We start from the raw sequence: 56772 nt of genomic DNA, 5'->3' as shown, positions 1-56772 counted from the left end.
CCGCTCGGGCACGACCATGTCGCCCCGGAAGCTCGGCACCGCCTCCAGCAGGCTGGTCAGCGAGTCCCGCTCGCCACCGCTCTCCTCCGGATCGGTCGACTGCGCCGGCACGGTCGGACGCTCCAACTGGCGGTCGAGCGACCGGTCCAGCGGCCGGTCCCGCGGCAGCCGTGCGATGCGCGGCACAAACGGAAAGCTCGGCTCCTGCGCCGTGATCGTGTCGTCGGTCTCCCCGATCAGCGCCCGCGCCTCGTCGTCAACTGCCTGCACCAGCCGCCGCGGTGGGTCGTACGTCCAGCTCGCCGAGTGCGGCTCGCCCGCCACCCGGTAGACCAGCAGCACCTCCCAGGTGCCGTCGTCCCGGCGCCAGGAGTCCCACTGCACCGTGTCCTTCTCGGCGCCGCGCAGCGTCAACCGTTCCTGCACCGCCTCGCCGAGCTGCGGCCCGGTGTTCTCACCGGGACGGCGTACGGGAGTCTTGCGCGCCCGCTCCGCCATGAACGCGCGCTCCGCGAGCACCGGGCCCTCGAAGCGCCGCACCCGGTCGACCGGGATTCCGGCGAGCTGCGCGACCTCCTCCGCGGAGGCTCCGGCGCGTATACGTGCCTGGATGTCCCGAGGACGGAGATGGCTCTCCACCTCGATCTCGATCTGGCCGAGGCGGGCGCGGTCATTGCGCACGGCAGCGCGCAGCCGCTCATCAATCGGAAGCGTGTATTCCGTGCTGTCCGCAGCCTTGAGCACCAGTCGTGTGCCGTCGTTGGAGACGGCCACGACACGCAGTTCGGGCATGGGGACCTCCCGGGTGGTGCCTGCCGACGTCACGTGCGTCGCTGCTTCCGCTAGTCGAGTGTGGCCTGCCCGGGTGCAGCCTGCCACAACCTTGCCGAGTTGCCCGGCGTGTCGGGCACAGGCCCTGGATCGCCGTTATGGCACGGTTACCTGTTTGCGACTCTGAGTGACTGGTCCGTCACTCTCCGCATCGGGTACCCGTGCGGTGCCGCGGCGCCGCCGGATCGAGCGCCGCTTTCGGCCCCCTACCTGGGGTCCAGACGCCCAAGAGGGAGGCCGGGCCCAGGGCTCGCCACAGTACTCCATTCGGGCCACCGGGGTGGACCGCCGCGCCGTCGAACTTCTCTCCGGGGGCGGGAGTTGGGCGTCATGGACATGAGTGACCAGGTGTCCTGATTCACAGAATCTTCCCAAAGGGAACTATTCGCTTCGCTCGCCTGTCCCCAGAAGGAACGGCGGCTCGACCTGATCCGCCCTCAGCCGCCCAGTACCCGCCGCAGATAGTCGTTGCCGAACAGCCGCTCCGGATCCAACCGGTCACGCAGCGCGGTGAATTCGCCGAACCGCGGATATACCTCGGCGAAGTACGCCGCGTCCCGCGAGTGAACCTTGCCCCAGTGCGGCCGCCCACCGTGCGCGGTCATGATCCGCTCCACCGCGGTGAAGTACGCCTGGTACGGCGTGCCCCGGTACTGATGCACCGCGATGTACGCACTCTCCCGGCCCGATGCAGTGGAGAGCGCGATGTCGTCGGCCGGGGCCGTCCGCACCTCCACCGGGAAGCTGACCCGCAGCGGCGAGCGCTCGATTATCGCCTTCACTTCGCGCAGCGCCCCCACCGCCGCCTCCCGCGGCAGCGCGTATTCCATCTCGACGAACCGCACCCGCCGCGGAGATGTGAAGACTTTGTAGGGAATGTCCGTGTAGGTACGGGCGGAGAGCGCGCGACTGGAGATCTTGGCGATCGTCGGGATGGTCGCGGGGACGGCCCGGCCGAGCGAACAGGCGAGTTGGAAAACGCCGTTGGACAGCAGCTCGTCCTCGATCCAGCCGCCGATCGGTCCGGGCGGTGCGGCGGGACCGGCGCTGCGGTTGTTGCGCTTGGTGTTGCAGTTGCCGGTGTGCGGGAACCAGTAGAACTCGAAGTGCTCGTTCTCCGCGAAGAGCGCGTCGAATTCGGCCGTCACCTTGTCGAAGGCCATCGGCTCCTCGCGGGCCGTGAGCAGGAAGACCGGCTCCACGGCGAGGGTGATCGCGGTGACGACACCCAGCGCGCCGAGCCCGATCCGGGCCGCCGCGAAGACGTCCGGATTCTCCTTCTCGGAGCAGGTCAGCACCGAGCCGTCCGCCGTCACCAGCTCAAGTGCCCTGATCTGCGCGGCGATCGAGGCCGAGTCGCGGCCCGTGCCGTGCGTGCCGGTGGAAGTCGCGCCCGCGACCGTCTGCTCCATGATGTCGCCCATGTTCGTGAGCGAGAGACCCTCACGGGCCAGGGCCGCGTTCAGCCGCTTGAGCGGGGTGCCCGCCTCGACGGTCACGGTCATCGCCGTGCGGTCGATCTCCCGGATCCCGGTCAGCAGATCGGGCCGTATCAGCACACCGTCGGTGGCCGCGGTGGCGGTGAAGGAGTGGCCGCTGCCGACTGCCTTCACCTTCAGGCCGTCCTCGGCCGCCTTCCGTACCGCGTCGGCGAGTTCTTCGGTGGAGGCGGGCGAGACCTCCCGTACCGGACGGGCGGTGACATTCCCCGCCCAGTTACGCCACGTGCTGCGCCCCGTCGTCGTAGTCCCGCTCACGCTGCCCCTCCCGCGTCGGCACCGGCCTGCGCAGCCGGCGGTACCCCAGGAACGCCACCGCGGCCGCGACCGCTCCCGCCGCCGCGGGCACCACGTACCCCGCGTCCGCTCCGGCCGCGTCGACCACCCAGCCCGCGGCCGAGGAGCCGAGCGCCACTCCGACCGCGAGCCCGGTACTGGTCCAGGTCATGCCCTCGGTCAGATTGGAGCGCGGTACGTGCGCTTCGATCAGGGCCATGGTGGTCACCATCGTAGGAGCGATGGACAGGCCCGCGACGAAGAGCGCCACGGCCAGGAAGGGGAGGTTCCCGGCCAGTTGGAGGGGGATCATACTCACGGCCATCGCACACACTCCCACCAGCCACCTCCGGGAGGCCGAGCCCTTGAGGTGGAGCAGTCCGAAGACCGCCCCGGCGAGGCAGGAGCCCAGTGCGTACACCGCGAGGACCAGACTCGCGGCGGCCTTGTGTCCCTGCTCGTCGGCGAAGGCCACCGTGACCACGTCGACCGCACCGAAGATCGCGCCGGTCGCCACGAAGGTGACTACCAGGACCTGCAGCCCGGGGGAGCGCAGCGCGGAGCCGCCGCTGTGGTGCTCGCGCGGATGCGGCACGGGCTCGGTGGCCCGCTGCGAGGTCAGCCAGAAGACGCCGATCACCAGGAAGGCGGCGGCGAGCAGCGGACCCGCCTCGGGGAACCAGGCGGTGGAAAGACCGATGGAGACGATCGGGCCGACGATGAAGCACACCTCGTCGGCGATCGACTCCCACGAGTACGCAGTGTGCAACTCGCGCGGCGAGCCCCGGTAGATCTCGGCCCAGCGGGCCCGGGTCATCGAACCCACGCTCGGCACACAGCCCGCGGCCGCGGAGAACACGAACAGCGTCCAGTCCGGGGCCTTCTGCATGGCACAGAGCAGCAGACCCGCGACCGCGGCGAGAGCGGCGAGGGTGGCCGGGCGCAGCACCCGGGCCTGCCCGTGCCGGTCGACCAGCCGGGATATCTGCGGACCGAGCACGGCGGCCGACATCGCAAGGGTCGCACAGAGCGCGCCTGCGAGTCCGTAGCGCCCCGTGAGCTGGGAAATCATGGTCACGATGCCGATGCCCATCATGGACAGCGGCAGTCGGCCGACGAAGCCTGCGGCGGAGAACGACTTGCTGCCGGGGGCGGCGAAGATGGCGCGGTACGGACTCGGCAAGGGGTGCTCTCCGGTAAGGCGTGTCAAAGGCTTTGACAGGTTACGCCCGTACCGCGCCGCGTGCACCGCGGTTTTTCCGCTGTCAGAGGCTGGTGGCAGGATCGGACCATGCCCGATCAGCGCGACCCAGCCCCTTACGACGCTTTGCTGCTCCTGTCCTTCGGCGGACCCGAAGGCCCGGACGACGTCGTCCCGTTCCTGGAGAACGTGACGCGCGGCCGCGGCATCCCCAAGGAACGGCTCAAGGAGGTGGGGCAGCACTACTTCCTGTTCGGCGGGGTCAGCCCGATCAACGACCAGAACCGCGCCCTGCTGGACGCCCTGCGCAAGGACTTCGCCGAGCACGGCCTGGACCTGCCGGTCCACTGGGGCAACCGGAACTGGGCGCCGTATCTGACCGACACCCTGCGTGAGATGGTCGCCGCCGGCCACCGGCGCATCGCCGTCCTCGCCACCAGTGCGTACGCCTCGTACTCGGGCTGCCGCCAGTACCGCGAGAACCTCGCGGACGCGCTGGCCACACTGGAGGCGGAGGGGCTTGAACCACCGCGCGTGGACAAGCTGCGGCACTACTTCAACCACCCCGGTTTCGTACGCCCCATGATCGACGGCGTACTGAAGTCCCTGGCGGATCTCCCCGACGAGCTGCGTGCGGGAGCCCAACTCGCCTTCACCACGCACTCCATCCCCACCTCCGCGGCGGACTCATCGGGACCGGCCGCAGAGCACGGCGAGGGCGGCGCGTATGTGCGCCAGCACCTGGACGTGGCCCGGTTGATCGCCGACGCCGTGCGCGACGAGACGGGTGTCGAGCACCCCTGGCAACTCGTCTACCAGTCCCGCAGCGGCGCCCCGCACATCCCCTGGCTGGAGCCGGACATCTGCGACCACCTGGAGGACCTGCACGCCTCGGGCGCTCCCGCTGTGGTGATGGTCCCCATCGGCTTCGTCTCGGACCACATGGAGGTGCTGTACGACCTCGACACCGAGGCCACCGCGAAGGCCGCCGAGCTGGGGCTGCCCGTGCGGCGTTCGGCGACGGTGGGCGCCGACGCACGGTTCGCCGCGGCGGTGCGGGACCTCGTCCTGGAGCGCGCCGCGGCCGAACGGGCACTGCCCGCCGAGCGCTGCGCACTGGGGGCGCTGGGCCCCTCCCACGACCTCTGCCCGGTCGGCTGCTGTCCGGCCCGGGCGCCCAGGCCCGCAGCGGCCGGAGCCGACAGCCCCTACGCCTGAGGAAGCCCGAGGAAGCCCTGTGACCGACCCTCTCCTGTCCGAACTGCTCGACCTCGCGCTGGCGGCCGCCCGCCGGGCGGGAGAGCTGCTGCGCGACGGCCGCCCCGCCGATCTCGGCGTCGCGGCCACCAAGTCCAGCCCCATCGACGTCGTCACCGAGATGGACATCGCCGCCGAGAAGCTGATCACCGGCTTTCTGTCCGAGCGCCGCCCCGAGGACGGCTTCCTCGGCGAAGAGGGCGCGTCCACGGCCGGCACCAGCGGCGTGCGCTGGGTCATCGACCCGCTCGACGGCACCGTGAACTACCTCTACGGTCTGCCGACCTGGGCGGTCTCCATCGCCGCCGAGCGTGACGGCGAAGCGGTGGTCGGGGTCGTCGAGGCCCCGATGCGCGGCGAGACGTACCGGGCGGTGCTGGGAGGGGGCGCGTTTGCGAACGACAAGCCTGTCCGCTGCCGTCCGGCGCCCCCGCTGGAGCAGTCCCTGGTCTCCACCGGCTTCAACTATGTGGCGACCGTACGCAGCCATCAGGCGGACGTCGCCCAGCGGCTGATCCCCCGGCTGAGAGACATCCGCCGCAGTGGCTCGGCGGCCGTGGATCTCTGCGACGTCGCCGCGGGCCGCCTGGACGGCTATTACGAGCGCGGCCTCCACCCCTGGGACCTGGCGGCCGGTGACCTGATCGCCCGCGAGGCGGGCGCGCTCACCGGCGGCCGCCCCGGGCAACGCCCTTCGTACGATCTGACGGTGGCCGCGAGCCCGGGTGTCTTCGAGCCGCTGCAGAGCCTCCTGGACGAGTTCGGCGCCTGGCACGACTAGAAGCCGCCTGGCACGACCGGACCAACCCGGACCCGGCTCCGCACAGCGAAGGGCCCCGGCACCGTGGTGCCGGGGCCCTTCCGTGCAGCTCGGCGCTATGCCGCGCTGACCTCCACGCCGTGCTCGGCGGCCAGGCGGTGCAGATCATCCAGCTCTGCCTGCTCGACATCCGCAAGGAAGTCGTCGCCCGTCTCGCGAGCCAAGGTGAGGTCCGTCTCCGCGGCCTTTATGCGCTGCATCAGTCCTGCGGTGAATGCGTCCATGGTGCGCCCCCTCGTCGTGGGTCGGTGGCACGGGGGTGTGCCGACGGTGGGTGATCAACCCTGGAACGGGTAGTGGTGTGCCACATACAGGGCGTGATCGCGGGTGTTTAGTCGTCCTCCCCCGGGCTCACCTCAGAGAAACCTCAACTGAGAGGAGAATCCGGTGAATTCCTTCCGGCGCAGGTCGGCCGCCCGGCGGTCGCTCCGCCTTACAGCCGGTTTACGCGCGTAACGGGCAGGATGGATGCGCACAGTCAGTGCACACACCTGCCCTGATCATGGGTGACGGGCCCGGAGAGAGGAACACGACGTGCGCGTACTCGTCGTCGAGGACGAGCAACTGCTCGCCGATGCGGTGGCCACCGGACTGCGCCGGGAGGCCATGGCAGTCGACGTCGTGTACGACGGGGCGGCCGCCCTCGAGCGCATCGGGGTCAATGACTACGACGTGGTCGTCCTGGACCGGGACCTCCCGCTCGTCCACGGAGACGACGTGTGCCGCAAGATCGTCGAGCTCGGCATGCCGACCCGGGTGCTGATGCTGACCGCGTCCGGCGACGTCAGCGACCGCGTGGAGGGCCTTGAGCTCGGCGCGGACGACTACCTCCCCAAGCCCTTCGCGTTCAGCGAGCTCACCGCCCGCGTACGGGCACTGGGCCGCCGTACGACGGTGCCACTGCCGCCCGTCCTGGAGCGCGCCGGCATCAAGCTCGACCCGAACCGCCGCGAGGTCTTCCGCGACGGCAAGGAGATCCAGCTCGCGCCCAAGGAGTTCGCGGTTCTGGAGGTACTGATGCGCAGCGAGGGCGCGGTCGTCTCGGCCGAGCAGCTGCTGGAGAAGGCCTGGGACGAGAACACCGACCCGTTCACCAATGTCGTGCGCGTGACCGTGATGACCCTGCGCCGCAAGCTCGGTGAGCCGCCGGTGATCGTCACCGTGCCCGGCTCCGGCTACCGGATCTGAGTCCGTGGCCGCCACCCCGGCGCCACCCGAGGCGCCTCCGAAGCCGACCTGGGACCCGCGCGACCCGGTGCGCCCGCTGCTGCGGCCGACGATCCGGATACGGCTCACGCTGCTGTACGGCGGGATGTTCCTGATCGCGGGCATCCTGCTGCTGTCGATCATCTATCTGCTCACCGCGCAGGCGCTCGGCGCGAACGGCGAGCTGCCCTTCGAGATCGTCACCGCCAGTGTGAAGCGGACCACCGACTGGTGCCAGCTGCCCAACCAGTCGACCGGACCGGAGTTCCAGCAGGCCGTGAGCGACTGCCTGCAGCACCAGCGACAGATGGCTCTGGACGACCTGCTGCGCCGCTCGCTCTTCGCCCTGCTCGGCCTGAGCATCATCGCCTTCGCCTTCGGCTACGCCATGGCGGGACGGGTCCTCTCGCCGCTGGGCAAGATCACCCGCACCGCCCGCCAGGTGGCCGGCTCGGACCTGTCCCGGCGCATCAAGCTCGACGGACCGGACGACGAGCTCAAGGAGCTCTCCGACACCTTCGACGAGATGCTGGACCGCCTGGAGCGCGCGTTCACGGCCCAGCAGCGGTTCGTCGCGAACGCCTCGCACGAGCTGCGTACGCCGCTCGCGATCAACCGCACGCTGCTGGAGGTCCACCTCTCCGACCCCGGCGCGACCCCGGAGCTCCACCAGCTCGGCAAGACCCTGCTGGCCACCAACGAGCGCAGCGAGCAGCTGGTCGAGGGTCTGCTGCTGCTCGCCCGCAGCAGCAACGAAATCGTCGAGCGCAAGCCGGTGGACCTGGCCGAGGTCGCCACGCGCGCGGTCGACCAGGCACGCACCGAGGCCGAGGCGAAGGGAGTGGAGTTCCGCGGCCGGCGGGCGCCCGCAGTCGTCCAGGGCAATGGCGTCCTGCTGGAGCGGATCGCCCTGAACCTGGTGCAGAATGCGGTGCGCTACAACATTCCGGAGGGCGGCTGGGTGCATGTCACCACCGAGACCGAGCACGGCCAGGCGGTCCTCGTGGTCTCGAACACGGGGCCAGTGGTTCCCGCGTACGAGATCGACAACATCTTCGAGCCGTTCCGGCGCCTGCGTCAGGAGCGCACCGGCAGCGACAAGGGCGTCGGCCTGGGACTTTCGATCGCCCGCTCGGTTGCGCGCGCCCACGGAGGCCGTATCATCGCGGAGCCTCGTGAGGGCGGGGGCCTCGTGATGCGTGTCACCCTGCCGGTCTGAGATGCTGAACGATGCCACACGCTTTGTTCGCTTTGCGCGGAATTTTCGGGACTCGTGCTCGAAAGAACCGTGTGGGATCGATCACATAGGCGAATTTCAGGCCATCTACTCTCTGTGATCAAGACTCTTGCCGGAAAGCCGGGAAAAGTCCGGGTTTCCGGGGGTCGAGATCACGGGAAGTACACGGGGTGGCGCCCGTGAAGTGCGACATTCGGACCGTGTACGGTCCCGATCGCCATCCAACCCGATCACTCTCGGGGGATCCGGTTGGGTGTCGATTGAGTAACAGACCTTGATGTGAGGCAAAATCTCCGCCTCGGGTCGGGCACAAGTCCGGCCTCTCACGCGTTACGTGCGCTGGAGACACCGCAACCACCCAGAGGGGGAGAGCGACATGGCAACGGACTACGACACCCCACGCAAGACCGATGACGACGTCGATTCGGACAGCCTTGAAGAGCTGAAGGCCCGCCGGAACGACAAGTCGACCTCGACCGTCGACGTCGACGAGTTCGAGGCCGCAGAGGGCATGGAGCTGCCCGGCGCCGACCTGTCCAACGAGGAACTGGCCGTACGGGTCCTGCCCAAGCAGGCCGACGAGTTCACCTGCATGAGCTGCTTCCTCGTACACCACCGCAGCCAGCTGGCGCGCGAGAAGAACGGTCAGCCGATCTGCCGCGACTGCGACTGAGGTCCGGTCGGCCGTGGCAGGCGAGACACCGCCCAGGAAGAGGCGTTTCCGGCGTCACAAGCCGCCGGAGGCGCACTGGGGCGGTACGGGACCGGCAGAAGGCGACACAGCGTCTGCCGGGCACTCGGCCGCCCTCCTGCCCCACGGCGCAGGAGGCGACGCCGAGCGAGGCCTGCCGGCCTCGCTCGAAGCGGCAGACCGGGCGGGGCCCCGGACCAGGGCCCCACGCCTGGCATCAGTGCGCCAGGGCGTCCGCAGGGGCGGTGAGAGCGCCAAGGCCGGCGTGGCGTACGTCACCGACCGGCTCATCGAGAACGCGCCTCGCGTGCCGGTGCGCGATCTCGCGACGCTGCGCAGGCAGTTCCCAGGCCTCGCTCCCGAGCAGCTTGCCGACAAGCTGGTCGCGGGCGCGGCGAACGGCACCTCCACGGTGGGCGCCGGCATCGGCGCGGCAGCGATGCTGCCCGTGCCGCCCGCGATGCCGGCCGAGCTGGCCGCGGAGATCGTCGGCGTCGCCACCATCGAGCTGAAGCTCATCGCCGAGCTCCACGAGGTCTACGGCCTGCGGCCGCCGGGCAGCCTCAGGGAGCGCGGCATCGCGTATCTGAACTCCTGGTCGCAGGAGCGCGGAATCGACGTGACCAAACCGTCGACGATCAACGCCGCAATGGGCGGCCAGTTCAAGCGCGAGCTGCGGCAGCAGATCATGAAGCGCATGATCCGCAATCTGCCGATGCTGATGCCGTTCATGGTCGGCGCGGCCGTCGGCGCCGCGATGAACCGCCGGGACACCAAGAAGCTCGCGGCACGCATCCGCAGAGACCTGCGCGCGAGGCAGATCCCCTGGGACGCGCTGGCCGGGCTTCCGCCGCTGGAGCAGCCCAGGGACCCGCTGGAGGCGATCCGGGACCCGCGCGAGCTGGGGCGCTGAAGACGCCCGGATCCGGTCCGCCCCGATCCGGTCCGCCCCCGTCCGGTCAGTGCCGGGCCGGACATTCCCCTGCCTGCCCTGCCGGTGAGAACCGGTCCCGTCAGGCCGCGCGCACCGCAGCCAGCGCGTCGGCCAGCGCCTTCGGATTCCGCGTCGACAGATACACGTACGGAGTCGGGTCGGCCGGGTCGGTGACCTCGATCCGCAGCGCCGTCGGGACATAGCTGCGCAGCAGCATGAAGGCCCGGGTGTCCGCCTTGTACGAGCGCCAGGCGCGCGCCTCCTCCGCGTCCAGCACCTCGGCCTCACCGAGCGCCGTCAGCGGGATCCGGGCGTCGCCCGCGACCAGCGAGCCGGCCACGACGCGGATGCGGACCGAGCCGTACGAACTCACCACGACCGCAGCCACCGCGGCCGCGCCGATCAGGCCGCCGACCATCGGCACTGGACCGAGCGGCAGCAGCATCAGACCGCCTGCGACGCCGACCAGAGCGGCGATGAACCACCACGAAGCCGGCGCGGTCAGACGTTCTTCGTAGTGCGGGGCGGAAGGCTGCATGAAGCCAAGCTTGGCACGGTGCGACCAGTGGGTAGCCGCGCGGGTAAGGTCTGAGCCTGTGAGTAATGCGAAATCCCGGGGGGCGGCCTCCGGATCCTCGGCCCGGGCGGCGGCTATGACCCCTCCGGCCGACGCCATACCGCCGGTGCGGCATCCCGATGCCCCGGCCCCCGGTGAGCTCCTCGGCGCGCACTACGAGCACTGTTTCGGCTGCGGAGAGGGACAGCCCCACGGGCTGCACCTTCAGGCCCGGGCGGGCGAGGGCGTGAGCCTGACCGCCGAGTTCACCGTCAAGCCCGCCCACCAGGGCGCGCCGGGCCTCGCGCACGGCGGCGTGCTCGCCACGGCGCTGGACGAGACGCTGGGCTCGCTGAACTGGCTGCTGCGGACCATCGCGGTCACCGGCCGGCTCGAGACCGACTTCGTACGTCCCGTGCCCGTGGACACGGTGCTGCATCTGCAGGCCGAGGTCACCGCGGTCGCCGGGCGCAAGATCTACTCGGCCGCCGTGGGCCGGATCGGCGGCCCCGAAGGACCCGTCGCCGTCCGCGCCAACGCTCTCTTCATCGAGGTCAAGGTCGATCACTTCATCGACAACGGCCGCCCTGAGGAGATCCAGGCAGCCATGGCCGACCCCGACCAGATCAGGCGCGCCCGCGCCTTCGAGGTGAACCCCTGATGCGTAACCCTGTCGATGTGCTGATCCGTCGCGTGGACCCCGAGGTGCCGCTCCCGGCGTACGCACACCCCGGCGACGCCGGGGCCGATCTCGTGACCACCGAGGCGGCCGAACTCGCCCCCGGCGAGCGGGCCGTTCTGCCCACCGGGGTGTCCATCGCCCTGCCCGACGGATACGCGGCCTTCGTGCACCCGCGCTCGGGTCTCGCCGCCCGCTGCGGCGTAGCCCTGGTGAATGCCCCGGGGACGGTGGATGCCGGGTACCGTGGGGAGATCAAGGTGATCGTGGTCAATCTCGACCCGCGCGAGAGTGTGCGGTTCGATCGTTTCGACCGGATTGCCCAACTGGTCGTCCAGCAGGTCGAGAAGGTGCGCTTCCACGAGGTGGCGGAGCTTCCCGGCTCGGCGCGGGCCGAGGGGGGCTTCGGGTCCACCGGCGGTCATGCCGTCGTGGGCGGCTCAACGGGTGGGAATCGATACGCTTCGGTCGTATCCGACCGGGAAGGACAGTGACGTGTTCGGACGTCGCAAGAAGAGTGGTTCCGCCGAGGACGCGGCGGACGCAGCGGGCGAGGCCGAGCAGGTCGTCGACGAGCGTGACACGGAGTACGCCGACGAGGAGGCGCCCCGCCGGGTGAACCTTCCGCCGGCGCCCCGGCCCGACGGCCCCTGGGACGTCTCCGAGGTATCCAAGCCCGGCGAGGGCCGGGTCGATCTGGGCGGTCTTTTTGTGCCCGGAGTCGAAGGCATGGAGCTGCGCGTCGAGGTCGCGGGTGACGCGATCGTCGCCGCCACCGTCGTACTGGGCGACAGTGCCGTGCAGCTGCAGGCCTTCGCGGCACCCAAGAAGGAAGGCATCTGGGGCGAGGTCCGTGAGGAGATCGCCTCCGGTATCACGCAGCAGGGCGGCATCATCGACGAGGTCGAGGGCCCGCTCGGCTGGGAGCTGCGGGCCCAGGTGCCCGTACAGCTGCCGGACGGGACCGGCGGTGTGCAGCTGGTGCGCTTCGTCGGCGTCGACGGGCCGCGCTGGTTCCTGCGCGGAGTGATCTCCGGGCAGGGTGCGGTGCAGCCCCAGGCTGCCGGTCTGCTTGAGCAGATCTTCCGGGACACCGTTGTCGTACGCGGCGAAGGACCGATGGCGCCGCGCGACCCCATCGTCCTCAAGCTGCCGGACGACGCGCAGATGGTGCCCGAGGGTGTCCAGCAGGAGGAGCAGGAGGGCTCGCGCTTCTCCGGCGGTATGGGGCAGCTGCAGCGGGGTCCCGAGATCACCGAGGTGCGCTGACACGGCGTCAACCTGATTGCGGCCCGCTGCGGTTCCGGCTCTCCGGACCGCCGCGGGCCGATTCCGTACGCCCTCCTGTGGTGCGGCTTGATCATGACGGCCGCCGGGCGCGTGTCGTGCCGGTCTCCGGCCCTGGTGCCCGGGCGTTGAAGGGGTGTCGGCGGTGGCCGGTAGGCTTTCTGTATGAGTGCTGTACCCCGTTCGGAGAATGCGGCAAAGCCGGCCGGCCGCTTCCGCCGTATGCTCGACCGGCTGTCCACCTCCCAGCAGGAGCTCGAGTCCGAGGAGCTGCAGGAGGACGCTGAAGCCTCGGGGTGTACCCGCATCGCCGAGTGCGGTGACCGCCAGATAGTCAGGGTGGCTGGTACGTTGCGCACGGTCACCCTGCGTCCCAGGGCCGGGGTGCCCGCGCTGGAGGCGGAGCTCTTCGACGGTACGGCCCCACTGGACGTCGTCTGGCTCGGCCGTCGGTCCATCGCGGGCATCGAACCGGGCCGCAGGCTCATCGCCTCGGGCAGGATCTCGATGAGCCACGGCCGCCGGGTGCTGTTCAACCCCAAATACGAACTCCGACCACTCGGACAGGAGTAGCCGGTGACGTCTCTCGACAAGCCGACCACCACGACGAACGACCAGCAGCAGGACAGCGACGCCAAAGCAGTGACGGAGGCGGCGCTCTTCGAGGCCTTCGGCGGCGTGCGCGGCATGGTGGAGACGGTCCTGCCCGGACTGCTGTTCGTCACGATCTTCACAGTCAACAAAAACCTGCACATCTCGGCGATCGCGGCCCTGGCGGTCTCGCTGCTGCTCGTCGCCGTCCGGCTGATCCGCAGGGACACCGTCAAGCACGCGTTCAGTGGCGTCTTCGGGGTGGCCTTCGGTGTCGTCTTCGCGATGATGACCGGCAATGCGAAGGACTTCTATCTGCCGGGCATGCTCTACACGCTGGGCCTGGCGCTGGCGTACATCGTGACGGCGATCGCGGGCGTGCCGTTGATCGGCCTGATCCTGGGCCCGGTCTTCAAGGAGAACCTCTCCTGGCGGAAGCGGAACCCTGGCCGCAAGAAGGCATACACGAAGGCGAGCTGGGCGTGGGGCCTGATTCTGCTCGCCAAGTGCGCGATCCTTTTCCCGCTCTACTGGTGGGCGGACACCGAGCAGCTGGGCTGGGTGCTGGTGGCCCTGAAGATTCCGCCGTTCCTGCTCGCGGTGTACCTGACCTGGGTCTTCCTCGCCAAGGCACCGGCACCGATCGACGTCTTCGCGGAGATGGAGGCGGAGGAAGCCGCCGAGAAGGAGCGCAAGCGCACCGCTGAGCGGTTCGAGGGCGCGATGGAGCCGCTGGTCGACGAGGCGGTTCAGCGCCTCGCGGACGGCCCGGCGAAGCACCGCAAGCCGTAGCGCACCGCTGCCCGTCGACGGGGCCCGGGACCGGAGCCGGTCCCGGGCCCCGCGCGCGTTGCACCGGCCAGGTGCCCCTGAAAGCAAAGTGGCCCGGGAAACCATCTGGTTCCCCGGGCCACCGCGGTCGTACTCGACCCCGGCGTCAGCTCGACGCGTCCTCGCGGCGCACCGAAAGCAGGTCCTCCAGCTGCTCCTCGCGCGCCTGCGCCGCCACGAACAGCAGCTCGTCGCCCGCCTCCAGCGTCTCCTCCGCGCCCGGCGTCAGCACCCGTGAGCCGCGGATGATCGTGACCAGCGAGGTGTCCTCCGGCCACTCCACATCGCTGACCTGCGTGCCCGCCAGAGCCGACTCGGGGGGCAGCGTCAGTTCGACCAGGTTCGCGTCGCCATGGCTGAAGCGCAGCAGCCGTACGAGATCGCCGACGCTCACCGCCTCCTCCACGAGCGCCGACATCAGACGCGGCGTGGAAACCGCGACATCGACGCCCCACGCCTCGTTGAAGAGCCACTCGTTCTTGGGGTTGTTGACGCGGGCGACCACCCGCGGCACCCCGTACTCGGTCTTCGCCAGCAGCGAGACGACCAGATTGACCTTGTCGTCACCGGTCGCCGCGATCACCACATTGCACCGCTGCAGCGCCGCCTCGTCCAGCGACGTGATCTCGCACGCGTCGGCCAGCAGCCACTCCGCCTGCGGCACCCGCTCCACCGAGATCGCCGTCGGCGCCTTGTCGATCAGGAGTACCTCGTGCCCGTTCTCCAGCAGCTCACCCGCGATGGAACGACCCACCGCGCCGGCGCCCGCAATAGCGACCCGCATCAGTGACCGCCCTCCTCAGGGCCCTCGGCGAAGGCCGCCTCGACCTTCTCGATCTCGTCCGTACGCATCATCACGTGGACCAGGTCGCCCTCCTGCAGCACGGTCTGCGACGACGGCAGAATCGCCTCACCCAGCCGGGTGATGAACGCGACGCGCACGCCGGTCTCGTCCTGCATCCTGCTCACCTTGTGCCCGATCCAGGCGCCGGAGGTGTGCACCTCGGCGAGCTGCACTCCGCCGCTCGGGTCGCGCCACAGCGGCTCCGCGCCGGACGGCAGCAGCCGCCGCATCATCTGGTCGGCCGTCCAGCGGACCGTGGCGACGGTCGGGATGCCGAGCCGCTGGTACACCTCGGCGCGGCGAGGGTCGTAGATACGGGCCGCGACGTTCTCGATGCCGAACATCTCGCGGGCCACCCGCGCGGCAATGATGTTGGAGTTGTCGCCGCTGCTGACCGCGGCGAAGGCGCCGGCTTCCTCGATCCCCGCCTCGCGCAGGGTGTCCTGGTCGAAACCGACCCCGGTGACGCGGCGGCCGCCGAAGCCGGAGCCGAGACGGCGGAAAGCCGTCGGGTCCTGGTCCACGACGGCGACAGTGTGCCCCTGCTGCTCCAGGGTCTGCGCGAGAGCGGCTCCCACTCGCCCGCACCCCATGATGACGACGTGCATCGCCCCGTTACCCCGCACTCCTGGTCATCCCGCTGACCTGCAGAAACACTGAGCTCACATCTTCCTTCTCGGCTCGCCGGGCAACTACGGGGCAACGGCAAGCGGCGTTGCCCGGTGATGAGCTTATGCCGCGACCGCGCCATTGCGTTCATCAGAGGGAGGACTGGCCTCTCGGCCTGTCCCCGAGTTGCAGGGGTGGCGGGTGGGCGAGGCATTGGCCGAAGCCTTACGCTTACGTGTTGTGTCCAAACTGACCGACGTGCCCAAACGGATTCTCATCGGGCGGGCCCTGCGCAGCGACAAGCTGGGAGAAACGCTCCTCCCCAAGCGCATCGCACTCCCCGTCTTCGCTTCCGACCCGCTGTCCTCCGTGGCGTACGCACCGGGCGAAGTCCTCCTGGTGCTCTCCATCGCGGGTGTGTCGGCCTATCACTACAGCCCGTGGATCGCGGTCGCCGTCGTGGTGCTGATGTTCACGGTGGTGGCCTCCTACCGGCAGAACGTCCACGCCTACCCGAGCGGCGGCGGCGACTACGAGGTCGCCAACACCAACCTCGGCCCCAAGGCCGGTCTGACCGTCGCCAGCGCTCTGCTCGTCGACTACGTGCTCACGGTGGCCGTGTCGATCGCCTCCGGAGTCGAGAACCTCGGCTCCGCGATCCCCTTCGTCGTGGAGCACAAGGTCTTCTGCGCCGTCGCGATCATCATCCTGCTGACGCTGATGAACCTGCGCGGCGTGAAGGAGTCGGGCAAGCTCTTCGCCATCCCGACCTATGTCTTCGTCGCGGGCGTCTTCATCATGATTGCCTGGGGCGCGTTCAGGGGGTTCGTCCTCGACGAGACCATGAAGGCCCCGACGGCCGACTTCGAGATCAAGGCCGAACACCAGGGTCTGGCCGGCTTCGCCCTGGTCTTCCTGCTGCTGCGGGCCTTCTCCTCCGGTTGTGCCGCGCTCACCGGCGTCGAGGCGATCAGCAACGGCGTCCCCGCCTTCCGCAAGCCGAAGAGCAAGAACGCGGCCACCACACTGGCCCTCATGGGCGGTCTGGCCGTCACCATGTTCTGCGGCATCATCGGCCTGGCCATGGCCACCGATGTGAAGATGGCCGAGCAGCCCGCGCACGACCTGCTCCAGAACGGCACCCCGGTCGGCAGCGGCTACGTCCAGAATCCCGTGATCTCCCAGGTCGCGGCCGCCGTCTTCGGCGACGACACATTCTTCTTCGTACTGCTCGCCGCGGCCACCGCGCTGGTCCTGTTCCTGGCCGCCAACACCGCGTACAACGGCTTCCCGTTGCTCGGCTCGATCCTCGCGCAGGACCGCTATCTGCCCCGCCAGCTGCACACCCGCGGCGACCGGCTCGCCTTCTCCAACGGCATCGTGCTGCTGGCCGGAGCGGCCATCCTGCTGGTCTGGCTCTACGGTGCCGACTCGACCAAGCTCATTCAGCTCTACATCGTCGGCGTGTTCGTCTCCTTCACCCTCAGCCAGACCGGCATGGTCCGGCACTGGAACCGTCATCTGAAGACGGAGAGGGACCCGGCCAAGCGCCGTCACATGATCCGCTCCCGGGCGATCAACACCTTCGGCGCCTTCTTCACCGGCCTGGTACTGGTCGTCGTGCTCGCCACCAAGTTCACGCACGGTGCCTGGGTGGCGCTGCTCGGCATGGTGATCTTCTACGGGACGATGACCGCGATCCGCAGGCACTACGACCGGGTGTCCGACGAGATCGCCGCGGAGGAGGAGCGCCCCGACGACTATGTGCGCCCCTCGCGTGTGCACTCCATCGTTCTGGTCTCCAAGATTCACAAGCCGACGCTGCGCGCCCTCGCGTACGCCAAGCTGATGCGCTCCGACAAGCTCGAAGCCGTCAGCATCAGCGTCGACACGGCCGAGACGAAGGCGCTCAAGGAGGAGTGGGAGCGGCGCGGCATCAATGTGCCGCTGAAGATCCTCGACTCCCCGTACCGCGAGATCACCCGGCCGGTCATCGACTACGTCAAGGGGCTGCGGCGCGAAAGCCCGCGGGACGTGGTCAGCGTCATCATCCCCGAGTACGTGGTGGGGCACTGGTACGAGCATCTGCTGCACAACCAGAGCGCGCTGCGGCTCAAGGGGCGGCTGCTGTTCACCCCCGGCGTGATGGTGACGTCCGTGCCGTACCAGCTGGTGTCCTCCGAGGCGGCGAAGAAGCGGGCGCGCAAGCGCCAGGAGTGGAACGCTCCGGGTTCGGTGCGCCGCGGGCCCGTGGATCAGCGCCCCAAGGAGCCCAGCGGCAAGAGCTGAGGGGTCCGCACACCCACGTAGACTGGGGGGCTGTCGTCCGCAGACGGACGGCGGCCCCCTCTCTCATCCCTGGAGTCACCCCGTCATGCAGAACGCATCCGAGTCGTCGCTGGTCGGGGAGGAGTACGAGGTCGAGGTCGGCCCCGTCGCGCACGGCGGCCACTGCATCGCCCGCACCGAGGAGGGCCGGGTGCTGTTCGTACGGCACACGCTGCCCGGCGAGAAGATCGTCGCCCGCATCACCGAGGGCGAGGAGGACTCGCGCTTCCTGCGCGCCGACGCCGTACGGATCATCGAGGCGTCCAAGGACCGCGTCGAGGCACCCTGCCCGTACTCCGGCCCGGGCAAGTGCGGCGGCTGCGACTGGCAGCACGCCAAGCCGGGCGCGCAGCGCCGCTTCAAGGGCGAGGTGATCGCCGAGCAACTCCAGCGGCTCGCGGGCCTTACGCCCGAGGAGGCCGGCTGGGACGGCACTGTCATGCCGGCGCCGGGGGACAAGCTGCCCGCGGGCGAGGTGCCCGCGTGGCGTACGCGCGTGCAGTACGCCGTCGACGCGGACGGCCGCGTGGGGCTGCGCAAGCACCGCTCGCACGACGTCCAGCCGATCGACCACTGCATGATCGCTGCCCCGGGGGTCACCGAACTCGGCATCGAGAAGCAGGACTGGCCGCAGATGGCCTCGGTCGAGGCGATCGCGGCGACCGGATCCAGCGACCGCCAGGTCATCCTCACCCCGCGCCCGGGCGGCCGACTGCCGCTGGTGGAACTGGACAAGCCGGTCTCGGTGCTGCGCGTGGAGGAGCGCGACGGCGGAGTGCACCGGGTGCACGGCCGCGCCTTCGTACGGGAGCGCGCCGACGAGCGTACCTACCGCGTGGGCATGGGCGGCTTCTGGCAGGTCCACCCGCAGGCCGCCGACATCCTTGTGAAGGCGGTCATGCAGGGCCTGTTGCCGCGCAAGGGCGACATGGCGCTCGATCTGTACTGCGGCGTGGGCCTGTTCGCGGGCGCGATCGCTGACCGTGTGGGCGAGAAGGGCGCGGTGCTCGGCATCGAGTCGGGCAAGCGCGCCGTCGAGGACGCGCGCCACAACCTCCAGGACTTCGAGCGCGTACGCATCGAACAGGGCAAGGTCGACCAACTCCTGCCGCGCACCGGGATCACCGAGGTGGACCTGATCGTGCTCGACCCACCGCGCGCGGGGGCGGGCAAGCAGACGGTGCAGCACCTGGCGGGCCTGGGCGCACGCCGTATCGCATATGTGGCGTGCGACCCTGCGGCACTGGCCCGGGACTTGGCGTACTTCGGGGAGAACGGCTACCGGCCGCGCACGCTGCGGGCGTTCGATCTGTTTCCGATGACGCATCACGTGGAGTGCGTCGCGATCCTTGAACCTGCCGCAAAGGGCGTCTGACCTGCGGTTTCAGGCCGTGTGCGTGGTGAAAGCAGGCCGCAGTTTCCCCTGGCACCTGCGTGATCCTGTTTGACCCTCACAATGGCGGTCCAGCGGGTGTGTGACGAGCGTTACCGCCCATGATCGGCCGGGGTCACATCGGCGTAATGGGCGTTTCGTACCGTCGGGGGCACGCTTCGATCAACGGAAGGCCATACGGTGCCCCCACAGGACTCGTCGACGGCCGCCTCCCAGGTACGGACGGTCTGCTCGTACTGCGGGGTGGGCTGCGGGATGGTCCTCGACATCGCGTCCGGCCCCGACGGCCGCCGCAAGGTGCTCAAGGCATCGGGCGACAAGGCGCACCCGGCCAACTTCGGACGGCTGTGCACCAAGGGCGCGACAACGGCCGACATGCTCGCTGCCCCCGGCCGGCTGACCACCGCACTCGTGCGCACCGAGCGCGGGGCTGAGCCCATACCTGCTGGTGTGGACGAGGCGATCACCAGCACGGCGCAGAGGCTGCGCAGCATCATCGACGAGCATGGGCCCGACGCCTTCGCGTTCTACGTGTCCGGGCAGATGAGCCTGGAGGCGCAGTACCTGGCGAACAAGCTCGCCAAGGGCTTCATCCGCACCAACCAGATCGAGTCCAACTCCCGGCTGTGCATGGCGAGCGCGGGCACTGGCTACAAGCTCTCCCTCGGCGCCGACGGCCCGCCCGGTTCCTACCAGGACTTCGAGAAGGCGGATGTCTTCTTCGTCATCGGCTCCAACATGGCCGACTGCCATCCGATCCTCTTCCTGCGGCTGATGGAACGGGTGAAGGCGGGAGCGAAGCTGATCGTCGTCGACCCGCGGCGCAGCGCCACCGCAGACAAGGCCGGTCTCTTCCTGCAGATCAAGCCGGGAACCGACCTGGCTCTGCTCAACGGCCTGCTGCACCTTCTGGTGGAGAACGGTCACACGGACTCCGGTTTCATGGCGGAGCGCACCGAGGGCTGGGAGGCGATGCCGGAGTTCCTGGCCGACTACCCGCCTGCGACCGTCGCCGAGATCACGGGAATCCCGGAGGCTGACATTCGCCGGGCGGCCGAGTGGATCGGCGAAGCCGGGGAGTGGATGAGCTGCTGGACCATGGGGCTCAACCAGTCCACCCATGGCACCTGGAACACCAACGCGCTGATCAATCTGCATCTGGCCACCGGCGCGATATGCCGCCCTGGCAGCGGCCCGTTCTCGCTCACCGGCCAGCCCAACGCCATGGGCGGCCGCGAGATGGGCTATATGGGCCCCGGTCTGCCCGGTCAGCGGTCGGTGCTGGTGGATGAGGACCGCGCCTTCGTGGAGGAGTTGTGGGGCCTCGAGCCCGGCACCGTACGCAAGGACGGATCGGGCAAGGGCACCGTAGAGATGTTCCAGCGCATGACCGAGGGCGAGATCAAAGCCTGCTGGATCATCTGCACCAACCCCGTTGCCTCGGTCGCCAACCGCAGGACCGTCATCGAAGCCCTGGAGACGGCCGAACTCGTCATCACCCAGGACGTGTTCGCCGACACCGAGACCAACGCCTACGCCGACGTCGTGCTGCCCGGTGCACTGTGGACCGAGACCGAGGGCGTACTGATCAACAGCGAGCGCAATCTCACCCTCGCCCAGCCCGCCGTCGACCCTCCGGGGGAGGCGCTCGCGGACTGGCGGATCATCGCGCGTATCGCCTGCGAGATGGGATACGCCGACGCTTTCTCCTACGACAGCGCCCAAGAGGTCTTCGAGGAGATCAAGGGCGCAGCGAATCCGAAGACCGGATACGACCTGCGGGGCGTGACCTACGAGCGGCTGCGCACCACGCCTGTGCAGTGGCCCGCCGCGACTACCGACGGCCCGGACCGCAACCCGATCCGCTATCTGGGCGAGGACGGCACCGGCCCGGTGTTCCCGACGGCGAGCGGACGGGCCGTCTTCTTCGCCCGCCCGCACATCCCGGCCGCCGAAATGCCCGACGACGACTACCCGTTCGTCCTCAACACCGGACGGCTCCAGCACCAGTGGCACACCCTCACCAAGACCGGAAAGGTCGCCAAGCTCAACAAACTCAACCCGGCGCCGTTCGTCGAGCTCCATCCGGAGGATGCCCGACGGCTGGGGATCGTGGAGGGCGACTCGGTGGAGGTGGCGTCCCGGCGCGGCCGGGCCGTGCTGCCGGCCGTGGTGACGGACCGGGTGCGGCCTGGGTGCTGCTTCGCGCCGTTCCACTGGAACGACCTGTTCGGGGAGTACCTGAGTGTCAATGCGGTGACCAGCGACGCGGTGGACCCGATCTCTTTCCAGCCTGAGTTCAAGGTGTGCGCGGTGACGCTGGCGAAGGTCGCCACTCCGGTAGCCGTGGCTACGGCGCCCGTTGCCGTCCCCGCCGAGGAGCCGGCCGCGATCGTGCCGACCGCCGTCCAGCCCGGCGTGGCCTCGATCTTCGGGCTGGAGAACACGCCGCCGCCCGTGCTCGCCGAGCACGAACGCCAGTACCTGGTCGGCTTCCTCGCCGGACTTGAATCCGGCGCGCGCGGTGTTCCCGTACTGCCGCCCGGTGCGCCGTTCCGCGAGGACCACGCGCGGTGGGTGAACGGCGTGCTCGCCGGCATGTACTCGCGTGCCCCGCAGAGCACAGAGGAACCGACGACGCAGGCCACTTCCCGGGGCCGTGAGGTGGTCGTGCTGTGGGCCTCGCAGACCGGCAATGCCGAGGAGTTCGCCGCGGCCGCCGCCGACCGGCTCACCGCAACCGGGCACCGCGCTGCGCTCGTCGGCATGGACGACGCGGACCCCCGGTCCCTCCCGGCCGCCGCCGACCTGCTGTTGATCACCAGCACTTTCGGTGACGGCGACGCGCCCGACAACGGATCCGGGTTCTGGGACGCCCTGACAGCTGCCGACATCCCGCGCATGGACGGCAGGCGGTACGCGGTCCTGGCCTTCGGGGACTCCTCGTACGACGACTTCTGCGGCCACGGCCGTCGCCTGGACCAGCGTCTGGACGAGCTGGGGGCCGTACGCCTGGCCCCGCGCACCGACTGTGAACCGGACTACGAGCCCTCTGCCCACGCATGGCTCGACCACGTCCTCGGCAACCTCACCGCACAACCGACGGCCGGCTCGGCCCCTGCCCCGGCTGCCGCACCGGTCCGCAGCGCGAAACCGGCCCCCGCCGCCGCCCGGCTCACCGGCAACCGGCTCCTCAGCCTCCCCGGGGCGGGCAAGGAGGTCCGCCGGTTCACCTTCGACTCCAGCGACAGCGAGACTCCGCTCGCCTACGAGGCCGGTGACGCTCTCGGCGTGCACCCCGTCAACTGCCCCGATCTCGTGACCGAATGGCTGGCCGTCACCGGCCTTGACCCTGCCGCCGCTGTCGACGTCGCCGGCATCGGCGAGATCCCCCTGACCGACGCCCTGCACCAGCACCTGGACATCACCAGGCTCACCCCCGCCCTGCTGGGCTTCATCACCGAGCGCACCGGCGACCGCGACCTCAAGAAGCTGCTGCGCCCCGACAACAAGGGCGAGCTCGCCCGGTGGTCCTGGGGCCGCCAGGCCGTCGACGTCATCACCGAGCACCCCGTGCGCGCCACACCGCAGGAGTGGGCCGGTGTCCTCAAGCGCCTGCAGCCCCGCCTGTACTCGATATCCTCCAGCCCGCTCGCCGACCCCCACCAGGTGTCACTGACGGTCTCCGTCGTCCGGTACGAGAACCTGAACGGCCGCCCCCGCAAGGGCGTGTGCTCGCCGTTCCTCGCCGACGCCGCGGCTGACACCCCGGTGCCGGTCTTCGTCCAGCGCTCCCCGCACTTCCGGCCGCCGGTGGACCCCGACACACCCATGGTGATGGTCGGCCCCGGGACCGGAGTGGCTCCCTTCATCGGCTTCCTCGAGGAGCGCCGGGCCCGTGGCCACCGAGCCCCCGGCTGGCTCTTCTTCGGCGAACAGCACCGCGCCACCGACTTCTACTACGAGGACGAGCTGACCGCCTTCCTCGCCGACGGCACGCTCACCCGCCTCGACACGGCCTTCTCGCGCGATCAGCGCGCCAAGATCTACGTCCAGGACCGGATGCGCGAACACGGTCCCCAGCTCTGGTCCTGGCTCCAGGACGGCGCACACTTCTACGTCTGCGGCGATGCCGCGCGGATGGCCAAGGACGTCGACCAGGCGCTGCGCGACATCGCCGTCACCCACGGAGGCCTCGACCAGGACGGAGCTGCGCTGTACGTCAAGCAGCTCGCCGCCGACAAGCGGTATGTCCGCGACGTCTACTGACTCGGCTCAGAGGGCCACCACGGTTGCTTCGGTCGCTTTGACGCTTGTCCATACGGGAGTTCCGTCGGCGAGGCCGAGTTCGGCGGCGGCCTGCGGGGTGATCTCGGCGACGAGGTCCGGTGCCTGGTCGGAGGTGATCAGGATGCGTAGCCGGCTGCCGCTGGCAGTGATTTCGCGGACGGTGCCGGGCCAGACGTTGCGGGGGCTGCCGGTGGGCTTGTCGCGGTGAACGGCGACGGCTTCCGGGGCGATGACAGCGAGGGCTTCGACGCCCGTGGGAAGTGGGTCAGCGACGATGAGTGTGCCGCCGCCGGGGAGTTGGAGACCGTCTGGGGTGGCGGTTCCTGGCCAGGCGTTGCGGCCGAGCATGCGGGCGACCCAGGGGGAGCGGGGGTGGCGGGTGACGTCGGTGGGCGGGGCGTCCTGCAGGGCGCGGCCGTCGTCGAGAACGAGGACCCGGTCGGCGAGCGCGACGGCTTCGACGGGGTCGTGAGTGACGATCAGGCATACACCACCGAAGCCGTCGAGATGACGGCGCAGGGTGTGCCGGACCTGGGCGCGGGTGGTCTGGTCGAGTGCGGCAAGCGGCTCGTCGAGCAGGAGGAGCCTGGGGCGTGCGGCCAGCGCCCGGGCCAGGGCCACACGTTGGGCCTGTCCGCCCGAGAGCTGAGTGGGCCTGCGGTGCGCGAGATGCCCGACGCCGAGCCGGTCCAGCCACTGTTGGGCGTCGCGACGGGCCTCGGCGCGCGGTACGCCGTGAGCGCGAAGCCCGTACGCGGTGTTGGCCAGCGCGCTCATGTGCGGGAAGAGGGCACCGTCCTGCGGGACCCACGCCACGCCCCTGCGGTGCGGAGGGAGTGCGGTGGCATCCCGGTCGCCGAGCCGGAGTTCGGCGTGGGCGCGTGGGGTGAGGCCGAGGAGGGCACGCAGCAGGGTGGTCTTGCCTGCGCCGTTGGGGCCGACGACGGCGATGGTGGTGCCGGGTTCGGCGTCCAGGGTGAGCCGGTTGAAGCCGGTGACGTCGGCGTGCAGGGACCAGAGCTCCTGCGGAGCCGCGCGCTGTGCATCGGCGGGCTCGGGGGCCGGGGCCACACCTGGTTCGGCTTCGTCCACCGGGGGCCTGGTTTCGTGCGAGCGGACGGCGGGCGTACCTGTCCAGCGGCCACGCAGCGCTATGAGCACCAGCATCGCGATGGCGAGCAGCAGCAGCGAGACCGATGTCGCTGCCTCCGGCTCGTCCTGGAGCAGCAGATACACCTGCAGGGGCAGCGTCTGGGTGGTGCCGGGGAGGTTGCCGGCGAAGGTGATGGTGGCGCCGAACTCGCCCAGCGCCCGGGCCCAGGTGAGGGCCGCTCCCGCGATGAGACCCGGGGCGACCATGGGCATCGTCACGGTGAAGAACACCCGTACAGGAGGGGCCCCGAGTGACGCGGCGGTCTCCTCGTAACGGGGCCGCAGTCCGCCCAGTGCGCCTTCGAGGCTGATGACGAGGAACGGCATGGCGACGAAGGTCGCGGCGAGGACCGCGCCCGAGGTGTGGAAGGGCAGGGTGATGCCGAACGTGTCCTCCAGCCAGGGGCCGAGCAGTCCGCGGCGGCCGAACGCGAGGAGCAGGGCCACACCGCCGACGGTCGGTGGCAGCACCATCGGCAGCAGCACGAGGGAGCGCACGAACGCCTTGCCGGGGAACGGCACACGTGCCAGCAGCCACGCCAGCGGTACGCCCAGGACCAGAGACAGCCCGAGAGCCCAGCACGAGACCAGCAGCGAGAGCCGCAGCGCCTCGATGGTCCCCGGAGCCGTGAGATGGCTCGCGAGTTCGCCCCACTGAGTCCGTACGAGGATCCCGATCAGCGGCAGCAACAGGAACGCGACGGCCAGCAGTGCAGGGATCGCCAGGGTGATCGGCGTGCGGGAGCCCGGTGCGCGACTGCGGATTCGGTTCATCGGAGATCCCTGGACTCGGGGTGATGGTGATGGATGAGGGAAGGGGGCTGTCCGTTCCCCCGGAACGGACAGCCCCCTCGCGGCAGTCGTCGGGGCTACGGCTTCTGGAAGCCCGCGTCCTGGAGGATCTTCTGTGCCTCGGGCGTGGACAGCCACGCGACGAACGCGGCGGCGGCATCGGCGTTCTTGGACTGCTTCAGCGCGGCGGCCGGGTATTCGGCGATGGCGTTCTGCGCGTCGGGGATCTCGACGGCGTCGACCTTGTCGGGGGCCGTTTCGGCGTCCGTCTTGTAGACGAGACCGGCGTCGGCCTCGCCGAGCTCGACCTTGCTCAGCACGGCCCGGACGTTCGGCTCCTGCGAGACGGGCTTCACGGTGATCTTCTGGGCGTCGAGGATCTTCTTGCTGTACTTGCCGGCCGGCACCTCGGGGGCGGCGAGCACAACCTTCAGCTTCGTGTCCGCGAGGTCCTTGAGTTCGTCGACCTTGTGCGGGTTGCCCTCGACGGTCGCGATGACGAGGCGGTTCTTCGCGATGACGGTCGGGGTGCTCGTGTCCGCCTTCACGCCGTCCATGCTCTTGGTGTCGGCGGTGACCAGGGCGTCGGCCGGGGCGCCCTGCTTGACCTGGGCGACCAGTTCCTGGGAGCCCGCGAAGGAGAACGTGATCTTCGTGCCCGGGTTCTTCTTCTCGTACGCCGCGCTGGCGGTCTTGAACACATCGGTCAGCGAAGCGGCTGCCAGCACCGTCAAGTTGGCCTTGGGAGCGCCGGTCGCTGACTCGGTGGCCTTCGCGCTGCCGGTGTCCGTCTTGGGGTCGTCGTTGCCGCATGCCGTGAGCGGAACGAGGAGTGCAGCAGCCAGTACAGCGGCGGCGGCGCGGCGTCTGGTGAACGTGAGGGACATGAGGGTGGAACTCCCTGGGGACGTGGTCGGCTGGTGCCGTCCGAGCGGATGGTGATGAGCCGCGCCGGTGACGGGCGACGCCGCTTGGTTGCGCGAGGGGTCAGGTGCGGTCGATGTGCACGCTGGTCGACTTCACGCGGGCGGTGGCCTGCATGCCGACCTCCAGACCCAGTTCCTCCACGGCCTCCCGGGTCAGGAGCGATACGAGCCGGTGAGGTCCTGCCTGGATCTCGACCTGGGCCGCTACGTCGCCGAGCTTGACCGCGGTGACGATGCCGGGGAAGGCGTTGCGGGCCGAGGTGTAGGAGGCGTCGTCCTCGCCATTGCCGCCCTGGGCGACCTCGATGGAGAAGGCGGCCAGATCCCGGCCGTCGATAAGACGGCGGCCGCTGTCGTCGCGATGGGTCGCGACCCGGCCGGCGTCCGCCCAGCGGCGCGCGGTGTCGGGACTGACGCCGAGCAGACGTGCCGCCTGTCCGATGGTGTAGGACTGCATGGGTGACACGCTAGAGCGATTCGCCTGGCATTTGCAAGTCTAGATATGATTATCCATCGCAAATGCCAGTTGACTGGAGGAAGAGCCAATTGATCGGACGCGGTGATGCCAGTGCGGTGTACCGGCGAGAAGTTGTTGCTCCGGACCGGACGGTTGCTGGAGCCGCGTATGGCCGGACTCAGACGTCTCCGCGCGCGCCCGCGGGTTCGTCGGACAGGCGGCAGGCGCCGATCCAGATGCTGGTGACGGCGCTGATGTAGCGCGCGCCGCAGCGGTCGGACGGTACGACGAGCTGGGTGCCCGCCGCGTCGAGGTCTTGCCCGTCCATGCGGGTCGCCAGCAGCATGGGTGCGTTGCCGAAGTCGGCGTCGATCTCTGCCCACGACAGAACGGTGTGGTGGCCGTCCCCGCCGCTGACGGCCAGCAGGAAGCGGGAGCGGTCCTTGCGCCGGCGGGGATCGAAGCCGGGGCGGGCGTCACCGACCACCTCTCGGAGCAGCGGCCCGTGGAAGGTGTGGTGCTGCGGGCCGTTGGTGGCGCACTCGAAAACCACGTCGGCCCGATGCTGCTCCCAGCCCTGCCGCAGGTCCGCGACGCTCAGTGTGACCGGCTCCGCCACGTCGCCGCACACGACGAAGGACCCGGTTTGTGCGGCGCTTGTGCGGGGCGGAGCGCTGAGTCGACTCATCAGGTCCCCTTCGAACGGTCGGTGCGGCGACTGCGCCCAGTGATACCCGACCACCGTCCCGAAGAATCGTGTTTGCGAGCCGGTATCGCGACTTTCCCTCGCGATTGTGAGGTTGCTACGAATGTCCGGGGAGCATCCTCCGGGTTCATGCGCCAAGGGCCGGGCTCCCGGCTGCGGACCTGGCGTGCCGGTCGAGAGCGAGCCAGACCCGGTCCCGGGCCAGGGACGGCTGCTGCCCAGCGGACGGGCGTCGCACACCAAGCTGTTGGAGACCCTCGAGGGTCTTCCTCGCGCACGACTGTTCCTGGGCCCGGACCGCCGAGGCGCTGCATCTGCACGTGAACACCGACCACTACCGCATCCAGCGCATCGACGTCCTCACGGGACGCGACCTGTCCCGCCTCGACCACAAGCTCGACCTGCGTGCCGCGCTGCTCTGCCGCTGACCCGTCTCGCTTGTCACGGGAGGTCGATGTGCACGTTCGTCGACTTCACCCGCGCCGTGACGGTGACCCCGACCTCGATCCCAAGTTCCTCGACGGACTCCCGGGTCACCAGCGAGACCAGCCGGTGCGGACCGGACTGGATCTCCACCTGCGCGGCGACATCGTCGACGTGCACGGCGGTCACGATCCCGGCGAACGAGTTGCGCACGGAGGTGGATACAGCGTCCGGTACCGGATGCATGCCCGCGGTCCGCTCCTTCGCGAACGCCGCCAGGCTCACGCCGTCGATCACCCGGTTGCCCGAGCCGTCCCGGTCCATGCGCAGCCGTCCGCCGTCCGCCCACCGGCGAACGGTCTCCGAACTTACCCCCAGCAGCCCTGCTGCCTGCCCAATGCTGTACGACGGCACACCCGCACTCTAGGCCAGGGCCAGGTGCCTGCCTGGCCGGACCACCGGTCGTGGTGCTGACCTGCGGTCCGGACCTGGTCCGTGACTTCTGGCTGTACGAGTACGCGCCAGAGGTCCTGGAGACCGAGGCCCGGCGATACCCGGCGAGCACTGACGGCTTCAACGAGGCGTACCCGGGCCGGCGGCCCGCCGGGCGGGTGGTTCACGGCCGCTTCACATGCGGTCGATGTGCACGCTGGTCGCCTTCACACGGGCGGTGGCCTGCATACCGACCTCCAGGCCCGGTTCCTCGACGGCTTCCCGGGTCAGCAGAGAGACGAGCCGGTGCGGCCGCCTGGATTTCCACCTGGGCCGCGACATCGCCGAGCTTGATGGCCGTGACGATGCCGGGGAAGGCGTTGCGGGCGGAGGTGTAGGAGGCGTCGTCCTCGCTTCCTCCTTGGGATGCGACACGATAGGTCCATTATTTGCGCGCTATCGGCCGTCGCAGACGATGTCCCGGAATGGTCGCTCGGGGGCCTCGCCATCGCCCAACGCGGCCCGGGAGAATGGTTCGCTCCGGTTTGCCACCCACTGCGCATCATCCGCCTGGTGCCTGCGGCGCGTGCGGAAACGGCTGCGATGAGCGTGGCTACAGTTCCAGTGACAGAGCAGGTGAAAACCTCGCATACTGCCCCACAACTGAAGGCGTTTTCTCTATGAGCCTGAGCATCCGCAACCAGATTCCCGGCACCGTCACCAGCGTCACCCCCGGCGAGGTCATGGCCGCCGTCAAGGTCCGCCTCAACGGAGGTCAGGACATCACCGCAGTCATCACGGTGGACGCGGTCAAGGAGCTGGGCATCGCCGAAGGCTCTTCCGTACGCGCACTGGTGAAGTCCACGGAAGTGGCTCTGGCCACCGGCCCGGTCGAGGGCGTGAGCATCCGCAACCAGATTCCCGGCACCGTCACCGACGTCGCCACCGGCGGCGCCATGGCCGGTGTCAAAGTGAACGTCGAGGGCGGCGAACTGACCGCCGCGATCACCAAGGACGCCGTCACCGACCTCGGCCTCTCCGCCGGCTCCTCCGTCGTGGCGCTGATCAAGTCCACCGAGATCTCACTCGCCAACGCCTGAGGTCACTGATCGGCCCCAGGGTCGCGAGCGTATGAAGGCCCCACCGTGCGGGGCCTTCTGCGCTACCGAGCGGCACCCGCCTCCGGAGCGTCCGAGGAACCGACGGCCGAGACCGCACGTCACTTTGCGCCGGAGCCGGTCGCTTTGCGCCCGGTCCGGGCGGCCCAGGTGCGGTGCACCTCCGCCGTGAGGAAGGCCAGGTCGAGTGACTGGCTGCGGTTGAGCCGTGGATCGCAGGCGGTCTCGTACCGCTGGTGCAACTGGTCGAGCAGGATCTCCTTGCCCCCGCCCACGCACTCGGTGACATCGTCACCGGTCAGTTCCACGTGAATGCCGCCCGGGTGGCTGCCGAGGCTCGTGTGCACTTCGAAGAAGCCCTTCACCTCGTCCAGGACATCGTCGAACCTGCGCGTCTTGTGCCCGGAAGCCGTGGTGAAGGTGTTGCCGTGCATGGGATCGCATACCCACACCACCTGGGCCCCGGCGCTCGTCACCTTCTCCACCAGCTCCGGCAGGAGGTCCCGCACCTGCGTTGCGCCCATGCGTGAGATGAACGTCAGCCGGCCGGGTTCCCGGTCCGGGTCCAGCCGTTCGACCAGTTCGACCGCCTCCTGAGGGGTCGTCGACGGGCCCAGTTTCACCCCGATCGGATTGCGTATGTCTGCCGCGAAGGCGATGTGGGCGCCGTCCGGCCGGCGGGTCCGTTCCCCGATCCAGACCATGTGGGCGGAGGTGTCGTACAAGCCACCCGTGCGGGAATCCACCCGGGTGAGTGCCCACTCGTAATCCAGCAGAAGCGCCTCGTGCGACGCATAGAACTCGTTCGTCAGCCGTTCGTCCGGTTCACTTCCGCATGCGCTCATGAAGTTCAGAGCGTTGTCGATCTCCCGTGCCAGCGACTCGTAACTCTGTCCCGCGGGAGACGTTCTGACGAAGTCCTGGTTCCAGGCGTGCAGTTGCCGCAGGCCCCCATATCCCCCGGACATGAAGGCCCGCACGAGGTTCAGCGTCGCCGAAGAGGCGTGGTACATCCGCTTCAGCCGCCGCGGATCGGGCGTGCGGGCCCGCGCGGTGAACTCGAGTGCGTTGACCGCGTCACCTCGGTATGCGGGCAGCGTCAGACTGTCCCGGGTCTCCGTCGCGCTGGACCGGGGCTTGGCGTACTGGCCCGCGATACGTCCGACCTTCACCACGGGCACCGATCCGGCGTAGGTCAGCACGATGGCCATCTGGAGCAGCGTCTTCAGCTTGCTGCTGACCTGGTCGGCCGAGAGCGAGTCGAACGTCTCGGCGCAGTCGCCGCCCTGGAGCATGAACGCCTCGCCGCGGGCCACCGCCGCGAGCCTGCGGCGCAGCTGATCGCACTCGCCGGCGAAGACCAGGGGCGGCACGGCAAGGAGTTCGGAGACGACCTCGCGCAGCGCGGACGCGTCGGGCCAGTCCGGCTGCTGTGCGGCCGGGAGGGCGTGCCAGGCTTCGATCCGATGGCCGGGTGTGACCGGCATCGGTTCCTGGGGCAGGTTCTTGGTTGCCTGAACTGTCATCGGCTTCAGTCCCTCACCTGAGTGTGTTCCCCTGTGGCCCACAAGGCCGTGCAGCGGTGTTCGGAATGCTGATGAAAACGTATGCGAAAGACCCGCCGCGCGGTGACTCAGGCTGCTTATCTCCTTGATAGTCAACGGTAATTGGCGCAGTCCTGCATCGCGTGAATAGGGTCGACGGTGTCCTGCACGAGCCCCTTGGGCGAAGGTGTTTCCCGCCTGGAGGAAGGGTCATTCGATGACGCCTGTGATAATCGACGGAAATTCTCTTACGCTGGCCGACGTTGTATCCGTGGCCCGCGATCCGGGGAAGGAGGTCCTCTTTTCAGAAGCGGCACTCAAGGCATGCGAGGAATCTCGCGACCTCAAGCTGCGGCTTATTTCCACGGGGCAGCCCATCTACGGCGTGACCACCGGGTTCGGCGACAGCGTCACCACGCAGATCGCGCCGGCCAAGGCGGCCCAGCTGCAGCGCAACATGATCCGCTACCACCTCAACGGAACCGGTCCGCTGGCCCCCGCGGAGGTTGTCCGGGCGACGCTCCTCATCCGGGCCAACTGCCTGGCACGCGGCAACTCGGGGGTCCAGCCCGCGGTGGTCGAGCGCCTCCTCGACCTGCTGCGGCACGATGTGCTGCCCGAGATCCCCGAGCGCGGATCGGTGGGAGCGAGCGGTGACCTGGTGCCGCTGTGCTACGTGGCCTCGGCCCTCATAGGCGAGGGCCCGGTGCTCCACCGCGGGGAGAGCAGGGACATCGCGGACGTCCTGGCTGCGATCGGCCTCGAGCCGATCGTGCCCGAGGCCAAGGACGGCCTGGGGCTGATCAACGGCACGTCCTTCAGCGCCGCGTTCGCCGTGCTCGCCGCCCGCGATGCCCACCAACTCGCGGTGACCGCGGACATCTGCACGGCGCTGGCCTCCGAGGCGCTGCTGGGCAATCGCGGGCATTTCGACGACTTCATCCACGAGCACCGCCCGCACCGGGGCCAGCGGGACAGCGCCGCGCTCCTGACCGCCCTGCTGGACGGCTCGGAGCTGTCCCTGCCGCACAGTCAGGTTGTCGACCTGAACGAGCCGCTGGAGGGGCGCGGCCACGGCAAACTTCGCCGCAGCATCCAGGACCGGTATTCACTGCGGTGCGCACCCCACGTCAACGGCGTGCTGCGCGACACGCTGGACTGGGTGGACCGGTGGCTGGAAACCGAGATCAATGCCTCCACGGACAACCCCCTGTTCGACGCCGACAGCGGGGACGTGCACAGCGGCGGCAATTTCTACGCGGGACATGTCGTGCAGGCCATGGACTCCCTGAAGGTCGCGGTGGCCAATATCGCGGACCTGCTCGACCGGCAGTTGGAACTTCTGGTCGACGAGAAGTTCAACAACGGGCTCACTCCGAACCTGATCCCGCGATTCGCGGACGACAGCTGGGACGGGGGTCTGCACCACGGTTTCAAGGGAATGCAGCTGGCCTGTTCGGCGATCACCGCTGAGGCGCTGAAGACCTCCAATCCGGCGAGTGTCTTCTCCCGGTCCACCGAGGCGCACAACCAGGACAAGGTCAGCATGGCGCCGATCGCGGCACGCGACGCGCGCACCATCGTGGGTCTGACCCGCGAGGTGACGGCGATTCACCTGCTGGCCGCCTGCCAGGCACTGGACCTGCGAGGCACAGAAGAAATGAGCCCGCGCACCCGGGCCGTGCACGGCGTCATCCGTGCCTCCGTGCCGTTCGTGGACGGGGACCGTCGCATGGACCACGACATCGCGGCCGTCGTGGAGCTGATCCGTTCGGGAGCCGTCGCCGAGGCGGCGGGCGTACCTGCCTCCTGACGGGGCCCGACAACCCGCAGCCCGCCACCGGATTCCAGAAGGAGAAGTCATGCTGCTCATGCGAGACGGTTTTGCGCGAAAGGAAGCGGAACGGCAGTTCGACGAGCACGTTTCCCTCGTCACGGAAGTCTTCGCGGGACGTGCCGATCTGGCGTCCGTGCACGGGGACAAGCTCGTCCGTACGCTCGTCGCCGCGGCGCGTTCGCAGCTGTACGAGGGCGTTCTTCCGCAGCGGTTGCGCGAGATACTGGACGGCGGCGGGCCCGTCGACCCGCACTGGGTGCTCGGCGAAGTCTTTCCGGCGCTGCCCCTGCTGGAAAAGCCGCTTCTTGGCAAACTCGGCCATCATGCGTTCACCCGAGAGGTCGGGGAGTTCCTGCACTACTACGAGTCGTCGGGCACGACCGGGAATCCCATCGCCGCTCCCAAGGCCGTGGACGATCTCGTCGTCAATACGGTGAACATCGGCGAGATGTGGGGGCGGATCGTACGACCGGGCGACATGGCGATGATTCTGATCAACGCACCGTTCGCTCCCGCCGCTTACCAGTTCGAGAAGGTGCTGGAATACCTGGGTGTGAATTCGCTGCGCCCCTGGGTCGACAACATCACCGGTGACTACAGCCGGGTGCTGCGGCTGGTCGAGGAGCTGGCGGTCAATGTCTTTGTGGGACCGCCCTCCCGGCTGCTCGAACTGATTCAGTTCGCCCGGCGTCAGGGTGCCCCGATACCGCGCTTCGAGACCTTGCTTCTGATGGCCGAGCAGACCGGGCCCAGCTTTGTGCGTCATCTGGAGCGGCTGACGGGTGCGAGGGCCTTTGTGGCGGCGTACGGCTCGTCCGAGACCGGAACCACCGCTGTCTCCTGCGAGGCCGGCAGTCTTCACCTTCAGGTCCAGAGCTATCTGCTGGAGCTGCACGACGACTCCGGAACCCGGCTGGTCGACGGTCGGCCCGACCGGGGTGAACTCGTCGTGACCACACTCGACCTGGCGGCCCGCCCGCTGCTGCGCTACCGCACCGGCGACCTGGTCGAAGTCGACTCCGGATCGTGCGGCTGCGGCCTCGCGCTGCCGGTCCTGCGCACGCAGGGGCGGTCGCAGGATGTGCTGTCGCTGTCCGATCGGGGGATCCGCCAGAACGATGTCGAGGCGATGATGTGGTCGCCGGACGCGCCCAAGCCCGTCGTCCTCAACTACATGCTGATCCTCCACGCCGGCGATGTCCTCTGCCTCACCACGACCGACGAGCCGCCCGGCCGTGGATGGTCCGAGGACATGGCGGCCAGGCTGGCGGAGCTGTTTCCCGGACGCCGCCTGGTGGTGCGGGCGGTGGAGCAGCTCCCTCCGCTGGCTTCGCTGGGGCAGTACTTGGGCTGGAAGCTGTCGCGAGTGCTGGACCTCGACGAAGAGCGCAACTGGGACCGGCTGCCCGGTCCCATCGAGGTGATCGTCCGTCAAACCCTCGGCCAACTGGCTAGTTCGTAGGTTGTGGAACTACTGAACCATGCCTAGTATCGGGGACCGCTGCCGCAGCTCGCGGCAGCGGACCGTCTGGAGACACCCATGACGCATCGCGCGGGATTCTCGATCCCGTTACACGGCGTACCCCTGCGGGACCACCGCACGATCCTGGAAAGGGCGCCCGACTGGGGCTACACGGACGCCTGGACCGCCGAGTCGGCCGGACCGGACGCCTTCACCCCGCTCGCGCTGGCCGCCGCGTGGTCTCCGTCCCTGCGGCTCGGCACCTCCGTGGTGCCGGCCCAGACCCGGGGACCCGCCACTCTGGCCATGACCGCCGCCACCCTCGGAGAGGCGACGCAAGGGGGAGTGGTCCTCGGGATCGGCGCCTCGGGGCCGCCGTTCGTGGAGGACATCAACGGCATCCCGTTCCGCGATCCGTACCGGCGGGTGCGGGACACCGCCCGGTTTCTGCGCACGGCGTTCCGGGGGGAGGTGGTCCAGGGGTCCTTCGACACCTTCGACATCAAGCGCTTCCAGCTCTCCACGCTTCCGGCCGAGGCGCCGAGGGTCATGCTCGGCGCGCTCCGTCCGGGCATGCTCCGGCTCGCCGCCCGGGAAAGCGAGGGGGCGATCACCAACGTCCTGACGGTGGAGGACGTGTCGCGAGTGGTACGGGAGTTCCGTACCGGCGGCACGCACCAGGAGCTGATCGGACGCTTCTTCGTCTGTCCCACGCCCGACCGTGAACTCGGCCGCATGATCGGCCGACAGGTACTGACGCCGATGCTCATGGCCCGCACCTACTGGGCTTTCCACGAGTGGCTGGGGCGTGCGGAACTGCTCAAGCCCATGCGTGAGGCGTGGCTGGCCGGTGACTGGCACCGTGCCCAACTGCTGCTGCCGGACGCGCTGGTGGACGAGCTGTTCGTGCACGGCAGCCCGCAGGAGTGCCGTGCGCACCTGGACCGGTTCGTGGCCGCCGGCATCGACACCACGATCATCGCCCTCATCCCCTCCCCGGAGTTCGACCAAGGCCTGCCCGGTGCGATGGCCGCCCTCCACGCACTCGCCCCGTCCGGCTCCTGACCGCCGCTCCCTTTCCCCGGAGGTTTCATGTCCGCCACCGCAGCCGTCGGCGGCCGCGCCCGTCCCGCGCCGTTCGAACCGCAGACCAAAGCCCTGCTCGCCGTCGGGGCGTTCGCCGCCCTGCTGGTCGGTTCCGACACACTCGTCGTCTCCCCCCTGATCCCCAGCATCGCCGCGGCCACGCACACGTCCGCGCATTCCGGAGGACTGCTCGTCACGGCCTACGCGCTCGTCTACGCCGTGCTCGGGCCGCTGTTCGGCCCGGTGTCCGACCGCTGGGGCCGCAAGCCCACCGCCATCCTCGGGCTCGTCGTCTTCTCGGTCAGCACCGCGCTGACCGGGGTCGGATCCAGCTTCGCCCTCACGCTCACCTTCCGGGCGCTGGCCGGACTGGGGGCGGCCATGTTGCTGCCGAGCGTCTTCGCCGCCGTCTCCGACAGGGTGCCCGCCGAGCGTCGGGGGTCGGCCATCGGCGTGATCACCGGCATGCTCATGGGCTCGTCCGTGATCGGTGTGCCGGCCGGCGCGCTCGTGGCGGAGGCCGCCTCCTGGCGCTGGTGCTTCTTCGGCCTCGGCGCGCTGGGCGTCATCGCCCTGTTCTGCGCGGTGCTTCGCTTCCCGGCGGGGCAGCCGCCCCGTCAGCTGCCGGGCGGACCGGTCCAGGTGTACCTCGGTCAGTTCAAGGCCGCTGTGTCGATGACCCCGGTGCTGTTCGTCCTGGGCTCGACGATGTTCTGGAGCGCCGGACTCCAGGGGATGTTCGCCAACGTCGGTGAGTTCTACCAGGCGAACTTCTCCCTGAGCACCGGGCAGACCGGCCTGGCCATGCTGCTGGCCGGTGGATGCAGCGTCGTCGGCAATCTCTACGGAGGGCGTACGGCCGACCGGTACGGGCGCAGGCTGGTGATCGCCGCCGCCGGCACCGTGGCTTCGCTGGCCGTCATCGGCTTCTCCCTGTCCACCGGTGCCCTCGTCGCGGCCATCGTGGTGCAGGGCGTGTGGGGCGCGGCCATCGGCTTCGGGCAGGCGTCCTTGACCACGCTCGTCAGTGAGCTGAGCCCCCGCGCCCGCGGGACCGCGCTCTCACTGAACGCCTCCGCGCAGTACGTCGGCGTGATGGCCGGAACCGCGGCCGCCGCCGCGCTGCTGTCGTCGGGCGCCGGCTTCCTCGTCATCGGCGTGCTCTGCGCGCTGTGCACGATCGTCGTCGTCCCCCTGGTCCTTGTCTCCAAGCCCCCGGCCGCCGAGGGATCGCCCTCGGGGGCGAGCACCGCGACCGCCGGGAATCCCGTACCCAGCCGAGAAGGAAAGGCAAGCTGAATGCCCGTCATGAATGACCATGAGAAAGCCCAGTTCGTCCTTGGCGTCTACTTCCGGACGCAGGCAGCCATCGAGAAGTACATGGGTGCCGAACGGCTTCCGGAGTGGACCGAATACATGGCCGGCATCACGGCCGAATCCACCAGGAAAAGGCTCCCCGACGCCTCCGATCAGCGCCGCAGCCTCCTCGACGGCCTGGCGAGCATGCTCGAGGTGTACGGCTCCGAGTACACCACCACGGAGGCGGACGGAGTCCGGCACCTCAAGGTCGAGCGCTGCGGCATCTACGACTACCGCGAGCGGGTCCAGCAGCAGGGAGTCGAGCTGACCCTCAAGCGGCCTTGTGAGTTCTGCGTCGACTTCCGCTACCGGACGGCCCGTGAGCTGGACGCGGCCCTTTCCCACCAACTCGCGGAGCGCGGCTGCAGCTGGACGTGCCGGACCGACACCGGCGCGACTGAGGACTGACCTGCCGTGCGGCGGCCCTGTCGCCGTGACCGGGCCGCACCCGTGCCTGGGGCACGCCGGACGACGCAACACCCAATGGACGAAGGAGCAACGCATGTGTGGAATCGCCGGCTGGGCCGACTGGGAACGTGATCTCACGCTGGAAAAGGCCACGGTGGAGGCCATGACCCGGACCATGGCGTGCCGCGGTCCCGACGCCGCGGGCACCTGGCTCTCGCCCAGGGCAGGCATCGGCCATCGGCGGCTGTCCGTCATCGACCTCGATGGCGGCACCCAGCCGATGACGAGCCGGGAAGAGCGGGGCACCGTGGTGCTCAGCTACAGCGGGGAGGTGTACAACTTCCAGGAGCTGCGCGGTCGGCTCGCCGCCAAGGGGCATGTCTTCCGTACCGGATCCGACACCGAGGTGGTCCTGCACGCCTACCTGGAATGGGGTGCCGACCTGGCCCGGCACCTCAACGGCATGTTCGCCTTCGCGCTCTGGGACGAGCGCTCCGAAGAACTGGTTCTCGTACGCGACCGCCTCGGCGTGAAGCCGCTGTACTACGCCGTCCTGGGCTCGGCCGTGCTCTTCGGGTCGGAGCCCAAGGCGATCCTGGCCAACCCGCTGTTCAAGGCCCGTGTCGATCTGGAGGGGCTCGCCGACCTGTTCGTCATGGCCGCCAAGAGGCCGGGCGACGCCGTCTACCGTGACATGCGCGAAGTGGCCCCGGGCACGGTGGTCCGGTGCGGCCGCGACGGGGTACGGACGCAGCGCTACTGGGAGTTGGAGGCGCGTCCGCACGGGGATGACCCGGACACCACGGTCGCCACCGTACGAGACCTGCTCGTCGACATCGTCGACCGCCAGCTGGTGACCGATGTGCCGATCTGCAGTCTGCTCTCCGGCGGCCTGGACTCCAGCCTGGTCACGGCGCTGGCCGCACGGCACCTCACGGCCCAGGGCCGCGGGAGGATCTCCACCTTCTCCGTCGACTTCGTCCAGCGGGAGCAGGAGTTCAGGGCCGACGCGCTCCACTCGAGCGCCGACGCCCCGTTCGCGAGGACGGCCGCGGAACACATCGGGACTGCGCACCAGGAGATCATCCTGGATGCCGGGGAGCTGTACGCGTGCCAGGAGGACGCGGTGGCGGCCCGTGACCTGCCCGGCATCGGAGACCTGGACGCCTCACTGCTCATGCTCTTCCGCGAGGTGCGCCGGCATTCCACAGTGGCGTTGTCGGGCGAGGCCGCCGACGAGGTGTTCGGCGGCTACCCCTGGTACGCGGCCGAAGCGGCCCGGCCCACGGACTCCTTCCCATGGGCCGCGGGGGCCGGCGACCGCAACGCCGTGCTCGCGCCCGATCTGCGGGGCAAGCTGGACCTCAACGCCTACGCTGCCGACCGCTACGCGGAGGCGGTACGGGAGACACCCGTCCTGCCGGGCGAGGACGCGCGGCAGCGCCGGATGCGCGAGGTGTTCTACCTGAATCTCACCCGGTTCCTGCCGTTCCTCCTGGACCGGAAGGACCGGATGAGCATGGCAGTCGGACTGGAGGTGCGGGTGCCCTTCTGCGACCACCGGCTGGTCGAGTACGCCTGGAACATCCCGTGGGCACAGCACTCCGCCGGCGGGATACAGAAGAGCGTCCTGCGCAGGGCGGCCGTGGGCCTGGTACCGGACGCCATTGTCAATCGTCCGAAGAGTGCATTCCCCTCCGGGGTCGGTGCCGCCTATCTGACGGCGACGCGGGAGAAGGCCCGCGCGCTGCTGGACGATGCCTCGTCGCCCGTGCTGGAACTTGTCGACGCGACCGCCGTCGCCGGCATGGTGCGCGCGGCCGAGGGCTCGGGGTCCTTCAGCCCGCCTCCCATGATGCCCCGGATCCTTCAACTCGACGCCTGGCTGCGGCGCTACCGGATCGACGTGGTCCTGTGACGCGGGCGGCACGGTGGACGATCCGCGGGTACGCGAGAGCCAATACGCCCCGGTTTCACGGGTCACGGTGTGGGGCGAGCCGGGCCCCTGTCTCGAGGAGCGCCCGGTGAGCATCCGTACGGCGGCCGTGGTGGGGACCGGCCTGATCGGCACATCCGTGGCACTCGCGCTGACCCGGGGCGGGATCCGGGTGCACCTCATCGACACCGACCCCTCGGCGGCCCGGACGGCTGCGGCACTGGGGGCCGGAACCCTGGCACCGCCCCGGGCACCGGTGGACCTGGCGGTGCTCGCTGTGCCGCCCAGCCAGGTCGCACCGGTATTCGCCGACAGGCAGCGGGCCGGGCTGGCCCTCAGCTACACGGATGTCGCCGGGGTGAAACGGGCGCCCGAACGCGCCTTCGCTGTCGGCGGGGTGGACACCTCTGCCTTCATCGGAGGTCATCCACTGGCGGGCCGGGAGCGGTCCGGCCCGCTCGGCGCCCATGCCGGCCTCTTCCAGGACCGGACATGGGTGCTCACGCCCACACCGGACACCGGTCCCGAGACACTCAACCGGGCGCTGTCACTGGTCGCCGCGTGCGGGGCGGTGCCGATGGTCATGGACAGCCCGCTCCACGACCGGCTCGTCGCCCTGGTCTCCCACGTTCCGCATGTGGTGGCCGCGCTGATGGCGGCACGTCTGGCGCACGCCCCGGACGTGGCCGCCCGCCTCGCGGGTCCGGAACTGCGGGACGTGACGCGGATCGCGGCCTCGGACCCCGGCCTGTGGTCAGACATCCTCGCGGAGAACTCGGCCGAGGTGGCCGACGTACTCGACGCGCTGGCGGCGGACCTGTCGCAGACCATCGGGGCTCTGCGCGGGCTGTCATCCGCCGCCCGCGGCGACGCGAAGGCGGCCGACATGGCGCGGCTGACCGACCTGCTGTCCCGCGGGGTGACCGGACAGGCCCGGGTACCGGGAACGGACGCCCGCGCCCAGGCCGGTTCCGTGCCCGTTTCGGTGGCCTTCGGCGACGAACCGGGGGCCCTGGCCGAGCTCCTCGCCAGGGTCGGTGAGCTGGCCGGACCCGTGGGGCGGGTGACGACCGAATACCCCGTCGGCCGACCGGGCGGACTGGCCCGTTTCATGGTGGCTCCCGTCCGGGCCCGGGATCTCGTTCACCGGCTGAACGAGGAAGGCTGGATGGTGCACTCCGCCGGGCGCAGGCGGCGGTCACAGAACGGCCGGCCGGTGCGGCACGGCGCGCAGACCGGTGGCGCCCCCGTACCCGTCGGCCCTCCCGGGGGCCGTGACCGGGCTGTACGGTAGTCATGGTTTCAAGGATTTCAAACAAGCGAACCACGGAGCTTCGGTGCGCTCACTCAGCCATCCCGCCCGCGAGGACATCCAACTCCCCGCCGTCTTCCACGCGCTCAGCGATCCCGCGCGACTGCGGATCGTCTGGGACCTGGCCAATGGTCAGGAGCGCAATTGCAGCAAGCTCAACTCCCAGCTGGCTAAGTCCACGCTCTCCCACCACTTCAAGGTGCTCCGCGAGTCCGGGCTCACCCACACCCGGGTGGACGGCACCTGGAGGTTCATCTCCCTGCGGCTGGACGATCTCGAAGCCCGGTTCCCCGGCCTCTTCGACTCGGTCTTCCGGAGTATGGCCCGTGACAACACCCTCGCACTGCCGTCCGCCGAGCCGGGTGAAGCACAGACGGCCGGGTAGCCGCCCGGCCGTCAGCGCCCGCGGCAGGCGGTGAGTTCCGTCGGGTGCCGGTCCGACGCATCGAGCGGGTCGGGCCTCACCGGATGGTCACGAAGCGCGTGTCGGGCGGAGGCGACGAAGGAGTCCGCAATCCTTGCGTGGACGCCCGGCGCCACCGCGAGCGTCACCGGCAGCGGCCGGGCCGGCTCGGGAAGGGTTCCGGGTCGTATGGGCGACAGGCCCCACAGCGCCTCGGCACCTGCGAAGAGGAGGCTGACTCCGAGCCCGGATCTGTTCGCCGCGACCACCCCTTCCAGCCCGACTCCCTCGTACGTGGTCCGCCGGGGCACGCATCCCGCTTCGAGGGCTTCTTCGGTCAGCCGGCGCAGCGGACACGGCTCGGCGACGACGGCGACCGGGAGCGAATCGGCGGCCAGTGCGGCCTGCTCTCCGAACCAGGCGCACTCCAGATGCCCGATCGAGCGGTCCTGTGCCGTACGGGGTGGCTGCAGCAGCATTGCCATGTCGGCCGCGCCGCTCGCGACCTGCTCGGCCAGCCGGCCGCTCTCACCGGTGCGGACGGTGAGCATCGACTGCGGATGTCGTTCCGACAACTCCGAGAGAAGCACGGGCAGGATGCCGGCCAGGGTGTCGCACACGCCGATGACCAGGCGCCGTCCGGTGCGCGCGGGCGACAACTGACCGACCAGTTCGTCGTTGAGACGTACCAGCCGTCGTGCGTACTGCAGTAACTCCTCCCCGCTGCGGCTCAGTCGCAGGCTGCGGCCGGTCTGATGGAAGACCGAGCCGCCGATCAACCCTTCAAGCCGACGCACATGCTGGCTGACGGCCGGCTGTGACATGTGGAGGTTTTCCGCCGCCCGGCGGAAGCCGCCGGTGTCCACGATCGTGACGAGAGTACGGAGCAGGCGGATGTCCAGATCGCGTCGCAAGGTGTCTCCAGGGGGTTCGGTACGACGGTCGGATACGCCGTCGCCGACGGACACCGTTCGTCACCGCGATCGCGGTGCCCCTCCCGGCGTTCCGGCGGTGACGGTCTGTCAACTTGTGAAGTATGTGAACTCCTGGCCTTCTGAACATGAGTTGATGTGCTCACTGGGACGCTAGGTCGAAAGGAGTGGCGATGTCAACGGACATAGAAGATGGGGCCGTTGACGGCTCCACACGAGTGTGGGAGCTTGAGGGAGCGAGTGGGACCGCGAGTGCGAACGCGGGCACGGGACTGCCCGGGAGAGGTATCGCAGTGGACGACGGAAGTGCGGCGGCAGGTCGGCAATCGCTCGCTGACAAGCTGAACCACCTGTTCCGGACGGTGGTGCCTGCGGGGCGTGGCCCCTTCAGCGTCGAAGAAGTGGCCAAGGCGATCACCGAGACCGGCGTGTCGATCTCAGGTAGCTACATCTGGCTGCTGCGCAAGGGGCAGCGGGACAATCCGACGCTGCGGCACCTCACGGCGCTGGCCAAGTTCTTCGGCGTACCTCCCGCCTACTTCTTCGACGACGAGGTGACGGCGGATGTCAACGCTGAGCTGGGGCTGCTCGTTGCGCTCAGGGACACCGGGGTGCAGATGGTCGCCCTGCGGGCGGCGGGGGTCTCTCCCAAGAGTCTCGCGTCGATCAAGGAGGTCATCGAGCGGGTCCGTGAACTGGAGGGGCTGTCGAACGACGAAACGGATCTTGGATAGCGTGTAGCGGTGAGCGCCGTGAGCCGACACCCCTCATGGCGGCCGTGACGTCATGAGGGGGAGTGGGTGAAGCTCAGAAGGATGTACCGGCGTTGCGAGGCACTGCTCCGCGACCTCGACATCCCGAATCCGTTCGACGTCCGGGTCCTCTGCGAGCGAGTGGCGGAAGACAGAGGACGGCCGATACACCTGGAGGCGGTCTCCTTGCCGGCGGACGGGCCCTGCGGCCTGTGGATCTCCACTTCGGCGACGGACTACATCTTCTTCGAGGAGCGCACCAGCCCGTTCCACCAAGAGCACATCATCGCTCATGAGCTGGGACATCTGCTGTGCGATCACGGCAAGCCGGCCGCGCAGAACGCGAACGCGTTACACGGCATGCTGTCCGCTCTCGATCCGCAGATGATCGGACGCGTACTGCACCGGAAGCACTACGCGCAGGCCGAGGAGCAGGAAGCAGAGATCTTCGCGTCCCTCATCCTCCAACGCGTCAGCCGCCGGCCCAGCGAACCCGTCCGGCGCGTGCCGTCCGACGCGGCGGGGGTCGTGGACAGACTCGACCGGTCGCTGCGCCACCAGCCTGCCGACCCGGACCGATGACCCTCCTGCATCCCCTGTGCGCGGTCACCGCCTGGCTGGCCCTGCTGTACAAGCTGAGCGGGTTGCGCCGGGCCCGGGCGGACACCGCGCTGATCGCGCTGTGCTGCGTGCTCGGCTTTTCCGCGGTCAGCTTCACTGTGTCGCTGCCGGTTGTCTGGGCGGCCGTCGACCGGCTGTCCGGTCTGCCCGGGGCCGCCTCGCTGGCCCTCCAGGCATCCGTGATGTCCCTCGCGGCCGGCCAGCAGGTGCTGCTGGCCTACTGGATGGAACCGCCGGAACGGGCCCGCCGCCGGGCGGCCAGACGCCTGCTGCTCACCGGCGCGGCGGTGGTGGGCATGTTCGTCCTGTTCCTGCTCACCGTGCTCAGCAGGAGCCCCTCGGCCGGCTTGCTCGTTCCGGCCTCCGAGCGTGGGTACTCCGCGGCGTACTCCCTGCTCTACAACACGGTCTACGGCATCGTCGAAACCGAGGTCTGCTTCCTTTGCTGGCAGTACGCCAGGGTCTCCCACCTGTGGCTGCGCTGTGGCCTGCTCACCACGGCAGTCGGCGCGGTGCTCACCTTGTCCTACAGCGCGGTGGGAGCCGCCGACGCCATCGCGCGGTGTGCGCACCTGCCCCCGCCCGGCTGGGGCCAACTGGCGTGGACCTGCGGCGACATCGGGTCGCTGCTGAAGCTCCTGGGCTGGACCCTGCCGGGGTGGGGCCCACAGGCGTACGGCGTCACGGAGTGCCTGAGAAAGCACCGGCGGTACCGCAGGCTCCGCCCGCTGTGGCTCGCGCTGTACCAGGCGATGCCGGCGATCGCGCTCCGTTCCCACATCTCCTGGCTGGCCAAGGTGTTCGGCGCGCCGGGTCTGGATTTCCGGCTGTACCGACGGGTGATCGAGATCAGGGACGGGCAACTGGCGTTGCGGGACCGGGTAGTACCTGGCGTGACCGGCGCGGCGGTGAAGCGGGGACTTGCAGCCGGACTGCGGGGAGACGATCTCCAGGCGGTCGTGCAGGCCGCGCAGCTCGCCTCCGCCCTGCGGGCGCGGGAGAACGGACGTCAACCGGGCACTGACGGGATGGTCGAGGGGCCGGTCAGGGTAACTCTGGCCGACGAGATTGCCTGGCTGATGAAGGTCTCGGAGGCGTTCGCGCACTCCCCGATCGTCGGCGAGGCCCTCCGGGACGCTGCCCTTGCCCGGCACGTGCCGGCGGACGAGCCAGGAACGGACGCTTCGCGCGGGACCGACCGATCCGCGACCGGATCGTGCGGGCCGCGCTGAAGATCCACCCACTCGGGTCACCGCTCGCAGTCCGCCGTCCCGTCCGCCCCACAGACAGCGGTACGCCGCACCAACACCAAACGATTTTGGCCGGATTGGTCGTCTGACGGGTGTTCGAATCCGGCGATACTCAGGGCTGGGCAATCCGTCCCAATCCCCACGTCCGGAGGCTGCTGATGCCCCAGACCAGTGTTTCCACCACCGCCGTGCTCGACGCCTGGCTGTCGGGCGCCGAGAGCGCGTACGGCCAGACCAACCCCGCCGGGCCCCTCTACGTCGGCGGCGCCGCCGCCGAGGCTGCACTCACCGACCCGAGCGACTCCCTCTACGGCTTCTGTTCCAGCCCGAGCGGGTCGCACGGCAGCTGGTGCTGCTGATCGCCTGCGGCGCCATTAGGTAGGAGCGTGGGGAACTGCGTGCCGGGCCACGATGCGTCCGCACCCGGGAACGCGCAGTTCCCCGCGCCACTTTGGGCGCCCCGGAGGGGCGCGAACGTGCGGCGGAATGGGGAGGGTGGACGGTGAGCGGATCGGCGCCGGAAAAGAGGGACGAGGCGGAATGGTTCGCCCAACCCGTACGAACCATCGCCCGCCCGTGGCGGGAAGAGCTGGCCCGGCGGCTGGCCGCCGTGGACGCCCTGGGCCGGGAGGAACGCGAGGCGGTGCTGGAGGCCGGCCACACTGCCCTGCTCAAGTCCTTGCACGCGAAGCTGTCCCGCCTGTTCCTGATTGAACTGCACGCGCTGCGCATGGCAGCAGGCGGCGGGCGGGCCGCCCAGGGCGCAGCGGCCGGATCCGACACGAGGACATGGACGGCGTTCATCGAGCAGGCCGGTGAGGAGGGCTATCTCGACCGGCTGGCCGGCCGATATCCGAGCGCCGGCCCGCGGATCGCGTCGGTGGCGCGGCTCTCGGTGGCGGCGACGGCCGGTTTCGCGCAGCGGCTCGCCGCGGACCGCGAACTGCTGCGGCCGCTGCTGGGGGGACCCGCGGGGCAGATGCGAGCCGTCGCGTTCGGTGCGGGCGACACCCACCGGGGCGGCCTGACGGTCAGCCGGGTCGACTTCGCCGGCGGGAGCGTCATGTACAAGCCCCGGCCGTCCGAGGCCGACGTGGCTCTGGGCGCGCTGCTGGACGAGCTCTACGCGGACCTCCCCGGTGCCCCGGCGCCGGATGAGCGCATCCGGGTGCCGCGGACGCTGGCGCGCGAGGGCTACGGCTGGGCCGAGTTCGTCCGCCACCGCTACTGCGCGGACGACACCGAACTCGCCGCGTTCTACCGCAACGTCGGACACTGGCTGGCCGTCCTCCGCTTCACCGGCGGCACCGACATGCACGCCGAGAACATGATCGCCGCGGGCCCGGTGCCGGTGATCGTGGACGCCGAGACGCTCTTCGACGCCCCCGCGCCCTTCCCGCCCAGCGGCCGGGGCGACGCGGTGGACGTGGCGGCGGCGGCCATCCGCCGTACGGTGCTGCGTACCGGACTGTTGCCCGTACGCGGCACCGGCTTCGCGCTCGGCGGGGTGGACATCTCCGGGGTCGGGGCGCTGCCCGGCCAGCAGCCGCTGATCCCGAACCCGGTGATCGCGGACGGCGGCAGCGCGGCGGCCCGCTTCCAGGTGGACCTGGTGGCGATGCCCACCGCGGGCAACCACCCCAGCCCCACCCCGGTGCTGAGCACGTACTGGGACCGGATCCTGGCCGGCTTCCTCGAGATGACCGCGCACCTGCGCCGGCCCGGGGTCGACCCGTACCGGCTGCTGCGCCGCTTCGAAGGCGCCCAGGCGCGGCGGATCCTGCGGCCGACGCAGGCGTACGTCGACATCGGCCGGATGCTGTGGCACCCGGCGTCGTTGCACGACGAGGCGGCGGCACTCGAGCGGGCCCGGGACATCCTGCGGCGCAACGCCGAGGTGCTGCCCGGCGCGCCGACCGACCGCGCGGCCATCGACGGCGAGATCGCGGACCTACTGGCCGGCGACGTACCGATGTTCAGCTTCACCGTGGACGCGGCCGCCGTACGGACCACCGTCGAGGACTGGCGCACCACCGACCTGGCGCTGGAGGAGTCGGTGATCCAGGACGCGCTGGTGGGCGCGTACCTCAATGAGCGTTCGCTGCCCGAGCGGGTGCAGGCCGCCGCCCGCGACCCGCACGCCCGTGACCGGGAGCGGCGCCGCCGCGACCTGGCCGCGCAGATGGTACGGCGGCTGTGTGACGGGGCGGTGCGCGGCGAGGACGGTACGGTCACCTGGATCAGCCCTGTCTTCACCCCCGCTGGGTGGTCCATCAGGGTGCTGCCCGCCGACCTCTACACCGGGCAGGGCGGGGTGGCGCTGACGCTCGCGGAGTACGTGAGAGAGGTGCGGGCCGGGCGGGCGGACGAGGTGCCGGGTGTCGCCGAGACGTTCGAGGGGGCGCTGCGGGTGCTGGTCGGCACCGAGGACCGGACGCCGACGCCGTCACCCGGGGCGTTCAGCGGTGCCGCGTCGCAGGTGTGGACGTGGATGGCGCTGCACCGGGTGCTCGGTGAGGACTGGCTGCTGGAGCGGGCCGCCGAAAGGGCCCTGCTGCTCGCGGAGGGCCGACTGGTCGAGGACGACGTCGAGGTGGACCTCCTCAACGGGGCGGCCGGCGGAGTGGTCCCTCTCCTCAACCTGGCCGCGGCGACCGGTCAGGACCGCTGGCTCGGCGCCGCCACGCACATCGGCCGTCGGCTGACCGCGCTGGCCACGGTCGACGCGAGCGGCGCCCGCTGGACGACCCGGCTCAACCCCGAGGGCATCGGCGGCTTCGCCCACGGCGCCACCGGGATCGGCTGGGCGCTGACCCGGCTCGCCCTCAGCGACGCGGGTTCCGCGGCCGAACGGAGCGGCTGGGCCCACCTCGCCGAGCGGGCCTTCGCCTACCAGGAGTCCCTCTACCAGCCCGAGCACGGCAACTGGCGCGATGTCCGCATCGGCGCGGAGGAGGACTTCTTCACCAGCTGGTGCCACGGCAGCGCGGGAGTCGGCATCGGCATGCTCGATCTCCACCGGCGCGCGGGCGATCCCGCCCACCTCGACATGGCCAACCGCGCAGCACGCGCCTGTGCCGCCGAGGGCTTCGGCTGGAGCCACACCCTGTGCCACGGCGATCTCGGCCTCTGGGAGTTCCTCACGTCCCTGAACTTCGGCGACCCCTCTGACCTCGACGCCGAAATCCTCACCGGCCTCGAACAACGTGGCCCGGTCGGCGGCCTGGCCCGCGAAGCGTTCTCCCCCAGCCTCATGTCCGGCCTCGCAGGAGTCCTTCACACCCTCCTGCGCATGCACCCCGCGGCCACCCTGCCCAATCCCCTGCTCCTCGACTGACGCCCGGGTCTGAAAACCGTGGTGGTAAGTGATCAGCCAGGGAAGAGGTTTCGGGCCGAAGGAGGTCGACTTCTGCGGCATGCGAGTGCCGCGTTCGGCCAAGCGGCGCACGTCGTCCTCCCTCGGTGGGGCAAGGAGCGCGAGGGTACCGGTGGTGGGGGCGTGCGTGAGGTCGGGCACGTAGCTGACCTGGTGAGCACCGGACGGATTGCGCCACACGCGATCGATGAACAGGTGGTGGAGGACTGCGGCGTCGAGAGAATGCCAGACCTTGGGATGTCCGGCCAGGGCAGCCCGCACCTCCCCCGTACGGGGCGCCGTGACGGACCAGCCGCGGCCTTCGCCGAGGAGGATCAGTTCACCGGGGCGCGGTTGCAGGTGCGTTCGGGGACAGACCTCCTCAACGGTGGCCACGGCAGCGGCGCGGGCGGCCGCCTCATGGGATGCCAGGTCCGGCAGGTGGCGGTGGATGGCCCCCAGGTGCAGTGGGTGGCGCCGGGTGTCGACGACCAGGGCCAGGATGCGGTCCCACGGTCCGGAGCGGCCGGCGAAGCGGCGGCGGTGTTTCAGCGCCGCTGCGTACCGGTGATGGCCGTCGGCGATGAGGGCGCTGCGGACGCCGAAGTCCGCCGCGATGACTCGCTGGTGGCCGACGTCGGCGCAGCGCCAGAGGCTGTGCCGGGTTCCGTCGGCTGCCTCGACGGTCGTGTCGGGGCGTCCTGTGGTGATCCGTGCCATGACCTCGTGGGCGTCGTCCGCGCCCTGGCAGGCCAGCAGGAGCGGCTCGGGGTTGCCACCGGCGAGGCGAATGATCCGGCGTTGCAGGGCCACTTTGTCGGCGATGACATGTTCGTGCGGCAGGATCGCCCGCTGCGACGTCGTCAGGTCGAGCGTGCCGATCACCCCGCGCTGGAGCAGCGCCGCGCCGCGGCGCTGCTCCAGGATGTAGAAGGCGGGTTCCTGGTCGCGAGCCAGGGCGTGCTGGGAACGGCGAATGCCGCGGAAGGGGTGCAGGCTGAGGCCGGTCGGCCTGCGGCGGTCGAGGATGCCCGCGGGGTGCAGTGTCTGCGCACTCATATGGTGTCCCAGGTCTTCCGTGCTCCCTTGTGCGGCTAGCCGCACAGCTTGGTGAAGCTCTCTTCGATGTGTGCCAGGACAGTGGCCACATGCGGCAGACTCAGCGGATCGTCGGATGCCAGAGCCTCCTCCTGCTGCTCGGCAGTGTCGCCGTAGAGCATGCTGGTGGCGGCCTTGAAGCGCAGGGCGCTCTCGTCGTCCCCGAGGTGGTGCCCGGCCAGGACCATCACGCCGTACGCGTCGAAGAGGTGGCGCTGGAGGCTGTCCGAATCGGTGATGCCGCGCAGGGCCAGGTGCTCGCGCAGCGGTTCGAAGTCGGGATAGACGTAGAAGCCCCCGGTGGGCGGGCGGCAGATGGCGCCCGCGTTGACCATGATGCGGTGAACGGCGCGGGCGAGGGCGCCGTGCAGGCGGGCACTGGCGCCGAGCCGTCGACGGATCTCGGGTGGTTCCGCGAAGGCGTAGGCGGCTACTTCCTGCATGGGGCCGGCGAGGGTCGACCAGACCTCGCTGGCGACGGAGATGACGCCGTCCCGGACGCCCTGGCCCCAGGGGCCCTCAGGGAAGCGGCAGACTCCGATGCGCCAGCCGCCGAGCGCGAGGGTCTTGGACAGCCCGTTGGTGACGATGGTGCGGTTGGGGGCGACTTCGGCGGGGCTGAGGAAGGGGGTGGTGGGGTCGTGCACGATGTCGCGGTAGATCTCGTCGGAGACGATGACGAGGTCCAGCTCCTCGGCGATGGCGCAGATCTCGCGTACGAGCACGGGTGGTGCCAGGGTGCCGGTGGGATTGTCCGGCAGCGTCAGGATGACGGTGCGCGGGTCGCCGCCGGTGGCTCGCGCGGCAATGACGGCATCGCGCAGGGCGCTCGGGTCGGGGATGCCTCCGCACTCCGCGGGGATCTGCACCGGGTACGCCTTCTTGCCGGCCAGGCGGGCCTGCGGGGCGTAGGAGTTCCAGGCGGGCCGGGGCAGGATCACATCGCCGGGCAGGACGTGCTGGAGTGCCATGAGCAGCGGTTTACTGCCCGGGCCGACGACGATCTGGTCGGCGTGGGTGGGCAGCTTGCGACGGCTGAAGTAGCCCGCGACGGCCTGCCGGACCTCGAGCCCGCCGGCCACGGGCCCATACGCGTTGCGTCGGGCGCCCCGTGCCAGCTGTTCGGTCAGCGGACCGAAGGCGGGCAGCCGTGATTCGCCGAAGCCGAGGTGTACGACGTGGTCTCCGGCCGCCCGGCGTTCGGCGACCAGTTGGTTGAGTGCCAGGTTGGGCGACGTTTTCCAGAGGGGAGCGTCAGGCATGGGCGAGCTCCTCGTCGAGCCAGGCTTCAGCCTCCAACTGCTCGGTGAGGGAGGGAAGTGCGCCCTGGACGGCGGTGGCGATGTCGGCGGGGACATCGTCTGCCAGTCGCAGTTCGTCCAGCCACGCGGCGGTTTCGGAGTAGTGCGCGCGGAAGGGCCGGCCGACGAGCTGGGGATTGCGGGCCTGGAGCATGCGCAGCTGGAAGAAGCGTCCCTCGGCGGTTTCCGTCACGCCGTCGACGATGACCTTGCCGGGGGTTGCGGACATGACGGGGCCGCGGACGGTGCGGGCCAGGCCGGGCAGGGTGCGGTAGGCGGTGTGGAAGATCTCGTGTGCACGGGCGAGGGGCACCCTGAAGTAGTCGTACGGGCCGGTGTCGCGCTCGACGAACATGTAGTACGGGACGGCTCCCGCGGCCAGTTCGGCGCGCCAGAGGCTGCTCCAGGCCTGCGGGTCGTCGTTCACATGAGCGACCAGGGGAGCCTGGCAGTAGGCGAGCGCGCCGGTGGAGCGGATGCGTGAGAGGGCGCGGCGGGCGATGTCGGTTTCCATCTCGCGCGGGTGGGTGAAGTGCATCATCACGGCGAGGTTGCGGCCGGATGCGACGACCTTTTCGAAGAGACGCAGGACGTCGTCGGCATCGTTGTCGGTGACGAAGCGCTGGGGCCAGTAGGCGACCGACTTGGTGCCGATGCGGATGGTGCTGACGGTGGGGACGTCGAGGATCGGTTCCAGGTGACTGCGCAGCCGGTCTGTGGACATGATCATCGGGTCGCCGCCGGTGACGAGGACATCGTCGACCTCGGGGTGCCGGCCGAGGTAGTCGACGAGACGGCTGGGCTCCGGGACGGCGAAACGCAGGTCGGCGTCGCCGACGAACTGGGCCCAGCGGAAGCAGTAGGTGCAATAGGAGTGGCAGGTCTGGCCCTGGCCAGGGAAGTACAGGACGGTTTCCCGGTACTTGTGCTGCAGGCCGGGTACCTCGTCGCCGTCGATGGTGGGGACGTTCAGCTGCTTCTGGCCCGAGGGATGCGGGTTGAGCCGGCCTCGGATCTGCTGGACGGCGAGTCGGAGGGCCTGCTTGGCGCTGGGGTCGCCCACGAGGGCAGCCAGACGCCGCTCGTCCTCCGCCTTCAGCATTCCGCTCTGCGGGAAGACCATCTGGAATATGGGGTCATGCGGAATGTTGTCCCAGTCGACGAGATTCGACAGGACGTACTCGTTGACGCGGAAGGGCAGGACGGCCGACAGGACTTGTATGGACCGGGCTATGTGTTTGGGGATTCCAAACCTGTCCGATATTTCGTCGACATGGCGTGGACCGTAGGCCCGGAACCGCTCTTTTTCCGGGATGGCAGGGACTGTCAAGGACATGCGGCTTCCTCCGGTTTCAAGGAAATTGAGCCAAGCAATTTCCTTGATCCTAGAAGGCGGCGGCCGGCCGGAACAGGGAGTTCGACGGCCGGCCGATAGGCGCTTTCAATGCCTGCATAGTTGCTGCGCAAGGCTGCGGGTGAAAGGGGATGCGTTCGCTGCGGGTCAGTTCTTCGGGGCCGTGGCGTCGATCTCTGCCAGCGCCCGCGGGGTCATGGTCCGCAGGAAGGGGACGAAGATGAGAAGAGTGGCGACGGTGAAGACCGCGAAGGCTGTGCGCATCCCGAACCATTCGGCGAGCAGGCCGACCAGGCCGGCACCGAGAGGCATTGCGCCCCAGCTGAAAAGCCGCGCGGCGGCGTTGTAGCGGCCGAGCATCCCGCTGGGGACGAGCCGCTGGCTGATGGTGCGGGAGTTGACGGTCCACAGGATGCCGCCCATGCCGCCCAGGAAGGCGCCGGTGGCGACGACCCAGAGACTGGTGGACAGTACGGGGGCGGCGACCATGGCAGCCGTGCCGATCAGATCGGCGAACATCGACCAGCGCCTGCCCAGCAGCCGGTTGACGGTGGTGACGGTGAGCGCGCCGATCAGACCCCCCGCGCCGAGTGCGCTGAGCAGGATGCCGTACTCGCGCGAGTCGAGATGCATCAGCGAGGTGGCGACCAGCGGCATGAGGGCGAGCCAGGCGCCCCAGCAGGCGGAGAGCACGGTCAGGGCGAGCGCCATCAGGCGCAGCAGGCGCTGCTGCCACAGGAAGCGGACGCCCTCGGCGATGCGCTCGTTGACGGAGCCGGTCGGCCGGGTGCCGTCGGTCCCCGGCTTGAATCGGCCGGCCAGGAAGACCAGGATCAGGGTGCCGATCAGGTAGCCGACGCCGGTCCAGCCCAGCGCCACACTGGCGCCCGCGGCGACCAGGAGCCCACCGACGAAGGGGCCGCAGAACTCGTTGCAGGCCGTTTCGGCGCCCGCCACCCAGGCGTTGGCGCGCTCCTGGCCGGCCGGGGCGACGGCGGACGGGACGAGGGTGGCGGCGCACGTCAGGGCGACGACCTCGGCGACGCCCAGGACAAGGCCTGCGATGTAGAGCGCGGGGATGGTCACGGAGTCCTGCAGGGCCAGGCTGAGCAAGGCCGCGATGACGAGCATGCGTGCGCCGTCGGCCAGCCACAGCAGCAGCCGGCGGTCGAAGCGGTCCACGAGGACGCCGACATGCAGGGCGACGAGCAGCCACGGAAGCGTGAGGGTGAGGCCGACGCCCGCCACCTGGGCGGGGGAGTGGGTCAGTTGGGTCGCCATCAGCGGCAGCACCACCTTGGTGACTCCGTCGGCCAGGTTGGTGATCGCGGTGAAGCCCACCAGAACCGCGGTGTTGCGGGTGCTGTGGTCGGCCGGCCCCGGCTGTTCCGTCTGCCGACCCGGTTCCTGGGACGTGACCTGCTCGTCCAGCACACCGTCCATGAGTAACCTCCTAAAGCTCTTTGGTGGTGAGTATGGCACTGGTAACCTGGCGGTACAGCAGGATTCAGACATGACCTATCAATGGCCTTGATAGGTGGAACACGATCTTCGATCCGGAAGGCGGCCTGCCGTGCTCAAGCCCTCTCCCGCCGCCGAGTTGGTCGAGGCGTTCACCAACACCATTGATCTGGAGAGCGGCGACGACGATGTGGCGACCCCCGGTGAGCTCGCGCGCTGGCTGGCCGGTCGCCGGCTGGCCGACGAATCGCTGCGGCTGACCACTGAGGAGCATCGGGCGTTCCACGATCTGCGTGCCGGAATCCGTGAGGCCCTTGACGTGGCTGACCCTGTGTCACCGCACCGGCTCGCCCTGGCCGATGCGGCGCTGGCCGAGGTTCCCGTCCTGGTCACGCTCAACCGGTCCACGTGGGGTGACCGGCCGCAGCCGCTGGTGCCGGCCCCCGGCCAGGCCCCGGCACAGGCGGCCCTCGCGTACCTGGCCATCGGTTGGACGGAGGTCGTCCTGACCGGCCAGATCCAGCGGCTCAAGCGGTGCGCCGAGCACACCTGCGGCTGGGTGTTCTGGGACTCGTCGAAGAACAACAGCCGGCGCTGGTGCTCGATGCGGGTGTGCGGCAACCGCACCAAGTCCCGGCGCTACGCCGCCCGCCGCCGGGACCCCGTCGACTGACCCGCCCGCACTTGGGGACCGGCGAAGCGTCAGCGCATGTTCGCGCAGATGCATCGACCGCGACCAATGGCAACCACCGGAATCTTGATGGGGTCATAGGCAATGTGGATCGCGATGCCTTCCCGAGGGATTCCGGATGGGGTCGGCGATACCCTCATAAGCCCTGGCTATGGCCTGACTCCCTGATTTTCTTGACCGTGCCTCAGGCACTCCAAATAACATGGCATCGCTGATTCATTTCACCGAATAGCGATTGCCGTCGGCGCGATCTCCGTGCCCGTTGTGACGGCGAATTCACCCACGCCAGAACAAGGAGTCCGGATGCCGGAACCACTTGCCGTTGTCACCGGCGGAACCAGGGGAATCGGACTGGCCCTGAGTCGCCGCCTGATCCGCATGGGTCACCGCGTCGTCGCCTTCTACGGATCCGACCGGGAAGCGGCCGAGAAGGCCGAGGCGAACAATGGCGGACAGCTGACCGCTCTGCGGGTCGACCTCTCGGACGCCCAGCAGGTCGCCGACGCCGCCGCCCGCGTACTGGCCGAGCACGGTACTCCCACGGTGCTGGTGAACAATGCCGGCCTCAACATCGACCGCCCGTTCCTGGAACTGACCGACGACGACTGGCGACGCGTCCTGGACACCAATCTGTCCGGGCCGTTCTGGCTCACCCGCGCCCTCGCCCCGGCCATGCTCGCCGCGGGTGGCGGATCGGTGGTCAACATCGGCGCCACCACCGGCATCCGGCCTCGCGTCGACGGCGCCAACTACTGCGCCAGCAAGGCGGGCCTGCTGCAGCTCACCAAGTGCCTCGCCCTGGAGCTCGCCCCGGCCATCCGGGTCAACTGCCTCATTCCGGGAATGATCGACACCGAGGAGCTACGGACCCGCTGGCGGCTGGACGACCCCGAGCGGATGGCCCAGACCCTGGACGAGATACCCACCCACCGCATGGGAACCACAGAAGACATCGCCGACGCACTCGAGTTCATCGTCGGCCCGGCCGCTTCCTACCTCAATGGTCAGAAACTGATCATTGACGGTGGGCAGTTCATGTGGTGAGCGCCGACATGCCCGAGCAGATCCTCAACCTCGCCCGTGCCGCGTTCGACGCCGCACCGCCCCTCGGAGACCTGGCGTACACCCGCTACTGCCGGGAACTGGCCGGCCACCTCACAGAGCGGTGGCACGAGATCCAGAGCGCAAACCAGGCCGACATCGCCCGCGCGCAGATGCGGGGCCTCCCGCCCACCCTCGTAGCCCGTCTTCGGCTGACCGACGAGCACCTCGAGGGCATGGTCGAGCTGACCGGCGCCGTCGAACGGGAACTGACCGCGGTCCTCGCCGGAACACCGGAAATCCCGGCCGGCGACTGGGGCACCCTGCGGCGCGTCCCCAAGCCGCTCGGTGTGGCTCTCATGATCTACGAGGCCCGGCCCACCGTGACCGTCGACGGTGCGCTGCTCCCGGTCGCCGTCGGCAACGCGGTGCTGCTGCGCGGCGGCAAGGAAAGCGCAGCCACGGACGCAGCCCTCGCCGAGGTCGTCAAATCCGCGCTGGCCGCGGCCGGCCTGCCCACCGGGCTCGTGACCGTCCTCGACGACCCCGACCGGTCGCTCATGAAGGGGATCCTTGCCCGCCCCGACCAGGTCGACGTTCTCATTCCGCGCGGCAGCCCCTCATTGATCGAATACTGCCGCACGGCGAGCTCCATCCCGCTCATCGCCAGCGGCGGCGGCGTCAACCACCTGTACGTGCACCGCACCGCCGACCTGGCGCTGGCCGCCCGCGTCACCCTGAACAGCAAGGTCCCCGAGCCCGCCGGATGCACCTCGGTGGAAATGGTCCTGGTCGACCAGGAGATCGCCGCGGACTACCTGGCGACCGTCCTGGCCGAGTGCGAGCGGCAGGACGCGCAGTTGACGGTGCGCCTGGATGCCTCCGTGAAGCAGCCCGCGGCACGCGACGACAGCCCCTGGCGCACCGAGACCCTCGAACCGCACGACCTGGGGCGGGAGTTCCTCGACCCAGTGATCGGCCTGCGGCCCGTCCCCGGCCTCGAAGCCGCCGCCGACCACATCCGCGCCTACGGCTCCCGCCACACCGAAGGCGTCCTCACCGAGGACCCTGCCGTCGCCCAGCAGTTCGCCCGGCAGGTCGACGCCGCCATGATCGTGGTCAACGGCTCGCTGCGGCTGCACGACGGTCCCAAGCTCGGCCTCGGCTCCGAAATCTCCATCGCCACCGGACGACTGCACGTACGCGGCCCGGTGACGCTGGGCGCCCTGGTGACCAGCACCTGGGTGGTCGAGGCCAACGGCGAACTGCGCGGCTGAACCGCCGCGGGACCGGGCGCAGCCCCGGTCCCCGACCCATCACTCCCACTGTCACGTGCTGCCCGCTGCCGCGGGCGCAATTCGACCTTCCTTGCGAGAGGCAGTCATGACAACAGTGCAACACTCCGACCGGGCCACCGTGGGCGACACCGTCAGGCGCGTTGTCGTCGCGGAGTCCCGGCTCTCCATCGACCCGGCCACCATTGCCGAGAGCGAACCGCTCGTCGGGGAGCTGCTGCGGGTGAACTCCCTCGGATTCGTCGGCATGCTCGTGCGGATCGAGGACGAGCTGGGAGTCACCCTCCCCGACGACCTCTTCGTCGGCCGCAACTTCCAGACCGTCGGCGACCTCATCGATGTCGTCGTCTCCGGTGCGGAGAACGCCCGATGACCGTCGAGCTTCCCACCAGCTGGCGCAGCACCCTGCCGTATCTGTCGGAACCCATGCCGCCGGACCTCACGCCCGAGTCCGCCGGTGGCACCGGAGTCGGCGTCAACCTGCCGATGGAGCTGGTACGGCAGAGCGTGCTCGAGCGCGAGTACTGGCAGATCCCGGCCGAAGTCCTCGACGCCTACCGGCAGTTCCGGCCCACCCCGATGTGGCGCGCCACCGGATTCGAACGCGCCATCGGCGCCCGGGTGCCGGTGTACATGAAGTACGAGGGCGGCAACATCTCCGGCAGCCACAAGCTCAACACCGCTCTCGCCCAGGCCTACTACTACAAGAAGGCCGGCGTGAAGGAGCTGGTCACCGGTACCGGAGCCGGCCAGTGGGGCACCGCCATGGCCGCCGCCTGCGCGCTGTTCGGGCTGCGCTGCCGGGTGTTCATGGTCGAGTCCAGCCTGCGCCGCAAGCCGTACCGCGGTGTGCTGATGCGCATGCTCGGTGCCGAGATCCACTCCAGCCCGAGCGGTCTGACCAGCGT

General features: G+C 69.7%; 50 protein-coding genes and 3 pseudogenes (2 of these 53 cut by a window edge). 34 read left to right on the top strand and 19 right to left on the bottom strand.

All coding sequences use genetic code 11. The annotated features are described in order from the left end of the window. From sepH to ACI2LP_RS29245, 3 genes are all read right to left on the bottom strand, one after another. On the bottom strand, window positions 1–792 hold the 5' portion of the coding sequence (gene sepH, locus ACI2LP_RS29255) for a septation protein SepH (protein WP_404727529.1). It extends 261 nt beyond the left edge of the window; only the first 792 of its 1053 coding nucleotides appear in the window; its start codon is at window positions 790–792; its stop codon lies off the left edge, out of view. A gap of 476 nt (window positions 793–1268) precedes the next feature. After that, window positions 1269–2588, bottom strand: coding sequence for a D-arabinono-1,4-lactone oxidase (locus tag ACI2LP_RS29250; RefSeq protein WP_404727528.1), 1320 nt, complete (start codon window positions 2586–2588; stop codon window positions 1269–1271). After that, window positions 2548–3789, bottom strand: coding sequence for an MFS transporter (locus tag ACI2LP_RS29245; RefSeq protein ID WP_404727527.1), 1242 nt, complete (start codon window positions 3787–3789; stop codon window positions 2548–2550). Before ACI2LP_RS29245 ends, ACI2LP_RS29250 begins: the two co-directional genes overlap by 41 nt. 108 nt (window positions 3790–3897) lie before the next feature. Here ACI2LP_RS29245 and ACI2LP_RS29240 point away from each other — a divergent pair, with 108 nt between their 5' ends. Both ACI2LP_RS29240 and ACI2LP_RS29235 read left to right on the top strand, forming a co-directional pair. Next, window positions 3898–5025, top strand: coding sequence for a ferrochelatase (locus ACI2LP_RS29240; protein WP_404727526.1), 1128 nt, complete (start codon window positions 3898–3900; stop codon window positions 5023–5025). Window positions 5026–5044: 19 nt separating this feature from the next. Then, window positions 5045–5845 (top strand): inositol monophosphatase family protein, encoded by an 801-nt coding sequence (locus ACI2LP_RS29235; protein WP_404727525.1) that lies wholly within the window; start codon window positions 5045–5047, stop codon window positions 5843–5845. Window positions 5846–5940: 95 nt separating this feature from the next. On the opposite strand, the gene ACI2LP_RS29230 is transcribed toward ACI2LP_RS29235, so the two are convergent. Continuing rightward, window positions 5941–6108 carry a hypothetical protein gene (locus ACI2LP_RS29230; RefSeq protein ID WP_360870193.1) on the bottom strand — a complete coding sequence of 56 codons (168 nt, stop codon included), beginning with the start codon at window positions 6106–6108 and terminating at the stop codon, window positions 5941–5943. A gap of 310 nt (window positions 6109–6418) precedes the next feature. Between ACI2LP_RS29230 and ACI2LP_RS29225 the strand changes: the two genes are divergently transcribed. The 4 genes from ACI2LP_RS29225 (at window position 6419) to ACI2LP_RS29210 (ending at window position 9931) form a co-directional block, all read left to right on the top strand. After that, complete coding sequence (locus ACI2LP_RS29225; protein ID WP_142213241.1) at window positions 6419–7072, top strand: response regulator transcription factor; 654 nt, start codon at window positions 6419–6421, stop codon at window positions 7070–7072. A 4-nt stretch (window positions 7073–7076) separates the two neighbouring features. Continuing rightward, window positions 7077–8309, top strand: coding sequence for a sensor histidine kinase (locus ACI2LP_RS29220; RefSeq protein ID WP_404727524.1), 1233 nt, complete (start codon window positions 7077–7079; stop codon window positions 8307–8309). Window positions 8310–8703: 394 nt separating this feature from the next. Continuing rightward, window positions 8704–9000 (top strand): DUF4193 domain-containing protein, encoded by a 297-nt coding sequence (locus tag ACI2LP_RS29215; RefSeq protein WP_005310959.1) that lies wholly within the window; start codon window positions 8704–8706, stop codon window positions 8998–9000. Window positions 9001–9013: 13 nt separating this feature from the next. Next, window positions 9014–9931 (top strand): hypothetical protein, encoded by a 918-nt coding sequence (locus ACI2LP_RS29210; RefSeq protein ID WP_404727523.1) that lies wholly within the window; start codon window positions 9014–9016, stop codon window positions 9929–9931. A gap of 100 nt (window positions 9932–10031) precedes the next feature. Here the strand turns inward: ACI2LP_RS29210 and ACI2LP_RS29205 are convergent, their stop codons facing one another. After that, window positions 10032–10490 carry a DUF3093 domain-containing protein gene (locus tag ACI2LP_RS29205; RefSeq protein WP_404727522.1) on the bottom strand — a complete coding sequence of 153 codons (459 nt, stop codon included), beginning with the start codon at window positions 10488–10490 and terminating at the stop codon, window positions 10032–10034. 115 nt (window positions 10491–10605) lie between these two features. Here ACI2LP_RS29205 and ACI2LP_RS29200 point away from each other — a divergent pair, with 115 nt between their 5' ends. From ACI2LP_RS29200 to ACI2LP_RS29180, 5 genes are all read left to right on the top strand, one after another. Beyond that, window positions 10606–11169: a PaaI family thioesterase gene (locus tag ACI2LP_RS29200; RefSeq protein ID WP_404727521.1), complete on the top strand. Its 564-nt coding sequence runs from the start codon at window positions 10606–10608 to the stop codon at window positions 11167–11169. Further along, window positions 11169–11681 carry a dUTP diphosphatase gene (dut, locus tag ACI2LP_RS29195; protein ID WP_360870209.1) on the top strand — a complete coding sequence of 171 codons (513 nt, stop codon included), beginning with the start codon at window positions 11169–11171 and terminating at the stop codon, window positions 11679–11681. The genes ACI2LP_RS29200 and dut overlap by 1 nt, the downstream gene beginning before the upstream one ends. 1 nt (window position 11682) lies before the next feature. Further along, window positions 11683–12456, top strand: a complete 774-nt coding sequence (locus tag ACI2LP_RS29190) for a DUF3710 domain-containing protein (protein WP_360870212.1) — start codon at window positions 11683–11685, stop codon at window positions 12454–12456. A gap of 183 nt (window positions 12457–12639) precedes the next feature. Continuing rightward, on the top strand, window positions 12640–13047 hold the full coding sequence (locus tag ACI2LP_RS29185) for an OB-fold nucleic acid binding domain-containing protein (RefSeq protein WP_404727520.1): 408 nt from the start codon (window positions 12640–12642) through the stop codon (window positions 13045–13047). Window positions 13048–13050: 3 nt separating this feature from the next. After that, window positions 13051–13857 (top strand): DUF3159 domain-containing protein, encoded by an 807-nt coding sequence (locus ACI2LP_RS29180; protein ID WP_404727519.1) that lies wholly within the window; start codon window positions 13051–13053, stop codon window positions 13855–13857. 145 nt (window positions 13858–14002) lie between these two features. On the opposite strand, the gene ACI2LP_RS29175 is transcribed toward ACI2LP_RS29180, so the two are convergent. Together ACI2LP_RS29175 and ACI2LP_RS29170 are read right to left on the bottom strand one after the other, a co-directional pair. Further along, window positions 14003–14680, bottom strand: a complete 678-nt coding sequence (locus ACI2LP_RS29175; RefSeq protein ID WP_404727518.1) for a potassium channel family protein — start codon at window positions 14678–14680, stop codon at window positions 14003–14005. Next, window positions 14680–15348, bottom strand: a complete 669-nt coding sequence (locus tag ACI2LP_RS29170) for a TrkA family potassium uptake protein (RefSeq protein ID WP_360870224.1) — start codon at window positions 15346–15348, stop codon at window positions 14680–14682. The genes ACI2LP_RS29175 and ACI2LP_RS29170 overlap by 1 nt, the downstream gene beginning before the upstream one ends. A 241-nt stretch (window positions 15349–15589) precedes the next feature. Here ACI2LP_RS29170 and ACI2LP_RS29165 point away from each other — a divergent pair, with 241 nt between their 5' ends. The 3 genes from ACI2LP_RS29165 to ACI2LP_RS29155 all read left to right on the top strand — a co-directional run bounded on the left by ACI2LP_RS29165 (window position 15590) and on the right by ACI2LP_RS29155 (window position 23339). Next, window positions 15590–17638, top strand: coding sequence for an APC family permease (locus ACI2LP_RS29165; protein WP_404727517.1), 2049 nt, complete (start codon window positions 15590–15592; stop codon window positions 17636–17638). Window positions 17639–17723: 85 nt separating this feature from the next. Then, window positions 17724–19052: a class I SAM-dependent RNA methyltransferase gene (locus ACI2LP_RS29160; protein ID WP_404727516.1), complete on the top strand. Its 1329-nt coding sequence runs from the start codon at window positions 17724–17726 to the stop codon at window positions 19050–19052. A 273-nt stretch (window positions 19053–19325) separates the two neighbouring features. Beyond that, a complete protein-coding gene (locus tag ACI2LP_RS29155; RefSeq protein WP_404727561.1) occupies window positions 19326–23339 on the top strand; it encodes a molybdopterin-dependent oxidoreductase in 4014 nt (1337 codons plus the stop codon). Between the two features lie 6 nt (window positions 23340–23345). On the opposite strand, the gene ACI2LP_RS29150 is transcribed toward ACI2LP_RS29155, so the two are convergent. The 4 genes from ACI2LP_RS29150 to ACI2LP_RS29135 form a co-directional block, all read right to left on the bottom strand. Further along, window positions 23346–25286, bottom strand: coding sequence for an ABC transporter permease (locus ACI2LP_RS29150; protein WP_404727515.1), 1941 nt, complete (start codon window positions 25284–25286; stop codon window positions 23346–23348). 95 nt (window positions 25287–25381) lie between these two features. After that, complete coding sequence (modA, locus tag ACI2LP_RS29145) at window positions 25382–26191, bottom strand: molybdate ABC transporter substrate-binding protein (RefSeq protein ID WP_404727514.1); 810 nt, start codon at window positions 26189–26191, stop codon at window positions 25382–25384. A 100-nt stretch (window positions 26192–26291) separates the two neighbouring features. Continuing rightward, entirely contained in the window at window positions 26292–26687 is a 396-nt protein-coding gene (locus tag ACI2LP_RS29140; protein WP_404727513.1) for a molybdopterin-binding protein, read from the bottom strand. Between the two features lie 178 nt (window positions 26688–26865). Beyond that, the gene (locus ACI2LP_RS29135) at window positions 26866–27375 is read right to left on the bottom strand and encodes a molybdopterin-dependent oxidoreductase (RefSeq protein ID WP_404727512.1); all 510 of its coding nucleotides are present in this window, start codon (window positions 27373–27375) and stop codon (window positions 26866–26868) included. A 247-nt stretch (window positions 27376–27622) separates the two neighbouring features. On the opposite strand from ACI2LP_RS29135, the pseudogene ACI2LP_RS29130 reads away from it, so the two are divergent. Beyond that, a pseudogene (locus ACI2LP_RS29130) lies at window positions 27623–27821 on the top strand (helix-turn-helix domain-containing protein); the annotation flags it as partial. A 13-nt stretch (window positions 27822–27834) separates the two neighbouring features. On the opposite strand, the gene ACI2LP_RS29125 reads toward ACI2LP_RS29130, so the two are convergent. Beyond that, the gene (locus tag ACI2LP_RS29125) at window positions 27835–28230 is read right to left on the bottom strand and encodes a molybdopterin-binding protein (protein WP_404727511.1); all 396 of its coding nucleotides are present in this window, start codon (window positions 28228–28230) and stop codon (window positions 27835–27837) included. Window positions 28231–28443: 213 nt separating this feature from the next. After that, window positions 28444–28663: pseudogene (locus ACI2LP_RS29120) on the bottom strand (molybdopterin-binding protein); the annotation flags it as partial. Window positions 28664–28928: 265 nt separating this feature from the next. Here ACI2LP_RS29120 and ACI2LP_RS29115 point away from each other — a divergent pair. Next, window positions 28929–29348: a molybdopterin-binding protein gene (locus ACI2LP_RS29115; RefSeq protein ID WP_404727510.1), complete on the top strand. Its 420-nt coding sequence runs from the start codon at window positions 28929–28931 to the stop codon at window positions 29346–29348. Between the two features lie 119 nt (window positions 29349–29467). Here ACI2LP_RS29115 and ACI2LP_RS29110 read toward each other — a convergent pair whose 3' ends face one another. Further along, window positions 29468–30853 carry a class II 3-deoxy-7-phosphoheptulonate synthase gene (locus ACI2LP_RS29110; RefSeq protein WP_404727560.1) on the bottom strand — a complete coding sequence of 462 codons (1386 nt, stop codon included), beginning with the start codon at window positions 30851–30853 and terminating at the stop codon, window positions 29468–29470. A gap of 274 nt (window positions 30854–31127) precedes the next feature. Between ACI2LP_RS29110 and ACI2LP_RS29105 the strand changes: the two genes are divergently transcribed. The 8 genes from ACI2LP_RS29105 (at window position 31128) to ACI2LP_RS29070 (ending at window position 40695) form a co-directional block, all read left to right on the top strand. Further along, window positions 31128–32723, top strand: a complete 1596-nt coding sequence (locus tag ACI2LP_RS29105; protein ID WP_404727509.1) for an aromatic amino acid lyase — start codon at window positions 31128–31130, stop codon at window positions 32721–32723. A 49-nt stretch (window positions 32724–32772) separates the two neighbouring features. Then, window positions 32773–34209 carry a phenylacetate--CoA ligase family protein gene (locus tag ACI2LP_RS29100; protein ID WP_404727508.1) on the top strand — a complete coding sequence of 479 codons (1437 nt, stop codon included), beginning with the start codon at window positions 32773–32775 and terminating at the stop codon, window positions 34207–34209. A 78-nt stretch (window positions 34210–34287) separates the two neighbouring features. Continuing rightward, on the top strand, window positions 34288–35274 hold the full coding sequence (locus ACI2LP_RS29095) for an LLM class F420-dependent oxidoreductase (RefSeq protein ID WP_404727507.1): 987 nt from the start codon (window positions 34288–34290) through the stop codon (window positions 35272–35274). Window positions 35275–35301: 27 nt separating this feature from the next. Continuing rightward, a complete protein-coding gene (locus ACI2LP_RS29090; RefSeq protein ID WP_404727506.1) occupies window positions 35302–36594 on the top strand; it encodes an MFS transporter in 1293 nt (430 codons plus the stop codon). Between the two features lie 9 nt (window positions 36595–36603). Then, window positions 36604–37062: a hypothetical protein gene (locus ACI2LP_RS29085; RefSeq protein ID WP_404727505.1), complete on the top strand. Its 459-nt coding sequence runs from the start codon at window positions 36604–36606 to the stop codon at window positions 37060–37062. Between the two features lie 94 nt (window positions 37063–37156). Then, window positions 37157–38980, top strand: coding sequence for an asparagine synthase (glutamine-hydrolyzing) (gene asnB, locus ACI2LP_RS29080; protein ID WP_404727504.1), 1824 nt, complete (start codon window positions 37157–37159; stop codon window positions 38978–38980). A 112-nt stretch (window positions 38981–39092) separates the two neighbouring features. Then, window positions 39093–40292, top strand: coding sequence for a prephenate dehydrogenase (locus ACI2LP_RS29075; RefSeq protein WP_404727559.1), 1200 nt, complete (start codon window positions 39093–39095; stop codon window positions 40290–40292). A 43-nt stretch (window positions 40293–40335) separates the two neighbouring features. Next, window positions 40336–40695, top strand: coding sequence for an ArsR/SmtB family transcription factor (locus ACI2LP_RS29070; protein WP_404727503.1), 360 nt, complete (start codon window positions 40336–40338; stop codon window positions 40693–40695). A gap of 11 nt (window positions 40696–40706) precedes the next feature. Here the strand turns inward: ACI2LP_RS29070 and ACI2LP_RS29065 are convergent, their stop codons facing one another. Continuing rightward, window positions 40707–41627 carry a LysR family transcriptional regulator gene (locus tag ACI2LP_RS29065; protein ID WP_404727502.1) on the bottom strand — a complete coding sequence of 307 codons (921 nt, stop codon included), beginning with the start codon at window positions 41625–41627 and terminating at the stop codon, window positions 40707–40709. Between the two features lie 311 nt (window positions 41628–41938). Between ACI2LP_RS29065 and ACI2LP_RS29060 the strand changes: the two genes are divergently transcribed. From ACI2LP_RS29060 to ACI2LP_RS29040, 5 genes are all read left to right on the top strand, one after another. Further along, window positions 41939–42379, top strand: a complete 441-nt coding sequence (locus ACI2LP_RS29060; protein WP_404727501.1) for a helix-turn-helix domain-containing protein — start codon at window positions 41939–41941, stop codon at window positions 42377–42379. Window positions 42380–42445: 66 nt separating this feature from the next. After that, window positions 42446–42979 (top strand): ImmA/IrrE family metallo-endopeptidase, encoded by a 534-nt coding sequence (locus ACI2LP_RS29055; protein WP_404727500.1) that lies wholly within the window; start codon window positions 42446–42448, stop codon window positions 42977–42979. Beyond that, entirely contained in the window at window positions 42976–44250 is a 1275-nt protein-coding gene (locus tag ACI2LP_RS29050) for an MAB_1171c family putative transporter (protein WP_404727499.1), read from the top strand. Before ACI2LP_RS29055 ends, ACI2LP_RS29050 begins: the two co-directional genes overlap by 4 nt. A gap of 176 nt (window positions 44251–44426) precedes the next feature. After that, window positions 44427–44627 carry a DUF6229 family protein gene (locus ACI2LP_RS29045; protein WP_404727498.1) on the top strand — a complete coding sequence of 67 codons (201 nt, stop codon included), beginning with the start codon at window positions 44427–44429 and terminating at the stop codon, window positions 44625–44627. A gap of 143 nt (window positions 44628–44770) precedes the next feature. Further along, complete coding sequence (locus ACI2LP_RS29040) at window positions 44771–47605, top strand: type 2 lanthipeptide synthetase LanM family protein (RefSeq protein WP_404727497.1); 2835 nt, start codon at window positions 44771–44773, stop codon at window positions 47603–47605. A 309-nt stretch (window positions 47606–47914) separates the two neighbouring features. On the opposite strand, the pseudogene ACI2LP_RS29035 reads toward ACI2LP_RS29040, so the two are convergent. The 4 genes and pseudogenes from ACI2LP_RS29035 to ACI2LP_RS29020 all read right to left on the bottom strand — a co-directional run. Continuing rightward, a pseudogene (locus ACI2LP_RS29035) lies at window positions 47915–48682 on the bottom strand (DUF1015 family protein); the annotation flags it as partial. A gap of 35 nt (window positions 48683–48717) precedes the next feature. After that, window positions 48718–49983 (bottom strand): pyridoxal phosphate-dependent aminotransferase, encoded by a 1266-nt coding sequence (locus ACI2LP_RS29030; protein ID WP_404727496.1) that lies wholly within the window; start codon window positions 49981–49983, stop codon window positions 48718–48720. Next, on the bottom strand, window positions 49976–51358 hold the full coding sequence (locus ACI2LP_RS29025) for a KamA family radical SAM protein (protein WP_404727495.1): 1383 nt from the start codon (window positions 51356–51358) through the stop codon (window positions 49976–49978). Before ACI2LP_RS29025 ends, ACI2LP_RS29030 begins: the two co-directional genes overlap by 8 nt. Window positions 51359–51523: 165 nt before the next feature. After that, a complete protein-coding gene (locus ACI2LP_RS29020; RefSeq protein WP_404727494.1) occupies window positions 51524–52819 on the bottom strand; it encodes an MFS transporter in 1296 nt (431 codons plus the stop codon). Between the two features lie 130 nt (window positions 52820–52949). Between ACI2LP_RS29020 and ACI2LP_RS29015 the strand changes: the two genes are divergently transcribed. From ACI2LP_RS29015 to ACI2LP_RS28995, 5 genes are all read left to right on the top strand, one after another. After that, window positions 52950–53510, top strand: a complete 561-nt coding sequence (locus ACI2LP_RS29015; RefSeq protein WP_404727493.1) for a CGNR zinc finger domain-containing protein — start codon at window positions 52950–52952, stop codon at window positions 53508–53510. Window positions 53511–53831: 321 nt separating this feature from the next. Next, window positions 53832–54572 carry an SDR family NAD(P)-dependent oxidoreductase gene (locus ACI2LP_RS29010; protein WP_404727492.1) on the top strand — a complete coding sequence of 247 codons (741 nt, stop codon included), beginning with the start codon at window positions 53832–53834 and terminating at the stop codon, window positions 54570–54572. Between the two features lie 8 nt (window positions 54573–54580). After that, window positions 54581–55846, top strand: coding sequence for a glutamate-5-semialdehyde dehydrogenase (locus tag ACI2LP_RS29005; protein ID WP_404727491.1), 1266 nt, complete (start codon window positions 54581–54583; stop codon window positions 55844–55846). Window positions 55847–55952: 106 nt separating this feature from the next. Continuing rightward, a complete protein-coding gene (locus ACI2LP_RS29000) occupies window positions 55953–56237 on the top strand; it encodes an acyl carrier protein (protein ID WP_404727490.1) in 285 nt (94 codons plus the stop codon). Beyond that, window positions 56234–56772, top strand: partial view of a TrpB-like pyridoxal phosphate-dependent enzyme gene (locus tag ACI2LP_RS28995; protein WP_404727489.1) — the 5' portion only. 820 nt of this gene lie beyond the right edge of the window; only the first 539 of its 1359 coding nucleotides appear in the window; it begins with the start codon at window positions 56234–56236; its stop codon lies beyond the right edge, outside the window. The genes ACI2LP_RS29000 and ACI2LP_RS28995 overlap by 4 nt, the downstream gene beginning before the upstream one ends.

It is taken from the genome of Streptomyces sp. NPDC019890, from assembly GCF_044903445.1.
GTDB lineage: Bacteria > Actinomycetota > Actinomycetes > Streptomycetales > Streptomycetaceae > Streptomyces.
This window is presented reverse-complemented; position numbering and strand designations above follow the sequence as displayed.

What these genes read in the sequence shown, in the direction of transcription:
- ACI2LP_RS29185 (WP_404727520.1), top strand. Translation starts at nt 12,640, where the DNA reads ATGAGTGCTGTACCCCGTTCGGAGAATGCGGCAAAGCCGGCCGGCCGC.
- ACI2LP_RS29205 (WP_404727522.1), bottom strand. Translation starts at nt 10,490, where the DNA reads ATGCAGCCTTCCGCCCCGCACTACGAAGAACGTCTGACCGCGCCGGCT.
- ACI2LP_RS29090 (WP_404727506.1), top strand. Translation starts at nt 35,302, where the DNA reads ATGTCCGCCACCGCAGCCGTCGGCGGCCGCGCCCGTCCCGCGCCGTTC.
- ACI2LP_RS29005 (WP_404727491.1), top strand. Translation starts at nt 54,581, where the DNA reads ATGCCCGAGCAGATCCTCAACCTCGCCCGTGCCGCGTTCGACGCCGCA.
- ACI2LP_RS29025 (WP_404727495.1), bottom strand. Translation starts at nt 51,358, where the DNA reads ATGTCCTTGACAGTCCCTGCCATCCCGGAAAAAGAGCGGTTCCGGGCC.
- ACI2LP_RS29100 (WP_404727508.1), top strand. Translation starts at nt 32,773, where the DNA reads ATGCTGCTCATGCGAGACGGTTTTGCGCGAAAGGAAGCGGAACGGCAG.
- ACI2LP_RS29140 (WP_404727513.1), bottom strand. Translation starts at nt 26,687, where the DNA reads ATGCAGTCCTACACCATCGGACAGGCGGCACGTCTGCTCGGCGTCAGT.
- ACI2LP_RS29240 (WP_404727526.1), top strand. Translation starts at nt 3,898, where the DNA reads ATGCCCGATCAGCGCGACCCAGCCCCTTACGACGCTTTGCTGCTCCTG.
- ACI2LP_RS29000 (WP_404727490.1), top strand. Translation starts at nt 55,953, where the DNA reads ATGACAACAGTGCAACACTCCGACCGGGCCACCGTGGGCGACACCGTC.
- ACI2LP_RS29030 (WP_404727496.1), bottom strand. Translation starts at nt 49,983, where the DNA reads ATGCCTGACGCTCCCCTCTGGAAAACGTCGCCCAACCTGGCACTCAAC.
- ACI2LP_RS29020 (WP_404727494.1), bottom strand. Translation starts at nt 52,819, where the DNA reads ATGGACGGTGTGCTGGACGAGCAGGTCACGTCCCAGGAACCGGGTCGG.
- asnB (WP_404727504.1), top strand. Translation starts at nt 37,157, where the DNA reads ATGTGTGGAATCGCCGGCTGGGCCGACTGGGAACGTGATCTCACGCTG.
- ACI2LP_RS29085 (WP_404727505.1), top strand. Translation starts at nt 36,604, where the DNA reads ATGAATGACCATGAGAAAGCCCAGTTCGTCCTTGGCGTCTACTTCCGG.
- modA (WP_404727514.1), bottom strand. Translation starts at nt 26,191, where the DNA reads ATGTCCCTCACGTTCACCAGACGCCGCGCCGCCGCCGCTGTACTGGCT.
- ACI2LP_RS29010 (WP_404727492.1), top strand. Translation starts at nt 53,832, where the DNA reads ATGCCGGAACCACTTGCCGTTGTCACCGGCGGAACCAGGGGAATCGGA.
- ACI2LP_RS29230 (WP_360870193.1), bottom strand. Translation starts at nt 6,108, where the DNA reads ATGGACGCATTCACCGCAGGACTGATGCAGCGCATAAAGGCCGCGGAG.
- ACI2LP_RS29050 (WP_404727499.1), top strand. Translation starts at nt 42,976, where the DNA reads ATGACCCTCCTGCATCCCCTGTGCGCGGTCACCGCCTGGCTGGCCCTG.
- dut (WP_360870209.1), top strand. Translation starts at nt 11,169, where the DNA reads ATGCGTAACCCTGTCGATGTGCTGATCCGTCGCGTGGACCCCGAGGTG.
- ACI2LP_RS29170 (WP_360870224.1), bottom strand. Translation starts at nt 15,348, where the DNA reads ATGCACGTCGTCATCATGGGGTGCGGGCGAGTGGGAGCCGCTCTCGCG.
- ACI2LP_RS29155 (WP_404727561.1), top strand. Translation starts at nt 19,326, where the DNA reads ATGGTCCTCGACATCGCGTCCGGCCCCGACGGCCGCCGCAAGGTGCTC.
- ACI2LP_RS29045 (WP_404727498.1), top strand. Translation starts at nt 44,427, where the DNA reads ATGCCCCAGACCAGTGTTTCCACCACCGCCGTGCTCGACGCCTGGCTG.
- ACI2LP_RS29160 (WP_404727516.1), top strand. Translation starts at nt 17,724, where the DNA reads ATGCAGAACGCATCCGAGTCGTCGCTGGTCGGGGAGGAGTACGAGGTC.
- ACI2LP_RS29115 (WP_404727510.1), top strand. Translation starts at nt 28,929, where the DNA reads ATGAGCCTGAGCATCCGCAACCAGATTCCCGGCACCGTCACCAGCGTC.
- ACI2LP_RS29095 (WP_404727507.1), top strand. Translation starts at nt 34,288, where the DNA reads ATGACGCATCGCGCGGGATTCTCGATCCCGTTACACGGCGTACCCCTG.
- ACI2LP_RS29110 (WP_404727560.1), bottom strand. Translation starts at nt 30,853, where the DNA reads ATGCCGGTCACACCCGGCCATCGGATCGAAGCCTGGCACGCCCTCCCG.
- ACI2LP_RS29105 (WP_404727509.1), top strand. Translation starts at nt 31,128, where the DNA reads ATGACGCCTGTGATAATCGACGGAAATTCTCTTACGCTGGCCGACGTT.
- ACI2LP_RS29135 (WP_404727512.1), bottom strand. Translation starts at nt 27,375, where the DNA reads ATGAGTCGACTCAGCGCTCCGCCCCGCACAAGCGCCGCACAAACCGGG.
- ACI2LP_RS29150 (WP_404727515.1), bottom strand. Translation starts at nt 25,286, where the DNA reads ATGAACCGAATCCGCAGTCGCGCACCGGGCTCCCGCACGCCGATCACC.
- ACI2LP_RS29200 (WP_404727521.1), top strand. Translation starts at nt 10,606, where the DNA reads ATGACCCCTCCGGCCGACGCCATACCGCCGGTGCGGCATCCCGATGCC.
- ACI2LP_RS29175 (WP_404727518.1), bottom strand. Translation starts at nt 14,680, where the DNA reads ATGCGGGTCGCTATTGCGGGCGCCGGCGCGGTGGGTCGTTCCATCGCG.
- ACI2LP_RS29215 (WP_005310959.1), top strand. Translation starts at nt 8,704, where the DNA reads ATGGCAACGGACTACGACACCCCACGCAAGACCGATGACGACGTCGAT.